The organism is Streptomyces yamdrokensis (assembly GCF_053890455.1).
Map to the genome: position 1 here is coordinate 115,343 of NZ_JBSSMB010000003.1, position 43,716 is coordinate 159,058.

Annotated in this window: 39 protein-coding genes and 4 pseudogenes (1 of these 43 running past the window's edge); 13 read left to right on the forward strand and 30 right to left on the reverse strand. The window is 70.1% G+C overall.

The genetic code is table 11. The features are described 5' to 3' along the window. Both ACWZEH_RS34945 and ACWZEH_RS34950 read right to left on the reverse strand, forming a co-directional pair. Nucleotides 1-95 carry the 5' end (the start) of an ABC transporter ATP-binding protein gene (locus tag ACWZEH_RS34945; protein WP_456200243.1) on the reverse strand. The gene continues 802 nt to the left of window position 1, outside the view, so 95 of the gene's 897 nt are visible here — the first part of the coding sequence; its start codon is at nt 93-95; the stop codon falls past the left edge of the window. After that, nucleotides 92-496 (reverse strand): GntR family transcriptional regulator, encoded by a 405-nt coding sequence (locus ACWZEH_RS34950; protein WP_390143628.1) that lies wholly within the window; start codon nt 494-496, stop codon nt 92-94. Before ACWZEH_RS34950 ends, ACWZEH_RS34945 begins: the two co-directional genes overlap by 4 nt. Before the next feature lie 252 nt (nt 497-748). Between ACWZEH_RS34950 and ACWZEH_RS34955 the strand changes: the two genes are divergently transcribed. Beyond that, nucleotides 749-1,354, forward strand: coding sequence for a recombinase family protein (locus ACWZEH_RS34955; protein ID WP_456200245.1), 606 nt, complete (start codon nt 749-751; stop codon nt 1,352-1,354). Between the two features lie 36 nt (nt 1,355-1,390). Here the strand turns inward: ACWZEH_RS34955 and ACWZEH_RS34960 are convergent. From ACWZEH_RS34960 to ACWZEH_RS35030, 15 genes and pseudogenes are all read right to left on the reverse strand, one after another. Next, nucleotides 1,391-1,735, reverse strand: a pseudogene (locus ACWZEH_RS34960) (transposase); the annotation flags it as partial. Between the two features lie 122 nt (nt 1,736-1,857). Further along, entirely contained in the window at nt 1,858-2,187 is a 330-nt protein-coding gene (locus ACWZEH_RS34965; protein ID WP_456200246.1) for a hypothetical protein, read from the reverse strand. Between the two features lie 161 nt (nt 2,188-2,348). Continuing rightward, the gene (locus tag ACWZEH_RS34970) at nt 2,349-3,080 is read right to left on the reverse strand and encodes an acyltransferase domain-containing protein (RefSeq protein ID WP_456200248.1); all 732 of its coding nucleotides are present in this window, start codon (nt 3,078-3,080) and stop codon (nt 2,349-2,351) included. A 52-nt stretch (nt 3,081-3,132) separates the two neighbouring features. Continuing rightward, nucleotides 3,133-3,954 carry an AfsR/SARP family transcriptional regulator gene (locus ACWZEH_RS34975; RefSeq protein WP_456200250.1) on the reverse strand — a complete coding sequence of 274 codons (822 nt, stop codon included), beginning with the start codon at nt 3,952-3,954 and terminating at the stop codon, nt 3,133-3,135. Nucleotides 3,955-4,179: 225 nt separating this feature from the next. Next, nucleotides 4,180-5,022 (reverse strand): 4'-phosphopantetheinyl transferase family protein, encoded by an 843-nt coding sequence (locus ACWZEH_RS34980; RefSeq protein ID WP_456200252.1) that lies wholly within the window; start codon nt 5,020-5,022, stop codon nt 4,180-4,182. Beyond that, the gene (locus ACWZEH_RS34985; protein ID WP_456200350.1) at nt 5,019-6,977 is read right to left on the reverse strand and encodes a beta-ketoacyl synthase N-terminal-like domain-containing protein; all 1,959 of its coding nucleotides are present in this window, start codon (nt 6,975-6,977) and stop codon (nt 5,019-5,021) included. Before ACWZEH_RS34985 ends, ACWZEH_RS34980 begins: the two co-directional genes overlap by 4 nt. A 22-nt stretch (nt 6,978-6,999) precedes the next feature. Then, a complete protein-coding gene (locus ACWZEH_RS34990; RefSeq protein WP_456200254.1) occupies nt 7,000-7,725 on the reverse strand; it encodes a phosphopantetheine-binding protein in 726 nt (241 codons plus the stop codon). Between the two features lie 76 nt (nt 7,726-7,801). Further along, entirely contained in the window at nt 7,802-8,659 is an 858-nt protein-coding gene (locus tag ACWZEH_RS34995) for an AfsR/SARP family transcriptional regulator (protein WP_456200256.1), read from the reverse strand. 288 nt (nt 8,660-8,947) lie between these two features. Next, a complete protein-coding gene (locus ACWZEH_RS35000) occupies nt 8,948-9,196 on the reverse strand; it encodes an acyl-CoA carboxylase subunit epsilon (protein WP_456200258.1) in 249 nt (82 codons plus the stop codon). Between the two features lie 112 nt (nt 9,197-9,308). Further along, nucleotides 9,309-11,369, reverse strand: coding sequence for a condensation domain-containing protein (locus tag ACWZEH_RS35005; RefSeq protein ID WP_456200260.1), 2,061 nt, complete (start codon nt 11,367-11,369; stop codon nt 9,309-9,311). Between the two features lie 181 nt (nt 11,370-11,550). Then, on the reverse strand, nt 11,551-12,408 hold the full coding sequence (locus tag ACWZEH_RS35010; protein ID WP_456200262.1) for a 4'-phosphopantetheinyl transferase family protein: 858 nt from the start codon (nt 12,406-12,408) through the stop codon (nt 11,551-11,553). After that, nucleotides 12,405-13,838 (reverse strand): hypothetical protein, encoded by a 1,434-nt coding sequence (locus ACWZEH_RS35015; protein WP_456200264.1) that lies wholly within the window; start codon nt 13,836-13,838, stop codon nt 12,405-12,407. The genes ACWZEH_RS35010 and ACWZEH_RS35015 overlap by 4 nt, the downstream gene beginning before the upstream one ends. A gap of 20 nt (nt 13,839-13,858) precedes the next feature. Next, nucleotides 13,859-14,824, reverse strand: a complete 966-nt coding sequence (locus ACWZEH_RS35020) for an SRPBCC family protein (protein WP_456200266.1) — start codon at nt 14,822-14,824, stop codon at nt 13,859-13,861. 109 nt (nt 14,825-14,933) lie between these two features. Continuing rightward, entirely contained in the window at nt 14,934-15,770 is an 837-nt protein-coding gene (locus ACWZEH_RS35025; protein ID WP_456200268.1) for an AfsR/SARP family transcriptional regulator, read from the reverse strand. Between the two features lie 186 nt (nt 15,771-15,956). Then, nucleotides 15,957-16,589, reverse strand: coding sequence for a ScbR family autoregulator-binding transcription factor (locus tag ACWZEH_RS35030; RefSeq protein ID WP_456200270.1), 633 nt, complete (start codon nt 16,587-16,589; stop codon nt 15,957-15,959). Nucleotides 16,590-17,255: 666 nt separating this feature from the next. Between ACWZEH_RS35030 and ACWZEH_RS35035 the strand changes: the two genes are divergently transcribed. Further along, nucleotides 17,256-18,242, forward strand: a complete 987-nt coding sequence (locus tag ACWZEH_RS35035) for a ScbA/BarX family gamma-butyrolactone biosynthesis protein (RefSeq protein WP_456200272.1) — start codon at nt 17,256-17,258, stop codon at nt 18,240-18,242. A gap of 354 nt (nt 18,243-18,596) precedes the next feature. Then, the gene (locus tag ACWZEH_RS35040) at nt 18,597-19,241 is read left to right on the forward strand and encodes a ScbR family autoregulator-binding transcription factor (RefSeq protein WP_456200273.1); all 645 of its coding nucleotides are present in this window, start codon (nt 18,597-18,599) and stop codon (nt 19,239-19,241) included. 23 nt (nt 19,242-19,264) lie between these two features. On the opposite strand, the gene ACWZEH_RS35045 is transcribed toward ACWZEH_RS35040, so the two are convergent. The 6 genes from ACWZEH_RS35045 to ACWZEH_RS35070 form a co-directional block, all read right to left on the reverse strand. Then, nucleotides 19,265-19,561 (reverse strand): hypothetical protein, encoded by a 297-nt coding sequence (locus ACWZEH_RS35045; protein WP_456200274.1) that lies wholly within the window; start codon nt 19,559-19,561, stop codon nt 19,265-19,267. 289 nt (nt 19,562-19,850) lie between these two features. Then, complete coding sequence (locus tag ACWZEH_RS35050; protein WP_456200275.1) at nt 19,851-20,192, reverse strand: NAD-dependent epimerase/dehydratase family protein; 342 nt, start codon at nt 20,190-20,192, stop codon at nt 19,851-19,853. A 120-nt stretch (nt 20,193-20,312) separates the two neighbouring features. After that, a complete protein-coding gene (locus ACWZEH_RS35055) occupies nt 20,313-21,077 on the reverse strand; it encodes an SDR family oxidoreductase (RefSeq protein ID WP_456200276.1) in 765 nt (254 codons plus the stop codon). A 162-nt stretch (nt 21,078-21,239) separates the two neighbouring features. Continuing rightward, complete coding sequence (locus ACWZEH_RS35060; RefSeq protein WP_456200278.1) at nt 21,240-21,641, reverse strand: DUF6009 family protein; 402 nt, start codon at nt 21,639-21,641, stop codon at nt 21,240-21,242. After that, nucleotides 21,638-23,146 (reverse strand): DNA primase family protein, encoded by a 1,509-nt coding sequence (locus tag ACWZEH_RS35065; protein ID WP_456200279.1) that lies wholly within the window; start codon nt 23,144-23,146, stop codon nt 21,638-21,640. Before ACWZEH_RS35065 ends, ACWZEH_RS35060 begins: the two co-directional genes overlap by 4 nt. Further along, the gene (locus ACWZEH_RS35070) at nt 23,143-24,255 is read right to left on the reverse strand and encodes a bifunctional DNA primase/polymerase (protein WP_456200281.1); all 1,113 of its coding nucleotides are present in this window, start codon (nt 24,253-24,255) and stop codon (nt 23,143-23,145) included. The genes ACWZEH_RS35065 and ACWZEH_RS35070 overlap by 4 nt, the downstream gene beginning before the upstream one ends. Before the next feature lie 1,113 nt (nt 24,256-25,368). Between ACWZEH_RS35070 and ACWZEH_RS35075 the strand changes: the two genes are divergently transcribed. Beyond that, complete coding sequence (locus tag ACWZEH_RS35075) at nt 25,369-25,866, forward strand: hypothetical protein (protein WP_456200282.1); 498 nt, start codon at nt 25,369-25,371, stop codon at nt 25,864-25,866. 399 nt (nt 25,867-26,265) lie between these two features. Here ACWZEH_RS35075 and ACWZEH_RS35080 read toward each other — a convergent pair whose 3' ends face one another. From ACWZEH_RS35080 to ACWZEH_RS35100, 5 genes are all read right to left on the reverse strand, one after another. After that, nucleotides 26,266-27,360, reverse strand: coding sequence for a ParB/RepB/Spo0J family partition protein (locus ACWZEH_RS35080; RefSeq protein ID WP_456200283.1), 1,095 nt, complete (start codon nt 27,358-27,360; stop codon nt 26,266-26,268). Continuing rightward, on the reverse strand, nt 27,357-28,520 hold the full coding sequence (locus ACWZEH_RS35085) for a ParA family protein (RefSeq protein WP_456200285.1): 1,164 nt from the start codon (nt 28,518-28,520) through the stop codon (nt 27,357-27,359). Before ACWZEH_RS35085 ends, ACWZEH_RS35080 begins: the two co-directional genes overlap by 4 nt. 302 nt (nt 28,521-28,822) lie before the next feature. After that, nucleotides 28,823-29,662 (reverse strand): IS5 family transposase, encoded by an 840-nt coding sequence (locus tag ACWZEH_RS35090; RefSeq protein WP_456192207.1) that lies wholly within the window; start codon nt 29,660-29,662, stop codon nt 28,823-28,825. Nucleotides 29,663-29,947: 285 nt separating this feature from the next. After that, on the reverse strand, nt 29,948-30,346 hold the full coding sequence (locus ACWZEH_RS35095) for a hypothetical protein (RefSeq protein WP_456193829.1): 399 nt from the start codon (nt 30,344-30,346) through the stop codon (nt 29,948-29,950). Then, nucleotides 30,343-31,191: an IS5 family transposase gene (locus ACWZEH_RS35100; RefSeq protein WP_456193830.1), complete on the reverse strand. Its 849-nt coding sequence runs from the start codon at nt 31,189-31,191 to the stop codon at nt 30,343-30,345. Before ACWZEH_RS35100 ends, ACWZEH_RS35095 begins: the two co-directional genes overlap by 4 nt. Nucleotides 31,192-32,372: 1,181 nt before the next feature. Here ACWZEH_RS35100 and ACWZEH_RS35105 point away from each other — a divergent pair. From ACWZEH_RS35105 to ACWZEH_RS35140, 8 genes and pseudogenes are all read left to right on the forward strand, one after another. After that, nucleotides 32,373-33,377, forward strand: a complete 1,005-nt coding sequence (locus ACWZEH_RS35105) for a bifunctional DNA primase/polymerase (protein ID WP_456200351.1) — start codon at nt 32,373-32,375, stop codon at nt 33,375-33,377. Beyond that, complete coding sequence (locus tag ACWZEH_RS35110) at nt 33,374-34,921, forward strand: DNA primase family protein (RefSeq protein ID WP_456200287.1); 1,548 nt, start codon at nt 33,374-33,376, stop codon at nt 34,919-34,921. Before ACWZEH_RS35105 ends, ACWZEH_RS35110 begins: the two co-directional genes overlap by 4 nt. 133 nt (nt 34,922-35,054) lie before the next feature. After that, nucleotides 35,055-35,435, forward strand: a complete 381-nt coding sequence (locus ACWZEH_RS35115; protein WP_456200288.1) for a DUF6009 family protein — start codon at nt 35,055-35,057, stop codon at nt 35,433-35,435. A 133-nt stretch (nt 35,436-35,568) separates the two neighbouring features. Continuing rightward, a pseudogene (locus ACWZEH_RS35120) lies at nt 35,569-36,473 on the forward strand (ISL3 family transposase); the annotation flags it as partial. Nucleotides 36,474-36,530: 57 nt separating this feature from the next. Further along, nucleotides 36,531-37,061 (forward strand): amino acid permease, encoded by a 531-nt coding sequence (locus tag ACWZEH_RS35125; RefSeq protein WP_456200289.1) that lies wholly within the window; start codon nt 36,531-36,533, stop codon nt 37,059-37,061. Next, nucleotides 37,061-37,810 (forward strand): annotated as a pseudogene (locus ACWZEH_RS35130) (IS6 family transposase). Before ACWZEH_RS35125 ends, ACWZEH_RS35130 begins: the two are co-directional and overlap by 1 nt. 219 nt (nt 37,811-38,029) lie before the next feature. Further along, nucleotides 38,030-38,407 (forward strand): hypothetical protein, encoded by a 378-nt coding sequence (locus ACWZEH_RS35135; RefSeq protein WP_456200291.1) that lies wholly within the window; start codon nt 38,030-38,032, stop codon nt 38,405-38,407. A 266-nt stretch (nt 38,408-38,673) separates the two neighbouring features. Then, nucleotides 38,674-39,054: a hypothetical protein gene (locus tag ACWZEH_RS35140; protein WP_456200292.1), complete on the forward strand. Its 381-nt coding sequence runs from the start codon at nt 38,674-38,676 to the stop codon at nt 39,052-39,054. Nucleotides 39,055-39,110: 56 nt separating this feature from the next. Here ACWZEH_RS35140 and ACWZEH_RS35145 read toward each other — a convergent pair. Further along, nucleotides 39,111-39,498: pseudogene (locus ACWZEH_RS35145) on the reverse strand (ATP-grasp domain-containing protein); the annotation flags it as partial. Between the two features lies 1 nt (nt 39,499). Then, the gene (locus ACWZEH_RS35150) at nt 39,500-42,022 is read right to left on the reverse strand and encodes a helicase associated domain-containing protein (RefSeq protein ID WP_456200293.1); all 2,523 of its coding nucleotides are present in this window, start codon (nt 42,020-42,022) and stop codon (nt 39,500-39,502) included. Between the two features lie 295 nt (nt 42,023-42,317). On the opposite strand from ACWZEH_RS35150, the gene ACWZEH_RS35155 reads away from it, so the two are divergent. Beyond that, complete coding sequence (locus tag ACWZEH_RS35155) at nt 42,318-42,500, forward strand: hypothetical protein (protein ID WP_456200294.1); 183 nt, start codon at nt 42,318-42,320, stop codon at nt 42,498-42,500. Nucleotides 42,501-43,716: the final 1,216 nt, after the last annotated feature.

The window sequence follows — 43,716 nt, forward strand, 5'->3', positions numbered from 1 at the left end:
ACCCGTCCGGCGGGGACGTCCAGGTCGCAGTTCTGCAGCGCCCAGCGCTGTTTGTACCTCTTGCCCAGGCCCTGGGCTCGCAAGACAGCGCTCACGCTACGTCCTCTCCGGCGGCGTTACGAAAGGTGTTCATGAACAGCGCCTCGATGCTCTCGTCGTCGAGCCCGGCCAGGCGGGCCTTGGTCAGCCAGCGCTGCAGGTCCTTGCGGAGCGGTCCGTGCGCGGCGAGCGTGCCGTCGGCCAGCGTCCGGGTCACGAACGTCCCGACGCCGGGACGGGCGGCCACCAGGCCGTCGTGCTCCAGCTCGCGGTACGCCTTGAGCACCGTGTTCGGGTTGACCGCCATCTGCTTCGCCACGTCCTTGACCGTCGGCAGCCGGTCCCCCTCGTTCAGTAGACCCAGGCGCAGTGCGTGCCGAACCTGCTGGACCAGTTGCTGGTACGGGGGCAGGCCGGAGCGGCTGTTCAGGTGGAACTCAATCACCAGTTCCTCCATTTATCTAGTTGCCTAGCACTATAGTCCTCTGCGTCGACCATTCGGCAAGGCGTGCAACTGCGGACGCCAGCCGCCCGGCACCGAGGGGAGCCAGCCGCGCATGGTTGGCGCTCGCCAGACCTCGCTCGGGTGTCGAGAAACGACCGTCTGTCGACACTCGCACCGGTGATCACGAACCCGCAGGTGGGCAGTGTCGACAACTCGCGTCGGCAATCAACGTCGATGAAGGGTCCGGCCGATAGATTCCGACACATGCTCATCGGCTACGCGCGGGTCTCGACCGCCGACCAGAACCCCGATCATCAGATTGACGCCCTGCTGCGGGCCGGCGTCGACCGCGACCACGTCCACGTCGACACCGCGAGCGGCGCGAAGGCCTCCCGCCCGAAGCTCGACCTCGTCATGCAGCTGCTACGCGAGGGCGACACGTTGAAGGTCACCCGGCTCGACCGGCTCTCCCGCTCCGTGCTCCACCTGGTGACCCTCGGCGCCGAGCTGCGCGAGCGCAGCATCGGGCTGCACGTCATCGAGCAGGGCATCGACACCGCCACCATGGAGGGGAGGGCGATGTTCGGGATGCTGTCCGTGCTCGCCGAGCTCCAGCGCGAGCTGATCGTGGCGAACACCAACGACGGCCTCGCCTCCGCACGGGCCCGCGGCCGGGTCGGCGGACGCCGGCCGCGCCTCACCGAGGACCAGGCCGCACTCGCCCAACGCCTCTACGACGAGCGGGACAAGACCGTCCAGCAGATCGCCGACATGTTCGGCGTGCCCCGCTCCACGGTGTACGGACACCTCGACAAGACCAAGACCGTCCCACGCCAACCGAAGAAGAGCACGGTCACGAAGCCGAGATAGCTACCGGTGGGTTACTTGTTCCCTGGTGTCCGGGCTAGGACTCCGGGGCCCAGCCAGCACGATTCGACCGTCTGCAGCCCTGGGTAACGGGATCGAGGCCAGCGCACGACGCAGCCGGGCGAAGTCGATTCGTCCCTGGTTGAGGCCGCCATAGAGAGCCCCGTGGCCTCGGCGGTGTTCCGGCGCGAGCGCCAGGTCCACCAGCGTCCGCACCGGCCCGTCCGTGCACAACAACGCGTCGCACAACTCGAACAGTGCATCGGCCCGAGCGGTCAGGCACAAGTACAACTCCGCCCGGAAACATGACACTTCCGCGAACGCATCCCGCAGGACGTCCTGATACCCCAAACTCACGACCACGGCCTTCGCGCTGGTTCCCATGCCTCTGTGACGGAGCACAGGATCAGACGAAGGCCGCCTACGTGTCCGCTGAACTGCGGAAACCCCTATCAAGTTCGAGGCAATCGTTCGATGTCGCTGCCCGACTTGCCAGACAGACGCTGTCACTCGCTTCCTGACACCGCAGGTGTATCAGGGTGCTTGTCCAAAAAGGCGTTGATGAACTCCACTCCGAAGGCATGTGTGTCCGCGGAGACGTCGGAAGGCGATTCGCCAAACCACAGGACAGTCTCCGGGTTGCGTCTGGCCTCATCGAGCCACTTACGAAGTCTGCCGAGTCGTCCTCCGCTCAGCCGGACCGCAGCCTGATGCACGCGTTCACACTCCGGGCCTGCATAGAGATCAAGGAGTGACAGGGCGTTCGCAGCCTCGTCGTACGAAAAGGTGGCGTCGCAGAGCAGACGTGTTGCAGGTGACACGGCCATGCCCGTCATCCTGCCCACCGTTACCACGGTCGGCAACGGCCAAGTCCGCTCGGAGGTTAAACGACAAGTGAGTCCGGTTAATCCGGTCAATCGAATCCGGCGAGTTCGGCGAGTTCGTCGAATCCGGCCTTGAGAAGGCCGTGGCTCCGTGGGCCACGCACGCCCGCCCCTCAAGCCGCTTCCAGCACCCGCCGGAGCACGGCGTGCACGTTGGCGCGGTGGCGGGCCCACCACAGCGCCTCCCAGTCGATGTGCGGACCGGAGAGCTGCAGATGCGTCATGGCGGCCAGCAGCGCCGGCACCTCGCCGACCGCGACGGCCGTCTCCGCGTCCTCCCGCGGGCCCGGCCCGCACGCCAGCACCCGCCGGAAGCCCGCCGCGCGCAGCGCCGACAGGCCCTCCGCGTCACCGCGTCCGGGGACGGGCGCCTGAGGGATACGACGGTCATGACCGTCGTGACGCCCGGTCAGAATGTTCCGGGCGGCCTTCTCCAGGCCCAGGCCCCCCGCCACGTGGGCCGCGGCCACCGTGCCGGAACCGGCTCCGGCCACCGCGCCGATGCGCATCCCCCAGTCCTGCCACGTCCGGTACAGCGCCACCTGGTAGGCGAACAGCGCGGCCCGGCCGAAGTCCGTACGGTCCAGCAGCCCGGCGTCGGCGCCGTGCTCGGGCGCGAAGACCGCCGCCGCCAGGGGCAGGGGCAGGCGCACGTCGAGCACCCGGCACCCGGTGTCGAACTGCGTGCGGAAGACGGGGAACGCCCCGTACAGAGCCCGCACCATGGCGGGCCGCACCCGCCGGCCGGCGACGAACAGCAGCGCCGTCTCGCCCTCCCCCGCCACCAGCACCGGCGTACGTGCTGCTGAGGCTTCCGGCCCGTTCCGGCCACGGCCTCGGGTCATCGGTCCGTCTCCTCCCGCGCTCCGGCCGCCGTACCCTGGCCCACGGGTCCGCTCAGGCGGCGAACAGGTCGAAGGTGGAGGTGTTGCGCGGCCCCGCCAGGACGTCGAGCTGGGGGTCGACGGACAGCATGGCCTGGTGCATGCGCTGCAACTGGGGAGAGGGCTCGACACCGAGTTCGTCGATGAGCCGCATCCGCAGCCGGCGGTAAACCTCGAGGGCGGACGCCTGCCGGCCCGACCGGTACAGGGCCACCATGGCCTGCGAGTGCAGCCCCTCGTGCTGGGGGTGACGTGCCGTCAGGTCGGCGAGTTCGGCGATGAGTTCCGTGTGCCGGCCCAGCCGGAGGTCGGCGTCTATGCGCCGCTCCACGGTGACCAGGCGGCTCTCCTGCAACCGTACGACCTCGATGTCGAGCACGGGCCCGACCTTCACGTCCACCAGGGGGGCGCCGCTCCACAGGTCGAGGGCCGCGCGGAAGCGGGCGGCGGAGACCTCGTTGTCCCCGGCCCCGAAGGCGGTCCGTCCCTCGCGCACCAGTTTCTCGTACTGGTGGACGTCGACGCAGTCGCCGTCGATCTGCAGCAGGTAGCCGCCGTGCCGGGTGGCGAGCACGTCCTTGGCGCCCGCCGGTGAGCCGGGTCCCATCGCCGTGCCGAGTTTTCTTCGCAGCTGCAGGATGTACGTCTGCAGGGTCGTCAGCGCGCTCGCGGGGGGCGTGATGCCCCACAGCTCCTCCATGAGGGTGGGCACGGGCATGACCCGTCCCGGGTACAGCGCCAGAAGCGCCAGCACCTGCCGCGGCTTCCCGGCCGTCGGAACGATCGAGCCCCCGTTGACCTCAGCACTCAACGGACCCAGGATTTGAATCTTCACGGTGTCCTCCGCTCGTCGAGCTCCTCGAGTCCTCTGTCCAGTTCCTTTCGATGGCCAGAAAACTGCGTCACGAGCACGCTAGCCGCGTCCGTGTTCCCCAGCGCTTTTCTGCAGTCGCCCTCTAGCGGAGCTCCACGTACGGTGTGGCGCCGGGTGCTGGAACGGCCCGCCCGGGGCCGCCCGTCCCGTTCACCGGGGCGCCTGTCCGACCCCGTCCGCGCGTTGTCACACGGCCGGGCCGCCCACCGGTTCGGGCAGCGGGATGTCCTGCGGGGCCGCACGGGCCCACGGGAAGCCGTGGTGGAACTGGAGCACGGCGGGCTGTCCGTCGCCGGCCGGTACGGCGACCGCGACCAGGACGCCGGGCACCGGCTCCAGCTCCACGAAGCGCCACCGCCCGAACCGGTCCTGCTCCGGCGGCCGGAAGACGGTCACGCCCCGGTCGTCGTCCAGGGTGAAGGCGAACTCGTCGAAGGGCAGGCCGAGTCCGAGGCCGAGCGCCTTGGAGTACGCCTCCTTCAGCGTCCACAGCCGCAGCACCCGCCGGTCACGGGCGTGGCCCGGCGGCACCCGCGTCACCCATTCCTGTTCCTCGGGCGCGAAGGTGCCCGTGATGGTGTCGATGCCCCGCGCGTCCCGGTCGAGCCCTTCGACGTCCACGCCGATGCGGTGCCTGCGGACGATGCCGAGGAGGTTGTAGCCGCCGGCGTGGGAGAGGTTGAAGTCCAGGTGGGTTCCGCCGCGCGGCAGTCCGCCCGCCACCGGCCGCAGGAAGGGACGTCCGCGCTGCGAGCGCCACATGACCAGCTCGCTCTCGGCCAGCCCGGCCTCCAGCGCCAGCGCACGCCGGACGAGGATGTGCGCCACGAGGTACTGCCGCCGGTCACGTTCGAACAGGAACTTGCCCGCCGTCTGCCGTTCCTGCTCGTCCAGCCAGTGCGCGGCGAGCAGGTCCCTGAGGGCCGGCGTCAGGTCGTCGTTGGGACACAGCCACAACTTGACGGGCGGGGCCTGCTCCGGGGGCGGGAGTTCCTCGGGAATGCGCGTCTCGGGCTCGATGACGGTCATGACGGCGCCGGCTCGTCCGTGCTCGGGCGTCCGGCCTCCCGCAGCGGCCGACGCAGCAGCGCGCTCGTGGGCAGCGGCAGCACCGGAGCGGCACCGGCCGCGTCGGCGGCCGTCACGTCCACCCCGGCCAGCCACAGCCGCGCCAGGGCGTCGAGCCGGCGCTCGCGCCACAGCGCCGCCAGGTACGCGCGGGTCTCGGGGAGGTCGCCGGACAGCACACCGGGCCCCTGGGCGCCGCGCAGATCGGCATGCCGCACGCCCTCGGCCGGACCGCCGGTTCCGGCACTGTCCCGGTCGTCGGCGAACGCCCGGAGCGCGGCGGCCAGTTCCATGGTGTCCCGCACGACGACGGCGAGGCGGCAGTCCCTCACGGCCCGGCCGAGCCTGAGTTCACGCGCGAGTGCGGCGAGCTCCTGCCGATCGTCCGGTACGGAGCCCCGAACACCGCTGTGCGCTCCGTCCACCGGGAGCGCCCGGTCGGCGAACAGCCGGGCCGTGGCGGCGAGGTGCTCCGGCGTCGGCGCGGACAGCAGCACCAACTCCTCTTCCCCGGACGCGGTGGCCGGCCCGGTCGACCGCCCTGCCGGAATCGATCCCGGCCCGCGCCGCGGCGGCTCCTCGAGGACCACATGGGCGGCCGCGGTCCCGGCCGTCGGGCGTACGGTGACAGTGGCGCGGCGCGGCAGTTCGCGTCCCGACTCGTCGTGCGGCCGTGCCCACGGCACGGCCGAGGAGTCGCCGGGGGCCGGCAGCAGCGTGCCGTGGCGCAGTTGCAGGACCGCCCGCACGAGGGCCGCCAGTCCGGTCGCCGCGCCGGTGTCGCCGGTCGTGGCCGCCGCGGTGGCCTCGGTCTCCCGCAGCGCGACACCGGCCGCCGTGACCCCCGCCGCGGCCAGTGTCCGGCGGGCCAGCCGGTCGGCGGCGGCGGCCGGCGCGCGTCGTCCGGGGTGGGCGACGGCCGTGGCCCGCACGACCGCGTGGACGGTGTCGCCGACGGCCTGAGCGGCGGCGAGCGGTCGGAGCAGTACGGCCCCCACGCCCTCGCCGCCTCCCGCGTGCCGGCGCGAGGGATCGAGCCGCAGGTCGACGGCGCCGACCAGGGCGGCACCGCACTCCCCGGCACGCAGCGCGGACAGCGCCTGGTGCAGGGCGACGAGGAAGGACGCCTCGCCGCCGCCGACGCAGTGGCCGGGTCCGCGCAGGTCCAGCAGGGTGGACAGGCGGGCGGGCAGACCGGCACCGGCGCAGCAGCCGGCCGACGGTACGGGACGCGACCCGGCGGCGGTTGAGGCGTGGCCGACGGGGGTGTGGCCGACGGGGGCGTGGGCGACGGGGGCGTGGGCGACGTAGACGCCGACGCTGCGCGGTTCGCCGTCCGCCGCGGTGAGCGTGTCGAGGCGGGCGCCGGTGCAGCCGGCCGTCTCCAGTGTCTGCCAGAGCGCTTCGAGCAGGATCCGCTCCTGCGGATCCATCGACGCGGCGTCCTGCGGCGTGAGCCCGAAGAAGACGGCGTCGAACGCGTCGACGCCCCGGAGGAAACGGCCCGTCCGCCGCACGTCACCACCGTCCGGGTGCCCCTCACCGGCGACCGGGGTCTCCACACCGGCCCCCGGGGTCTTCTCCCCGGCGACCGAGGTCCGCTGCCCGGCGTCGCGTCCGCCGAGCAGCGCGGTGTGCCAGAAGGCGTCGAGGCCGTCCGCGTCCGGGAAGCGTCCGTGTACGGCCGTGATGGCGTACCCGTCCGCCGGGGCGGGACGTCCGCCGCCCGTCGGCGCGGTCGTCAGGGCACGCGCCGACGGGGGCTGGGACACGGCGGCACGCGGCTCGGCCACCGCCGTCGTGCGGGGCGCGGCCCCCGCCCCGGGGCCGGGGGCCGCGCCGGTCAGGAGGGCCGCCGCCTGCTCACGGCCCAGGTCACCGTTCTTGAAACGGGTCAGGATGTCCCTGTAATCCATGGTCTCCACGTGCTGTCCTCGTTCAGGCGGGCCGCGGCGTCAGCAGGGTGACCGCTTCGTCGACCGTGAGCATGTCGTCGCGCACCGCGTCGAGCAGCGCGTTCACCTCGTCCCTGGTGAGGTCGCTCCGTGCCGCGTCCGGCGCGGCGCCCGCCCCGGCGAGGCTCCCGGCTGCCTCCGGCGCGCCCGGCGCCGCACCGGCGATGTACTCCGCCATGGCCCCGAGACTGGGGTGGTCGTAGAGCGTGACGGGCCGCTCGGTGAGGCCGTACGCCCGGTTGACCGCGGCCACGAACTCGGCGGCCAGGATCGAGTCCAGCCCGAGCAGCGGGAAGTCGGCCTCCGGGTCGAGTTCGGCGGGGTCGCGGTGGACGGTCGCCGCCAGGTGGCCGCGCAGCTCGGCCAGGACGGCGTCCGCACCGGACCCGGCTGGCACGTCGGCCGTACCGGACACCCCGGTACGGCCCTGGACGCCGGCCGCGGCGAGGTGGCGGGCGAGGTCGGCCGGAGCAGGGTGTTCGTAGAGCGCGGCCGCGGTGACGGCCGTGCCGAAGCGGGCGTTGAGGGCCGCCACGAACTCGGCGGCGAAGATGGAGTCCACGCCCAGCACCTGGAAGGGCTGTCGCGGGTCGATCCGGCCGGGTTCGACGTCCAGCGTGCCCGCCAGCACGGCCGTCAGCCCGGCGAGGATGTCGGCCGTGGGGCCGTCGGGATCCGGTGGCGGGACGGTCTGCGGCTGGCCGGTCAAGGCGGGCGCCTCCTGTTCGGTACCGGTCTCCCGGAAAAGCGGTGCCGGTCTCCCGGGAGGGGACGGGTGGTGCGGGTCAGCCGGCCGGGGTCAGGCTGTGCTCCGGCAAGGGCTGCGGAGAGGGGCCCGGCACCACCGGCACGGGCATGCCGTCCTGGGTGGCGGCCAGGATCGAGTGCTGCAGGCGGCGCAGGCGCGGGGAGGGTTCGATCCCGAGGTCGCGCACGAGGCTGGTGCGCAGCCGCTGGTAGACGCCGAGCGCCTCGCCGCGTCGGCCCGCGCGGTGCAGCGCCACCATGAACTGGGCGTGCAGGTTCTCGTGCGTGGGGTGACGGCTGGTCAGCACCGTGAGTTCGGCGAGCAGTTCCCGGTGGCGGCCGAGCCTGAGGCCGGCCTCGATGCGCTGTTCGAGGGCGCACAGGCGGCTCTCGTCGAGCCGCGCGGCCTCCATGGTCAGCTGCGGTCCCTTCGGTACGTCCGCGAAGGCCGTGCCGTTCCACAGCTTCAGCGCGCTGCCCAGCAGGCGGGAGGCGCCGGTGAAGTCGCCCGCGTCCATGGCCCGGTAGCCCTGGCCGGCCAGCTGGTCGAACTCCCGCACGTCACTGGTGCCGCCGTTGCAGGCCAGCAGGTATCCCCCGGGCAGGGTGATCAGTACGTCCTTGGCGGTACGGGGCTGCTCGCCCTCCCGGGCGGGGTCCTTCGCCAGGGCCGCGGCAATGAGTTCGCGCAGTTGCAGGACGTAGGTCTGCAGGGTGGTGCGGGCGCTGCGCGGCGGCCGGTCCGACCACAGCTCCTCGACGAGCGAGTCGACCGGGACGATCCGGTCGGCGTGCAGGGCCAGCAGGGCCAGGACCTGGCGGGGCTTCGGCGCGGTGGGGGCGACGGACACCCCGTTCTCCCTCACATCCAGTGCGCCCAGTACGTCGATGTCCACGCCGTCTCCCTCGTTCGCGTGCGCTGCGGGCCCTCCGATTAAAAAACAGCGCATGCGGTATGTCAATAACAAACCGCATGGGCCGTTTTTAGTGGCCCATGCAAGCAATGTTCGTCGACGTCAGATGCCGTCAACTCCGTTGACGTCCCAGCGTTGTGGCCTTCAGATGCCCACTCGACCCCCGGATGGACGCCCTCTCCAGCCGCTCCCGAGGACCCGCACCAAAACCAACCATCACGCAGGTCCACTCCACCAGGAAGAAACCGTGCGGTCTTTACGGGGTTCCGATCACCGCGGACCGCGAGGTGCCCGTGCGGCCGTGTCCGGACCCCGCCACCAACCGGAGTCGTTCGACGGTCCTCCGGCCTCCTCGTCCGCCTTCGCCCCGCCCGTCCGCAGCACGAGCAGCACGGCCATGAGCGCGGCGAGTTCCTCCTCGCCGGGCCTGCCCCGCACGATGCGCAGGGCGAACTCCCCCTGGTCCCCGGGGGCCCGCGGGCCGAATCGCCCATGCCCCTCCTCCGGCGTCCCGGTCACCGTCGGGCATCACGCTCGACGCCCGCTCTCACTCCGCTCGAGCGGCGGCGGCCGTGCACCGGTGCAGCGGTGCGCGCCCGCCGCCGGGCCGGGTCGCACGCCACGCGCGAGGTCACACGCTGCGCGCGCGGACGGACTCCAGGGCCCGCAGGAGCGCGCGGGCGCTGTCGGCGGCGTCACCGGTCCCCGTCATGATCACGGTCGTCGGCCCGTCGGTGCCGTACGGAGTATCCCGGGCGATCTCGTAGGCGGCCCGGCCCGCGGGCCCGCACCCGCACAGCACCAGCCGGCGTCCCGGACCCGGCCGTTCCCGCAGACCGAGTTCCCGCAGACCGGCGGGCGGCGGCAGGCCGCCCGCGTCGTCGAGGACCAGGGACACGACCCGCTCCGGACCGTCGTACTCGCTGAGCAGCAGGTCGTAGGCACCGGGCGGCACGCCCGGGACCATGACCAGGCCGATGACGTCCGCCCCCGGCTCCCCGGCCCGCAGCACCGCGAGGGCGAAGCCGCGCGGCCCGGGCTCCTGCCGCGCCGCCAGCGGCACCTCGCCCGCCTGCAGCAGGTCGAGTACCTGGGCCACGGTGACCCGCTCGTCGTGGTGGTCCGGCAGCAGGCGCAACAGGTGCATGCACTGCGACAGCGTCCCGGAGGCGTCGGCGTCGGACAGACCGGCCCGGTCGTGGGTGGCGGTCAGCGTCAGTCCGCCCTGGCTGTCGTGCCGCGCGACGAGCGTCACCGGCAGACTCGTGTCGCTGCTCACGCTCTGCGGCACGTCCACCCGGATGCCCTGCGCGCTCAGTTCCGACCGCAGCGCCTTGGGCAGTTCGGTCCGGGTGTCGAAGCGGATGAGCGTGTCGGTGAGGCGGTCACCGGGGTCCCGGCCGCTCCACTCGCGGATCAGGTCGCCGGAGACCCAGGGGTAGGCGCTCAGGTCGAGCGCGGCGTCGCGCACCTGCCGCAGCAGGTCCACCAGGGGGGCGGTGGGGTCGACCGTGACGGTCACCGGCAGCGGGTTCCCGAGCAGCCCGGGGGTGTCGGCCGCGCCCCGCAGCATGAGGTCGCGCCCGGACAGGTGCATGCCGAAGCTGACCGGGGCCGGGCCCGGCACGCCCGCCGCCCGGTACAGCAGCAGTGCCCAGACCGCGTGCAGGGCGCTGCTCTCGCCGGCGCCCCAGGCCGCGGCCCAGGAGCGCAGGCGCGCGGTCTGGTGGGGGCGCAGGCGACGCTGGATGCGTCCGGGGCCGGTGTTGCGGCTGCGTCCACCCGGCCGGCCGGGGCTCACCGCGGCGTGCGCGGGCGGGGCGGCCTTGGTCCAGAAGCGCCGTGCGACGTCGGTGTCCTGGCTCCGGAGCCACTCCACGTGGTCGCGGATGTCGGGCCGTCGTTCGCCGCCCGGTACGACGCCGTCGGCGAGGTAGGCCCGGTAGAACTCCCGTACCAGCAGCTGGGCGCCGCGCTCGTCGAGCAGGGCGTGGGGGTAGCTCAGCAGGATCCGGGTCGTTGTCGCCCGGCCGGTCGCGTCGTGCTGCGGCGGGCCGTCGAGCAGGGTGACGCGCAGCAGCCCGGGGCGGTGCAGGGCGAATTGCCGCGCCCGGTCGCGCCGCAGGAGGTCGTTCCAGGCCACGGTGGTGTGGCGGTGGTGGACGACCTCGACGGCCGCCCGTTCGTGCAGGACGAGCCGGGGGGCGCCGGTCCAGTCGAAGGAGGCGCGCAGGACGACTTCGCGGTCGGTGACGGACTGCCAGGCCGCGGTGAACCGGCCGATGTCCAGCGGGCCGGTCCAGGACCAGTGGAGCTGCTCGATGTGGCGGCCGGCCGCGCCGGGCCGGTTCACGGCGGCGAGCAGCAGCTCGCGCTGGTGCCCCGCCACCGGGACGGTGCCCAGGCACGGGGGCTGCAGCAGGTCGGCCAGCAGCTCCGCGGTGAGCGGCACCGGTTCCGGGCCCCCCGCCGCGCCGGCCCGGCTCAGCCGCACCAGGTACCGGCCCGCCGCCTCCTCCAGTGCGACGGAGTACGCGCGGTGCCGGGTGGCGATCCTGGCCGCGACCGCCTCGGCCTGGGCGGTGCCGAGCGGCCCGCACAGTTCGAAGACCAGCGCGGAGCCGGGTGCCGCGCCGCCCGGCTCGTGGACCACGGCGAGGACGGTCCCGGCCTGCGCGTCATGGCTGCTCATCCGCTCTCCCAGGCGTCTGGAACCACCGTCGCGGCGCGGCGGACCGGTCGTCCCCCGGCCTGGCTCGCGGCGCGGCGGACCGGCTCCCCCGCCCTCCTCTCGCATCGTTCCCGCACCCCGCCCCCTGCCCAGTACCTCGCAGTCCGCGGCGCCCGCCCGCCATCCCGCTCACCGCCCCCGTTCATCGCCGACCGGGGCTCCAAGCCCCCCAAGACCGTACTGTTTGCGCAGGTGGGGGCCCCGTCCGCGCGAGTGCGTCTGGATCGTCGCGCAAGCGGTCCTCGACCTGGCCGGGGACCTGGCCCGTGATATTGCAGGCCTCGCTGACCAGGTAGCGGTCCCGGACCAGGCTCGTGGTGAAGGACCAGGCGCGGGCGGCGGGCGAGTCGTCGGCGAGCACCGCGTGCCCGTCGCCGTCCCAGCGGAAACCGACGGTGCCGAAGCCGCGCCGCATCCCCTGCCCGAGCGCCTTGGTGTACGCCTCCTTCAGCGTCCACAGCCGCAGGAACCGGGCCGCCCTCCGGTCGTCGGGCAGCGCGGCGAGCAGTTCGGTCTCCTGCGGGGTGCACACCTGCCCGTGCAGTGCCTCGAAGGACACCCGCCGGGTGACCGACTCGGTGTCCACGCCCACCGGTCCGCGGCGGCTCACGGCGACGACGATCAGTTCCTCGGTGTGGGCCAGGCTCAGCCACAGCTCGCCCGCGAAGCCTCGCAGCGTGGGCTGCCCGCCGGGCAGGTAGGCGATGTCCAGGGCTGCCGGGGTGGTGTAGAGAACCGCCGCGGCCGTGTGCTTCACGACCACGCGCGACACGGCGAAGGCGAGGCGCCCGGCCGCCGCGGGGTTCTGCCGGTAGCGCGGCCGGTCCCGGCCGAGCAGGCCGCGCAGCTCCGGATCGAGCAGGGCGGCGGTCAGCCACTCGCCCCAGGTCGTGTGGACGACGGCCCGCCCGACGGACTCGAACCGTTCGCAGACCTCGTCCCACGGCCCTTCGGGCCCGGCCACGTGCAGCGGCGCCCCGGAGGGCTCCACGCCGCTCATGTCCCGCCCCCGCCCCGCCGCCCGCCGGCCTCTGTCCCCGCCCCTGTCCCCGCCCACAGCAACTCCGAGCCGTACACGTCGCAGTCGACGCCTTGCCGGGTCCGCTCGGCGAGCTCCGCCCACACGTCACCGGCCGGGTCGACGGCGGGCCCGGGCAGCGGGGCGCCGAGCCGCCGGGTAACACGGGCGAGGGCGAGCAGCGCCCAGTGGGGGCGGCCGAGGAAGCCGTCGGCCTCCTGGCCGACTCCCAGCACGGCCGCGGCCAGCAGCAGCAGGGCCTGACGGTCCGCCAGGGCCCGGGCCACCGGGTCGGCCGGGCCGGTGTGCCCGGCCGCCGGGTACGGCAGGCGCAGCGTCCGCTGCTCGGTCGCCAGCCGGCGGGCGACGCGGGCGAGCGCGGCGACGGCCGGATCGTCGTCGGTGCGCTCGGCCGGCCGGGCGGCGGCGCCGGGCAGGGCCGCCGCGACGTCGGCGGTGGACACCGCGCCCACGCGCGTCCCGGTACGTACCGCACCCGTCCGCCCGAGCCGGAACAGCTCACGTGACACGGCGTGTTCACTGCCCTCCCCCAGTTCCGCATCTGCCGGGAAGGCGCCGCCGGCCGGGTCGGCGAGCGAGGGCAGCGCGCTGATGAGCCGTGCCTGGGCCGCGGCCGCCGGGTCCGCCCCGGCCGCCACATGATCCGCGGCCAGCTTGGCGAGGGCCCGGCGTTCGGCGGTGTCCGGCCCGAAGCCGCTCTCGTGCAGGACGAGTTCGAGGTCGTCCAGGAGCTGGCCGACCAGTTGGGGCACGATGTAGCCGGTCGCGGCGGTCAGGGCCGGCGTCCCGCCCGCGGTCAGGTCCAGGGCCCGCAGCGCCACCGCGGTCAGGCTCTCGCAGGCCAGCAGGTCGGCGAAGGCCGCGGCCAGCACGGGCTGCCACTGCCGTACGCCCGGTTCGCGCGCGGCGAGGGAGTCCACGAGCCGTGCGGTCGTGTGCAGCGCGCCGCCCGCCGCCGCGATCAGCGCTGCCGGACCGAGCAGCGCGCCCAATTCCCCACCCTGCCAGCCCGCCTGCGCACCGGCCACAGTGCCGGACAGCGGACGGACGGCCCAGGCGTGGCCGAGGTCCAGGTCGCGGCGGAAGAGCGGGCGCAGCACGCGCACGATCCCGTCGGCGCCGATACGGCGCACGTCGGCCGGCCCGGGGAGCACGGCGCCGAGCGCGCCCGAGGGGGCCGGGACCTCCCGCGCGGCCTCCGACGGCGTACGGCTGCAGGGACCCGTGGGGCCGAGGGGATCTCCGAGCAGCACCTCCAGCCACCGCGCGCGCAGCACGACGTCGGCGGACAGCGGCCCGTCGCCGAGGGGCGGCACATCGGCGTACGGGGGTGTCGCGGTGGGCCCCGCGGCCCCGTCCGGTGCGAGCGGACCCGGTCGGGTGAACGTCATCGCCTGCTTCCTCCTCGTCCTCATCGCAACCGGCGTACGGGGCTCTCGGCATGCCACTTGGCCAGGCGCAGCGTCTCCCGGCTTTCCCGCCCCAGCCGCTCGCGCACATGTCGACGGGCGTCCACCGGCAGGGCGCCCGCCCCCAGGGTGGGCTCGACCGACTCCTCACGGAGCAGCACCCGGTGCGCGCACACCACCGTCAGCCCCGACTCGTCCGGTACGAGGCTCCACTCACCGCTGTGCGCGGCGATCGGCCCGGGCGGAGCCGTCTCCTTGAAGACGATCCGCCCGGCATGCGGAAGACACAGCCGTACGGTCTCAAAGCCGCCCGCCTCGCCGGAACCTGCCGTGGGACCGGCCTCGGTCGCACCCGTGTCGAGCACCACGACCTGCGTGCCCGGCCGGTCCTCCCGCACGCTGCTGTCGTCGACGTGGGGAATCAGATCGGGCCAGTCCTCCACGCGGTACAGGAAGTCGTAGACGAGTTCGGCGGGGCCGTCGACGCGCAGCCGCTCCTCGAAGGCGAGCAGCAGTTCGTCCAGCCTGTCCCAGCGCTCGGCCGCCTCGCGCAGCCGGGCCAGCCGCTCGTCCACGTCCGCGCCGAGGCCGTCCGGCCCCGCAGCCGTGTACGGGTGCGGCGTCTCGTGCCGCAAGGTCACCAGCGACCGTTCGGCGCCGTCGGGTTCGACACTCCAGGAGCCGGCGACGGTGTCACCGGGCCAGGCAGGGTCCTCCTGTACGAAGTCGACGGAGCGCGCCTGCGGTCGCAGCGTGCGCCGCAGGCGCGAGGAGCGGACGCGGCCGTCCTCGAACTCCCAGGCCAACAGCGTCTCCCCGGCACCGTCGAAGTCCATCCGCTCGACGTGGACGTAGGAGGGCAGGAGCACCGGCCAGCGCGGGGCGTCGGCGAGCATGCCGTAGACGACATGGGCGGGTGCGGTCACGGAGACGGTGCGCCGGGCGGAGTGCACTCGCTGGGACGGCATGAGTGACCCCTCTCCTCACAGTGCGCCGCCAGGCTGTCCCGCGCGCCTCGGGCGCCGCTCGAGCCCCGACCGGGCCGGCCGGATCAGGCGACCGGACCAGGCGGCAGGATCAGCCGACCGGAGCGAGGCGGTCGGCGGCGGGCGTGGCGGCGGGCGCCGGTGCGCCGGCCGGACCGGACATAAGGATGGAACGCTGGAGCTTGGCCAGTGCGGCCGACGGCTCAAGGCCCAGGTTGCGCACCAGCCTGGCGCGCAGCTGCTGGTAGGCGTTGAGCGCCTCGCCCCGGCGCCCGGAGCGGTGCAGGGCCAGCATGTACTGGCCGCACAGGCTCTCGTGGGTGGGGTACCGGCTGACCAGTACGGTCAGTTCGGCGAGCAGCTCGCGGTGCCGGCCGAGCCTGAGGTCGGCCTCGATCCGCTGGTCGAGGGCGCACAGCCGGCTCTCCTCGAGCCGCCGGATCTCGGTCTCCAGATGGACGCCCGCGTGCACGTCGGCGAGTGCGGGTCCGGTCCACAGGCCGAGCGCCTCGGACAGCCGGGCGGCCGCCCCGGGGTAGTCCTCGGCGTCCATGGCGCGGTAGCCGAGCCCGGCCAGCCGCTCGAAGTCCCGCAGGTCGCTGGCGCCTTGCCCGGTCTTGAGCAGGTAGCCGCCGGGGACGGTCAGCAGGACGTCCTTGGCACAGCGCTGCCCTTCCTCGCCGCCGTCGCTCTGCCGGAGCGCGCAGGCGATGAGCTCGCGCAGCTGGAGGATGTAGGTCTGCAGGGTGGGCCGCGCGCTGCGGGGCGGCGCGGCGCCCCAGAGCTCCTCGGTCAGCGTGCCGACGGTCACGACCTGATCGGCGTGGAGGGCCAGCAGGGCGAGCACCTGACGCGGTTTGGGGGCGGTCGGCGTGATCGAGACGCCCCTCTCCCGCACAGTCAATGAGCCGAGTATGCCGATGTCCACGCCGTCTCCCCCGTCTGCTGCAGGCTTTGTGAAGCGCCGTGCCGCGATTAAAAAACAGCACGTGCGGTTTGTCAACGCTGCGCCACATACTCCCGCAACGCTCAAGCGACTCTCTGCCCCACGGACCTGCCCCACGGACCTGCTCCTCCGACCTCCCCCCTCCGGGCTGTCTCCTCCAGCCGTCCCCTATGGAGGCCCCTCTCCCGCGCCGGGGCTCGCACCGTCCGGGATCAGTTCGGGCGCCCCCGCCAGGCGCGGCAGGACGAAGGCCCAGAAGCGCTCCGCACACTCGGCCGAAAGCCACTTCTCGTCCCACCCGGCGAGCGCCTCGAAACCGACCGTGGCAGCCATGATCACCGCGGCCGCGTCCTCGGGCGGGACATCCTGCGCCAGTTCCCCCGCGTCCCGTGCCCTCGCCACCAGTTCGCGCACCGAGCCACGCCACCACTGGAACAGCTCTGCCCCACCCTTGCGGGAAGGGTCGCCGCTCAGCCGGAATCCCGCCCTGACCACGGGGTCGGAGGCCATGGCGAGCACCAGGGCACTGGTGGTGTCCACCATCGACTCCAGCGCGGTCGCGGCCGCAGCCCGGCAGCTTTGCACCAGCTTCTCCGCCACGTCCACGGCCGCGCCCTCCACCGCCCTGGCCAGGGCGTCCTTGCTGGCGAAGTGGAAATGGAGGGCCCCGGTGCTCACGCCAGCCCGTTTACAGATCAAGGGCAGGGAGGCCCTGACGTAGCCCTCGTCGGCGAAGACCTCCGCCGCCGCGACGATGAGGGCCTGGCGCGTATGCGCCGCCCGTACCTGCATGACCATCATGCTTCACCTCCTGGGCCGACACCGGTCCGCTGCCGTCGCGAGCACCTCCGTCGCGAATCGCGCATGCCGGTGCACCGACCGAGCACCGAGCCCTTATCAGAAACAGCATGATAGGTCTGTTTCCTGGGTTGCAGGTACACCGATCGCACGATCGAGCCCGCTTCAAGTCCGCCTCAATCCCGGCACACGCCCTCACGCCCGCCGAAACGACATACTGCGGCACCGCAGGCGTACGTCACGCGCCCGGGCAACTCACTTACAGGGAGAGCTTGTTCCTCGACCATCCGATCCGGCACACCGCCACTGGAGGCATCTCCTCCGCCGCTCCCCTCCCAGGCGGACGCTCGGCCACAGCGCCGCAGAACCGCTCGAGAAGCGCTTGAGGACCGGCGTTCCACGACCCGGACCGCACGACCGAGGCCCCGGCCCGGATACTCCCCGACACCCCGGAGCATCTCCGAATCGCCTTGCACGCAAGGGGAATGGCCATGCCGCATGACGCCCTCGACCTCCGCGGCGAACCGTCGGTGAACCGGTATGAGCCGCTCCGGAAATCCCACAGGCGGAGTGCCTCATACCGCTGGAAACTAAACCGGCTGGTATGTATCTTCTCGGCCTGAGGACGCACACAAAAACTTCGCACACCGCAGCCCAGGGGGAGCAAGCATGTCTGCGAACACACTTCGCGCCGAGCGTGCGACGCCCGGCACACGGCACGTGGAAACCGACCACCGGGTGGCCACGAGATTCGCCGCACTGCGTTACCCGTCCCTGACCACCACCGTTCCCAAGGAGTTCGTCCACCGAGCCAGCGTCGCCGAGGTCATGCTCACCGACTGGGAGCGCAGGGAGGACCACCAGTTCGCCGTGACGGCCCAGTGGCCCCGCAGTCACAGCTTCTTCACCGCAGTGAACGGCCGCCACGATCCGCTGATCGCGGCGGAGACGCTGCGCCAGGCGGGCGCCCTGCTGGCGCACGCGGAGTACGGGGTTCCGCTCGGTCACCACTTCCTGATGTGGGACCTGTCGCTCACCGTGTGGCCGGAACACCTCCTCGTCGGCGGCGCGCCGGCCTCCCTCGACATCGACGTCGCCTGCAGCGACATCAAGATGCGCCGGGAGAATCTGGCCGGGTTCCGCTACCAGACGGTGATGCGCCGCGCCGGACATGTCGTCGCGACCGGCGGCGCGTCCTTCACCTGCATGGCCCCCAAGATCTATCAGAGGCTGCGCGCCGACCGGCTGAACAGCGCCGGGCCCCAGCTCCCCCTCACCGCTCCGACGGCGCCCCAGAGCGTCGGCCGCGTCTCGCCCATGGACATCGTGCTGTCACCTGTCGGGCAGGAGGGCCGCTGGCAGCTTCGGGTGGACACCCGGCACCCCGTGCTCTTCGAGCACCCGGTGGATCACATACCGGGCATGATGCTGCTCGAGGCCGCCCGCCAGGCCACGGTGGCGACCATGGGGGAATGCGCGACGCCACTGTCCGTCACCGCGAAGTTCAGCCGCTACGCCGAGTTGGACACACCCTGCGTGATCGAGGCCCGCCGTCTGCCCCGGACGGGACATGAGGAGTCCGTGGACGTCACCGGCCATCAGAACGGCGAACTGGTGTTCCAATCCACCGTGACCGTGGCGGCGCCCGTCACCTGATCCCGCGGGACGGACGCCCCGCACCCGCAGTTCCCGGGGCCGTCGAATCTCGACTTCCCACCCGGGGCTCGACGGCCGAGCGCGCGGCCGTGGGCCGGCCGGAAGGCACGGATGGTGCCTTCCGGCCGGCCCACACCACTGCTCACGACCGGATCGCTGCGGTTCTCGGCCCTCCCCCCCTCCACAGTCCCAGTGACGCTGATCAGCGAGTTCGCCCGGCACCCTTTCCGACCGAGAGGTCTTCATTCCTCGGGTAACGGCATATCGACACTCGGAGCCGGGCTGTTAAAATACGGACTGGATGGTTTGCAAACGGGGGGCATCCTCGGGCACGTGGATCGACTGGAGGGCAGCATGGCTGAACAGGAGCGGGCCATCCGTACACGCAGGACGATCTTGTTGGCTGCGGCCAAGGTCTTCCAGGAGCACGGGTACCAGGCGGCGACAATCTCCCAGATCCTCGCGGAAGCCGCCGTCACCAAGGGGGCGCTGTACTTCCACTTCCCCTCGAAGGAGGACCTGGCGCAGGAGGTACTCCTGTCCCAGAACCGGGAATTCTTCGTTCCCGACTGCGCGTCCAGGGTCCAGGAAGTCGTGGACATGGTGCTGCTGCACACCTGCCGCCTGCAGCGCGACCCCATGGTCCAGGCAGCGGTAAGGCTGGCCGTGGACCAGATGGCCCACGGCCTCAACCGCAGTGAGTCGTTCGTGCGCTGGGACAGCATGGTCCAGGAGCGGCTCGAGAAGGCCCAGGCGCAGGACGAGCTGCTTCCCTACATCGTGCCGGCCGAGACCGCGAGCGTTCTCGTGGGTGCCTACTCAGGCATCCAGTCCCTGTCTCAGGCGGTCAGCGAGCACCAGGACCTCTACACGAGGGTTACCGCACTGCTGCGTCATCTGCTGCCCAGCGTCGCGGTCCCCTCGGTACTGGCGTCGGTGGACATGAGCGAGGACCGCATGCTGAGGCTTCATGCCGAGATGACGGCCCAGGCCCAGTAGGACGGCACCCTCCTTCGCGCCGGTCAGGCTCCCCCCTCCAGCACGTGCGGTCGGTCCCGGCCGACGAGATGGTGTGCATACCAGCTGGCGGCCTCGGCGAACCGCGCTTCGAACCCTGGCTCGGGGTCCTCGCCGATCCGGGCCCACAGACGGTCGCTCCGGTACCAGTGGTCCCGGGTGAGCAAAGCGTACTGGTGGTCGGAGAGTTCGGGCACGGCGTGGGCGACCTGGTCACGGTGCTCCCGCAGGGACACGTCCCCGCGGGGCGCGGGGAGGCCGAGATGGCGCTGGAGGGCCGACAGAACCCGGCCCATCGGCACGGGCCGGGGGTGGGCCGCGTGATGACCGTGGAGCGGTCCGCGGTCCCGGGCGCACACGCCAGGCCCGCCACACCGCATGCCAGGTCGCTCACCGCGATCATCGAGCTGTCAGGCGCCGCGCCGGACGGCCAGGCGGGCACCCTGGCGAGAAGGCGCGCCACGGCGGGGATGAACCACGCGGCACCGACGCCATACACCAGATGCGGACGCAGTACGGTGCCGCCCACGTCGAGCACTACCTGTTCGGCCCGCAGCCGTGACCGGCTCGCGGCGGACTCGGGATTCGGTGTCAGTTCCTCTTCGTCCGCCGCGCGGTGCGGTCCAGAACCGTGGGCGGAAGCCGTGCTGACATGGACGACGCGCTCGACGCCGGCGCACGTGCCTCGTTCAGGAGGGTGAGAGTGCCGTGGTGGTTGACCGCCTCGCAGCGGGCGGGATCACGGCCCACGTAGGCGGCGGTGTGGACGAGGGTCCCCACTCCCTCGCACGATCCGCGCAACGTGCCCGGCCGGGTCAGGTCGGCGCGGACATGGCACACCGTGCGGTCACGGAACGGTGGTGTGCGACGTGCCAGGACATGGACCGCGGGCACACCCCGAGAGGTGCTGCGGGCTGCCGGCTCCTTGACCACCGTGCTTCCGATGAAGCCGCTGCCGGCCGGCGACCAGGACGGTGCCCGCGCTGCTTGACGGCGAACTGACGCCGTGCGCCGGCCCGGTCTCGCCTCCCGGCCGGGACGTCCGAGGCCGCATCACAGCCGGGAGCCTCCGGACGCGTCGATGCACTGGCCTGTGATCCACCTCGAGGCGTCGGACGCGAGGAAGGACACGATGTCGGCGATGTCCCGAGGGCTGCCGAGCCGGTCGAAAACGGACCATGCGGCGAGCCGCGCCGCCGCCTCGGGTGTGCTTCGCTTGGCCAGGTTCATGTCCGTCTCGACGAAGCCCGGAGCGACCGCGTTGACGGTGATGCCGCGTTCACCGACTTCCTTGGCGAGGGCGAGCGTGAAGGTGTTCACCGCACCCTTGCTCATTGAGTAGACGACGGACTGCGGGTACGCGATCCGGGTGGCCGCTGACGAGATGTTGATGACGCGGCCGCCGTCGCGCATCCGTCTGAGCCCCAGCTGGGTGACGAACAGCAGGGACCGGGTGTTCACGCTGAAGAGGCGGTCGAAGAGTTCGGGCGTCACGTCGTCGATGGACGCGGACCCGCTGATCCCGGCGTTGTTGACCAGGATGTCGAGGCCCTCGGCCGCTCCGTGCTCGGCCAGTCCCACGTCGAAGCGGTCATAGAGCGCCTGGGCGCCCCCCGGAGCGCCCAGCTCGGCGCGCAGGCCGAAGGCTCGACCGCCCCTGTCCCTGATCGCCGCGAGTGTGTCGGCGACCGCGGCCTCGTCGTTGCGGTAGTGGGCGGCGACGAGGGCGCCTTCGCTCGCCAATCGGAGCGCAATGCTTCTGCCGATGCCGCGACTGGCGCCCGTGACCAGCGCCGTCCTGCCTTTGTGCGCGCCCATGCCCTACCCCCCACTGAAGCCCGGACTGCGACCGTCGAGAAATATACCGGCTGGACGGTTCTTTTGTAATGTTCGTACGTCTTCCACCTGGCGGTCCGCCGTCGGCGCCCGGCCGCTGGTCCGGTCGGCAACATTCGCGGAATGCACCTGCCGACGCGATGGCTACAGCGGCAGCGTGTCCCCCAGCTCCCGCGCCGTCGCCGACAGCGGGCCGCCCTCGGACCGCTCGGTCTTGCGCCCCTTTCCGCAGGGCGCCAGCGTGCGCGGGTCCACGGCCTCGGCGGGCGCACCGGTGGCGTACAGGCCTCGGGGTTCGGAGTCCCGGTCGTGCGGCAGCAGCCAGAAGACACGGCGGCGGAAGGTGCCCGACGAACGGGATGGCTTGGCCTCGGGCCCCAGCAGCGCGTAACCGACCATGCGGCCGTCCCGGTGGTACGGGGGCTTGCCCCGGCGGTTCGGCAGCCGGTCCAGGCTCTGGCGCACGTAGTCGAGACCGCCGATGTCCTCGAGCCAGACGAGGTCGACCTCGTTCTCGATCTCGTCCTCTTCGATGAGGGCGCTCATGCTGTCTCCTCGTCGGCGACCAGTCCGATGCCCGGGTAGTACTTGCGCTGGTTGGACAGGACCATCTCCTTGGGAGAGGCCAGTCCCACCACTTCTCGGACCCGTGCGGCGAAGGCACGCGACGAGACGGCCGGGGACCCCTCATTCTGGCACCAGTCCCTGTAGGCCGCGTAGAGCCTCGCTTGTTCCGCCCTGAGACCGCCCTCCATCCGGCAGGACTCACCGAGGAATCGCCCGGTGTGGTCCTCGGTCTCCGCGTAGACGTTGGTGGCGATCCGGACGCGTTCCGGCCCGGTCAGGTCCCTCTCGCCGCTCAGGTACCGACGGGCGCCCAGGATCAGCCAGTTGAGGATGCCGGGGCCCTCCTCGGTGACGAGGACGTCCGCCAGGTTGTCGATCTTGCGGTCGTCGGGCACCACCCGCTCGAACGGGATCAGCCGCATCCGCCGCCAGAACGCGAACCCGCCGGTCCCGACCTCCGGCCGGTGGTTGCCCAGCAGCCACAGCTTGTGCGTCGGCTCGAAGCTGAAGAAGTCCTGCCGCATACGCCGGGCCTTGATCCGGTCGCCGCCCGTCAGCAGCTTCACCCGTGCCTCGTCGAAACGGTCCCCCGGCTTCACCTCGCTGCACACGATCACGCGCCGGCCGTGCAGTTCGGCCAGATCGGTCGGATGCCCCTCGTAGGGCCGGGCCATCAAGAACCCCGGCGGCGCGGCGTCGGCGTAGTCCCCCAGCAGTTTCATCAGTACGTCCAGCAGCACCGACTTGCCGTTCTTGCCGGAGCCGAACAGGAACGGCATCACCTGCCCGCCGACATCCCCGGTGATGGAGTACCCCAGCAGCAGATGCAGGAAGTCGATCATCTCCGCGCCCTCGTGTCCGTCACCGAAGGTGTCGGTGAGGAACCGGTCCCAGCGCGGGGTGGGCATCGGCTGCGGAGCCTCGGTCGTGGAACGCGAGTGGAAGGCCCGGTTCGGATCCGGCGTTCGGATCGCCCCGGTCCGCAGGTCCACGATGCCGGCCGGCGTGCACAACGCGTACGGATCGGCGTCCAGCCGGGAGGCGTTGAGCACCATGCCCGGAGCGGACCTGGCCTGGGTGAGCATCGCGTTCATGCCGCTGGTACTCAGCGCACGGCGGCGGTGCTGCTGCAGCGCCGCCGCCGTGAACACCCCGCGCGGGTCGTTGCTCGCGAGGGACTCCGCCAGATCACCGGCGGCCCACATCACGGTGTCGTCCTCGTCGACCTGCCAGCGGGTGCTGTCCCAGCGGAACCAGCCGAGGCCAGGCACGTGCCGGTAGTCGTCGGCGTACAGCTTCACGAACAGCTTGGCGTTGCCCCGGTCGCTGAGCGTGTCGGGCAGCAGCCCGTCGGCGGTGGCCTCGCCGTCCCGCCGGGGGCCCCGCACGTGGGGCTGGTCATCGGGCTGGTCATCGGACTGGGCGAGGATCCGCACGGCGACCGCCTGGGCGTCGAAGAGGGTGCCGTCGGGTCGGGAGGTCATGTCCGCTCTCCCAGGGCCAACGGGCGCAGCCGGCCGGCGTCCAGGCCGCCGCGGATGATGGCCGCGGAACGCCGCTCCTGTCCGGGACGGGCGTGCTCGGCCGCCTCCGTCAGCACTCGTTCCGCCTCCTCCTGCGCCAGGTGCCCGGCGGCCACGAGACCCCCCGCGGTGTAGGCGGCCCGGTTCAGCTTCTCGGAGAACGCCGCTCCCTCGGGTACGGCGACGCAGCCGGCCACGTCGGCGAGCAGCGCCGCCAGGGCCCTCCCCGCAGCACCGCGGCCGCCGCCCGCGGCGAGGACGGCCTGCCGGGCCCGGGGCGGCACGGGCCGGGACGCGGGCACCCGCGGCCGCGGCAGGTGCCCGGTGCGCTCCAGCTCCCGGGCGAGCCACACGGGCAGCGGAGCGGGCTCCCGCGCGGGCCCGACGGGTTCGTATGCTCCCGCCTCGGTCACCGCCCCCGGGGCGACGATGTACCCGCCGCCGGCCCGTACATCGACCTGCCAGGCCAGCGCCCGGCCGCCGCCCGACCCGGTGGAGCACTGCCAGGTGTGCCCGCGCTGGGCCCGGTACCACACGTGCAGGCCTCCGGACGGGGTGCGCACCCGCAGGGTCGTCTCGTCGTCGGCGGGGCTGGTGGCACCCCGGAGGGCGGCCAGCAGGGCGATCGTGTGGAACCCATTGGCCAGCCCGGTCAGGTCGACGTCGGCGGGGATCCTGATGCCGGGCAGCAGACGGTCCCGGTCGGGCACCTGCGCGCCGTGCGCGTCGATGTCGATGATCACCAGCCCGGCCGGCCCGCAGGCGACTCCCACCCCGAGTCCGGGGTGGTTCCCCCACCACTGCTCGATCCTGGTCACGTCCAGCGTGGCGGCGCGAAAGCCGTGACACCAGCGGCCCGCTGCAGGACAGCCGCACCCGACGTGGGTGTGCCCCTCTTCCCGGCAGGACGCACAGTTGCCTGCCGGGGTCTTGCGGCCGGGCGCAAGGGGATGAACCGGCCAGCCCCGGCCCGCACACCATCGGGCAACTGCCAGCGGACCGGCGCTTGACGGACGGACATCCGACGATCCCCGTGAGTAGCTACGTAAAAACGGCAGCTCAGAAGCCATGCACATCCCCCATTAGCGACCCAAGCGACTGAACGACTGGAACAGACTAGCGAAACGGGAGAGGCAGAACGAGACACAGGAGGAACTGAATCGGAACGCCTCACCAGCGACCCGAGCGACTCAATGAGCAGCCCAGCGACCGAAGATCCTCGCACCGCTTCCCGCACCGCTCTACGAAGTAGCAGGTCACAGACCATGACAGTGACCGGACAGCGACCGAAGCGACTCAGGGTCTCCATATATGACACCACGCGCACGCGCACACACGCGCGAATGTCTCCATATACTCCGACCTTCGGTCGCTTCAGCCGCTGTCCGGCGGAGAACCCCTGCCTGACCAGGCCTTTTCCACCAGCGACCGAGAGCGACCGAAACGGGTACCAGTCGCTGTCCCCCATCCCGGCCCGATCAACAGCGCCGACTGCAGCACCTCTTGAGCGACCATGCAGCGACTCTGAGCCAGCCCTCCGAGATGCCTGGGGGCGCCTTCATGTCCTTGGTCAAGGCCGAGCTGGTCATGCGGTGGTTGCTGTTGGAGGTGCGGTGGGCCTCGCCGGCGAAGTCCTGGTCAGAGCCGGTATCCAGGCGTCCATGGGCTCGGTCGGCGACTCGTTCGACAATGCCCTGGCGTAGAACCTGTGGATGGTCGTCAAGGCGGCTGTGAGCACCGTTGGGGCAGGTCGCCTGTCGGATATCCCAGTCGATGGCGAAGGATGTCTTGCCGTAGCCGGCGGCCTGTACGGCGTGGCGGGTGTGCGGCCTGACCGGGCCGATGCCATGGACACCGCGCTGGCTGGGCGCGGTGAGCAGGAGCTCCGCGGAGATGTAATCGAGTGTCCAGCATCACGGGGAAACTTCAAACAGCTACTACCAAGTTGGTCCGTGACGACCGGGCGGAAGGGGCTGGAGAGCGGCCATCCCATCGCTTCTGGCAGCCACGGGCGTAAATCGCGTCCGGCCCAGGTCAGAGCTCTGGAACTACCTGTGGTCCGCACTCTGCCATCAAGGCAGCGTTTACTCGGCAAGCTTTGCAGCGCTGCCATGGCTGGCCGACATGGCTGAGAACGAAGACCGAGGACAAGCCGTTAACGTCCTGAGCCTGGCGGGGCCATCATGGCGGGCGCCGAGCAGCCTCACGGAGCCGGCGATGTCCGCACACAACACTCGACGCAAATCGCGACCCTGCTGACATCGGTGAACCGCCATCTCCGAACCGCGACCGACCGCACCGAGTACGTCGACCTCCTGGAGTCCATGCTCGGCTTCGAGGGCGTCGCGGGATGGAGCGAGGACCTGACTTGGGGAATCGGGAACGAGGAATACGAAGTCTCCTGCCCCGGATGCGAAACCAACCTGTTCATCGTCCTTGGTGAACGCGGGTTCTTCTGCACCAGCGAGGACTATGCCCTCTCGGACGACGCCGTCGAAACCTACCCGCTCCGCCCGACGAGCCCAGGGAGCCTGGAAGGCATCGGCTCGCGTCTCCACGACATCGCACTCACCGACGGCCAACACGAAGTCGCCCACGTGCTGACCTACGTCTTCGGGAACACGACCTGCCCGAACTGCGAAACCGACTTCTCAGTCGCCGACCGAGTCAGCGCTGGCTAGGCAAACACCCAGCAGTCCTTGGCCCCCGAAACCCTGTGCCCGGTCACGACGCAACCAAGAATTTCAAGCGGGGCGGCCCCTACGGCTACGGCCGATGGCACATGCCGTCCGGCAAACTCGACAACGCGGCTGAGAACGGTGGCCGCGGTACAGGAGCTCGGATGACGCCATCGCCACGTACATGATGTGCCGACCTCTTGTGGCTCTGGCGCAAGCTCACACCGGGTGCTTCCCGGCTGCCCCACCGACAGACATCGACCGCGACGCCGTCATCGCCTGCCTGGCCCTGCCGCAGTATGCGCATTCCGTCGGAGCGGCACCTCGGCACCGGGCAGGAAACAACGACGGCCCTGTGCCCCCATCAATGCTTCGGGAGGTACAGGGCCATAGTCGGTCGGGTTAGAGGTCCAGATCGGACGCCAACTCCTGGAAGTCCTCCGGGCGTTCCTTACGCAGCATACGCATCTCGTTCCTGATGTGGGCGAGGTACGTTTCTCGGTCCATCTTCGTCCAGCACAACTGCGCCGACATGTACGGATCGTCGTAAGGGAACGTCCGGGTCGGCTTCGCCTCGGGCTCCAAGTCTGAGGCCGGGGCGGTCGGCGTGGGCTGCGGCGCCGAAGCTGGGGCCGGTCCATTGCGTGGTTCGGGAATCGCAGCGCCGTCCGGCGCCGGCTGGCTCCGTCCTGTGGAGGGCGCCGGCTGGGGGTCAAGCTCCGACTCCGTGATTATCACGCCGTGATAATCCGCCGGGCCCGAGGGCTGCTCCATGGCCGGTCCACTGGCTGCCTCGGCCTTCCTGCTGGCTGCCTCCGCCCGCTCGTTCGCCTTGGCCCTTTGCTCTTCAGGAGAAAGCTTGCCAAGGTTGCGGACGTGTTCCACCTTCCGGGCCCCGGTCACCAGGTCCTTCTGAAGGTCCGGAGTGAGCTTGAGCAGGGACAGCTTGCTGGAGATGGTGCCCTGCGGGATACCGAGCCGTTTCGCTGCCTTGGTCTGGGAACCGTAGTAGTCAACGAGCTGCTTCAGCGCGTGCGCCTCTTCGAGGTCGGTCATGTCGTCGCGGTGGTAGTTCGCGACGAACGCGGCCTCCAGGAGGGACTCGTCGGTGGCGACACGGGCGTTGTCGACACGGACCGGGATGGTGGCGAGCCCCACGCGGCGGGAGGCTTCGAGGCGGCGGTGCCCGTCGACGACGACGTACTGAGCGCCGTCGTCGAGGTCATTGGCGCGGTCGGGCCGGTCGCGGAGGTAGGCCTCCGTGGTGGCCACAACGATGGGCAGAATGATGCCTACCTCGCGGACGGACTCGGTGGTCTCGTCGAGGTTGCGGAGATGGTTCCGCGGGTTGTCAGGGTTCTCGCTGATTAGGGTCACCGCGAGCTCTGTGATGGCCGCGGTGGCATCCTTACCCCCTATCCTGTCGATCGCGTTTCGTCGGGCGCTACGCACCGCACTGAAAGTGGGGGCTGGGCCCAATGTGTCGGCCTTACTCACCTGCTGGCTCCCCTCGCTACCTGCCTCATGGCCTCCGCCTGGTCACTGTGCGGGGCGTACGAAAGCAAGGGCATCTTCTTGCGGACGGCCTCGCGTTGCTCCTTCAGGTCGCCGATGACGGCCAAGACCTTTGGGTCTCCTACTGACTTCCAGCTGTCGAGGGTGGAAGTCGCGACGTACCCGCGCCGGGAGTCGTACAAGTTGACGACCAGGCCGAGGTGATCGATCTCAAGAGAGAGGTCTTCACAGAGGTCGTCGATCTGCTGGGCGAGCATGCTGTAGGCGGTGAGCGAGGAGTCTTCGGCGAGAACAGGGATGATCACGCCGGAGACGCCGGCACGTTCTCCGCGGCGGCGGCGGCCGTAGTAGAGGGCGGCGTCCATGGCGATACCGAGACTGGGCGGGCAGTCAATGATGATGACGTCGTAGTCGGTCTCCAAGGGACGCAGCGCCATCTCGAGGGCTGCTTCCTTCTGGAAGCCGCGCTTCTGCGTGCCGACGACGGCGATCTTCGCGTCGAGGAGGAATCCGTCGAAGCAAGCAGGCAGGACGTGAAGCCGCTTCTGGAATCGCGGGTCCTCTATGGTCACCACGAGGTCTCTGAGGTCACCTTCGCCTTCGCCGCACATGTGGGAGACCAGGCTGTCGTGGTTGGGTTCGATCTGAGGGACGGCGAGTTGTTCGCTGAGGTGCCCCTGGGGGTCGAAGTCGACGATGAGGACTCGTTTGCCGTCCTCGGCATATGCCTGGGCGATGCCCGCGGACACGGCGGTCTTGCCGACGCCGCCCTTCTGGTTGCCAACGATCTTCCGCTCGGGTTCGGTTACCTGGGTGCCAGCCTGCGGGGACGGGTTGGCCTCGAGCCAGTCGCGGATGGACTGGGCAAGGCCTTGGGTGTAGGAAATGCCGCGGATGGTGCAGGTGTCCTTGAAGTCGTCGTAGAGGCCCGGGGGGAGCCAGGTGGAGAACGACTTGGCGCCGGCGGTCTCGATTTCGGAGCCGAGGCTGGTGGTGGCACGCCAGTTGGTGATGGCCGCTTCGACGGCTTCCTGAATGTCCAGGGTGAGTTCGGCGGCGCGGACCTTGAGTGTTTGTTGGAGCACCGAGGGCAGCTTGGACGCCACCTTTTCCCGGTCTCCTTCGGGGTACGGAGAGGCCATGGCGTCACCTTACTGACTCGAGAGGTCAAGGTGGTACCCGGTTCACGCTTTCTGACCCACTTTCACCCTGGTGGGTCGCCGCGGGGATTATCACGCCGTGATAATCCGGCCCGGGGACACGCAAGGGCGGAGGTCGTCTGGCAGACATGTACACCGCGGTGCACACAGCAGACGCCATGCGGCGGATTATCACGGCGTGATAATCGCGACTTCTTCACCTTCGTCGCTGCCGTACCGCATACGCACCGAGGGCACAGTGGCTCTGAGAGGGCGTTTGAAGTGGGCAACTTGCCGTTTACGTCCTAGTACGTTCCTCGCCAGGTGGGTGTCGTCTCGTCCGTTATGCGCCTGGTGAGGTTGCCGATCGAGGCGATGTGGATCATGGCCTCGGAGCTGGTGGTGAGGGTCTCGTAGTCGCGGGCGAGGCGGCGGTGCATCATGAGCCAACCGATACTCCGCTCGACCACCCAGCGCCTTTTTACGATCTGAAAGCCGCGGGTCTCCGGGTTCCTGTTGACGACTTCGACATCGATTCCGAGGCGGGCGCCGTGCTCGACGACAGCGTTCTTGAAGCCGGTGTCGACCCAGCTCTTGGAGAGGGTCGGGTACGTCTCCTTCGCCTGGTCGAGGAGACGGATTCCCAGGGCGTTCTCCGACAGGCTGGCGGCGGTGACGGTAACGGCGAGGATGAGGCCGATCGTGTCGGTGAGGATGCCGCGCTTCCGACCGACGATCTTCTTCGCGGCGTCCGTTCCCTGGCTGGTCACGGGCACGTTGGTGGAAGTCTTCACGCTCTGGGTGTCGATCACGGAGGCGGTCGGTTCAGGCTTGCGCCCTTCCTTCACGCGGGCCAGTCCGGTCAGGTCGTAATTGAGCCGGGCGAAGATTCCTTCGTCGCGCCAGGCCGCGTAGTAGGCATAGACGGTGCCGTGGTTCGGGAAGTCATGTGGAAGGTATTTCCAGGGGATTCCCGTGCGGTTCACGTAGAGGATCGCGTTGAAGACGTCGCGTAAATCGACTTTGGCCGGCTGCCCGGTTGGCCTGCGGTCGAGCCGGGCCTTTCTCCAGGCCGTCAACGTCGGCTCGATCAGGGCCCATCGGGCGTCGGACAGGTCGCTGGGGTACGGCTTGCGCTCGCTCACGACGTAGCGTGATCATGAGCGAGGCGGAATGTTCGATTCCGCTGTTCATTGGGCGATTCCACGGCAACTTCAAACCAGACGGACTTCCAGGCATGGAAGCGAACGAGACGGATGGCTGAGCATCCGCCCTGGAGACCGCCATTCGCCACCTACGGGATGAAGGCCCCCAAAGCAGGGCAGGGGCGAGAGCCGCATTTAGGGCTTAACCTGCATAAACGCCCTCTGAGTGGGCGGTTCGTGGGGTGATGTCCATTTCCGGCTGAGGTTGGAGCAAGGTTGCGTCGGCTATTGCTTCCTGGCGAAGTTGCCGGTGTCGGCCTCGGTGAGGATCCCGAGTTTGACCAGGCGTTTCAGCTTGGCGCGGGTGCCTTCGACGTTCTTTGGCAGCAGGTCGTGGCCCAGGGCTTCGCAGACGTCCTTGGCCCGTAGCGGTCCGGTTGTCTGGTTGAAGGCGGTCAGGATGCGGGGGTAGTCCGGGTGCTCGGGCAGGTCCGGTGCGACGTTCGGGAGCCGGTCGGCGAGGCCGGTGACGGTCGTGCGGGTGATCGCGAGGTGTTCGAGGTGCATCTCGGCCTCCCGCAGCCGGGTCTGCAGGCCGTCAATCTGCGTGCGGAGGTCGTCGGCCAGGGCCCGGGCGGCGTCTTCCTGGAGGTCCAGGGCGTCGAGCAGGGGCTGGAGGTTCACCCTGCCGCCGCCTTCGCCTCGTGCCAGGTGGGGGCGTTCGCGCCGGTGAGGCGGCGGGTCATGACGTGGGTCATCGCCCAGTAGACGCGCGAGGCGGAGGAGGAAGGGCGGTGCTCGTAGTCGCGGACCAGGCGGCGGTGCAGTATCAGGATGCCGTAGGTCTGCTCGACCCTCCATCGCTTCGGCTGCGGCACGAACCCCTTGACCTGCGGGTCGCGTGCGACGATCTCGACGTCGATGCCCAGGCCGGCGCCGTGCGCGACGACCTGGTTCTTGAAGCCCTGGTCGACCAGGGCTTTGCGGACGCTTCCGCCGGCGTGCTCGGCGACCTGGTCCAGCAGGAGGATGCCCGCGGCGTTGTCGTGGGTGTTCGCGGCGAGGACGACGACTGCGATGACCAGGCCGAGGACGTCCACGGCCAGTCCGCGTTTGCGGCCGGGCACCCGCTTGGCCGGATCATGGCCGGTCGTGGCGGCAGGGACCCCGGCGGCCACGTGGACACTCTGGGTGTCCAGGACCACCAGGGTCGGGTCCTCTAATCGGCGGGCGCGTTCACGGACCTGGCAGCGCAGAAGTTCATGGATGACCTGGTCGGTGCCGTCGTCCCGCCAGGCGGCGAAGTAGTAGTAGGTCGCGCTCTTGGGCGGCAGGTCGTGCGGGAGATAGGCCCACTGGCAGCCGGTTCGCCCCTGGTAGAGGATCGCGTTCACGATCTCCCGCATGTCGTAGGCGCCCTGGTGGCCGCTGACCGAGCGGTGCCGGTCCTTCCACGCGGTGATCACCGGCTCGATCAATGACCACTGCTCGTCCGATAAGTCACTCGGGTACAACTTGCGTTCACTCACCCGGTCACCTCACCAGATCAGCACCCGTGGACCGGCGGATTCCGTCCTGCCGCCACACCATCAGGCGACAGCAGAACCACTCAAAGACTCACGAACCGCCCACTGACTGCGAGACCGGGCAGCGGTTGTGCCCTGGTTGGGGAGGCACCGATGCCTGCGTACGAATCGAATTGTTCACGGGTTCCCGACAGCGCGGGTGCCGGCGGTGACGGCTGCGGCCAGGACGGAACGCGTACGCAAGAGAGTGCTCCCCCACAGTTGGTCGAATGGTGCTGCATGGGGAGGACCGGCAAGAAACCATTCCGGTTGCACAGGAAACGGTCTGCCACCCGTTCCAGTGACCTCAATCAGCCCCCGGGAAGAATACGCAGCACTCCTACCCGGGGGCCGACGAGTACAGCGCCGCTCGCAGCCTGACCGCGTTGGCGAGCTTCTCCAGTCGTTCCGGGAGAGGTTCAGTGGGAACGGTTCAGCCATGTGAGGGCCTCCGTGCTTCGGTGATCGGTCCTCTCACCCTCGCCGCTTTCTCAGCTGCGGACCCAGGGAAGCGGAGGGACTGAACTCCTTCGGTCCCTCCGCGTTTCAGTCCCTTAGGAAAAGCGCAGGTCAGAGCGATCGACTCAAAGCTGAAGGGACCGAAGGGACCGAAGGCTCCTGTTCCAGCTGCGTGCGCGCGCGCCTATGCACGCGTGCGCAGACTGACCTGCACATATCCTGGTGCGCTGATAACTGGAAAGTTGAGTCCCTTCAGTCCCTCTCTTCGGCCCCGCAGGTGCTCTGACCTGCTGAAACGTGACAGGGACCGAAAGGTGCCGAAGAGTCCCTCTGCCGCTGCCAGACTTTCGGTCCCTCAGCTGCCTGCCCTGGCAGGCGGTTCTTTCCTGCTTCCGCTCACAGGCCGCACGAGGGACTGAAGGGACCCACTCCGGAATAAGTACTCATGCCTCCCCTGGAGACGGGAAGGGGTGCGCTAGGCTCTGCCGCCTATAAGGGAAAGTCAGTCCCTTCAGTCCCTCAGCCCGTGCCACACCCCTCCTGAGCAGGCAAAACGCTCGGGACCGAATTGAGGGACCAAAGCCTGGCCACACAAGAGGAACGGACCGACGACAGTGCAGCGCCACGCCGACACCGCTTCATTCGAAGCCGCGCAGCCGCCGCGACCCGCGGATGCCGCCCGCTGGCTGGCAGGCCGTCAGTGGCCGGTCCATCCGCTGGCACCGGGACGCAAGACTCCGGCCGCCAACTGCGAGCAGTGCCGCATCCGTTCCCACGCCCCCTCGGAGTGTCCCTGCCATGCTCGAGGACTGTGGTGCCACGGTTTCCACAGTGCGACCACGGACCTGGCCCGTATCGATGCCTGGTGGAGCAGGGAGCCCCGTGCAGGAGTTGGTGTGTCCTGTGGGCCGGCGCATCTCGTCGTCCTGGACGTCGACGCCCACGCGGCACAGATCCCTAACCGCGACCGCTTGCTGCCCGGTATCCCGATTCCGGACCAGGTGAATCTCGACGGGCTTGCCTCGGGCTTCGACACACTGGCCCTCCTCGCTGCCTACCGGCGGCAGCAGGACCCGGCGCAGGACGACACGACTCTGCGCGTACGCACGCCTTCCGGCGGGCTGCACATCTGGTACCTGAATCCCGAACCCCGGGTCCGCTACCGCTCGTCCACCGGGTCCAGTCCTAGGACTGCCCTGGCCTGGCAGGTCGACGTAAGGGCCCATGGTGGGTACATCGTCGCTCCCGCCACCCGTACGTCCGCCGGCGTCTATACGCCTCTCGGGTCCGTACGAGAGCCGGCCTCCCTGCCCGCCTGGCTGGCGGCCGAGCTGACGCGCACCGGGCATGTCATACAGACATCCCCGGTTCCCGACCTGCGCCCGTACAGCACCAGTCGGCGCCCCCGGGCCGGCGCTGCCCAGGCGCTTTTGCAGCCTCTCATCGAGACCGTGCGTGAATGTGCCGCCCACGCCGAAGGAACGGGCTTCACCGAGAAGCTCAACCGAGCCGCCTACACAGCAGGAGGACTTGTCGGAGCAGGCCACCTCAATCAGGCCGAAGCCCGCCAAGAGCTGGTAGAAGCCGCTCACTATGCTCGTCCCCGCCAGACACGCCGCAGTGAGACGATCATCGACGCAGCCTTTTCCGCAGGCGCCAGCCGCCCGTTCCACCCCAAAGGACTCGCATGAGTAGCGCCGAGAGCAGCCGCTTCGATGCGGCCGCCGCCGCTCAGCAGATGCTCGACCTCGAGGCCGCCGCCCCCGCATGGGTCCCTCCCCAGCAGGCTCAGGCTTCTGCCGCGGCCGACACACCCGTTCTGCTGCCGCCCATGCTTACCGACCGGGGCAACGCCAAGCTGTTCGCCCAGCTCTACAGCGACCAATTCCGCCACGTCGAAGGCCTCGGCTGGTACTGCTGGGACCAGTTCAGGTGGAAGCGTGTGGGGGGCGAGAAGGCCGCGTTGTGGGCCGCAGGCGACATGGCCGAGCAGATGTCCGCCACCGACCCCCGCGGCATCTTCAGCGACCGAGAGATCGCCCAGCACCGTCGGCGCACCATGTCCACGAGCGGCATGAAGGCGCTGCTCCACCAGGCCAAGGCCGCGCCTGCTCTGAGCCTTGGCCCCGACGTCCTTGACGGCGACGCGTACGTGCTGTGCACGCCCGCCGGTGTCGTCGACCTGCGCGATGGTCGTCTGAGCAAGCCCGATCCGCTGCGCGATCTTCACTCCCGTGCCACCAACGTAGCTCCCCAGGCGATGCCGACCCCGCGTTGGCATGCCTTCCTGGGCGACACCTTTGGCGACGACGCCAAAGGACAGGAGATGATCGACTTCCTGCACCTGCTGCTCGGGTACTCCATCACGGGGGACGTCGGCGCCCAGGTGTTGCCCTTCCTGTGGGGCAAGGGAGCCAACGGCAAGTCGGTTCTCCTGGACGTCATGATCCAGGTGATGGGCGACTACGCCGACGCGGCCCCGCCCGGCTTCCTGATGGACAAGGGAAACTTTGCCGAGCATTCGACGGAACTGACCGAGCTCCACGGCCGCCGCATCTTCGTCTGCAGCGAGCTCAAGCCCAACGACAAGTTCGACGAAGCGCGGGTCAAGCTCCTTACCGGCGGTGACAAAATCAAAGCCCGCCGCATGCGGCAGGACTACTTCAGCTTCACCCCCACCCACAAGCTCTGGCTGCTCGGGAACCACCAGCCCGAAGTCGGCACCGGGGGCCACGCCTTCTGGCGCCGTATCCGCCTCATCCCCTTCGAACGCGTGGTCCCCGCCGAGCGGAAGATTGACAACCTGGCCGGCGAGCTGGTCAGGGAAGAGGGTCCCGGTATCCTGCACTGGCTCATTCAGGGCGCCATCCGCTATCTCACCAGCCGGGACCCCCTTACCGGACCTTCCTCCGTCCGACTGGCCACTGCTGCGTACGAGACCACTGAGGACCACATCGGCCGCTTCCTCAGCGAGTGCTGCATGCGCCAAGGCCGGGACACCGCTGACCTACGTGTCGAACAGGGCCTGCTCTACGCCACCTACACCGGCTGGTGCAGTTCGGAGGGCATCCGGGCCGATACCGCCCGCGCCTTCGCTGGCCGCATCCGTCAGGAGGTCGGCCTCGCGTCCCCCGCGGAGATGCTGAAGTCCAGTGGCAAGAAGTACTACCCGAACCTCGCCCTGCTCCCTGACGACATCGCCCGCCCCGACGCCCCCTCAGGCGGACGGCCATGACTGAAGGCCTCCTGCCCGGGACCTGGACGCCGTCCTACTATGGAAGCGCCCCAGACCTTTGCGCCCCGCTGCCTTCACCGGGCGGCTACACCTCCCACCCGCACCGCCACATCACCGACAAGGAGCTGCGTCCATGAGCTCGCTGCTGCACGAAGGCCAGCTCTCACACGAAGCGAACGTGGTGTGGCTGGAAGACCTTGACGACCTCGACTACGTCCGCCAGGCACTCGACAAGAGCGCCCGCCGTAGCGGGAAGCCCCGCTACGCCCGCGACGGACGCATGGTCGGCTACTCCGAGCTCGACAAGGACGCCGAGGCCAACCCCGACAGTGGCCTCTTCCAGCGCCGCACCTTCTTCCTTCTCCCGCACGACCGGCCGAACGAGCCCGAGGGCCTCTACAAGGAGGGAGCGCCGGGAGAGGCGGTCGACCCTCGGACCATCGAACCGCGCCGGGTAGGGGAAAAGACGCCCCGCTCCCAAGGCAAGCGCAGAAACGAGATAGTGCCCTCCTGACGGCCCGGCGTTGGCCCCGCCCCGGACAATCTGGCATCACTGCCGCTTTGCCTCCATTGAGGGGTGTGTCAATTTAACGGCCCTGTCTCACATTCGGTGGTGAGGGGGCGTTGTGAGGGTCGTCGACGTTCGTGTGAAAGATGTCGACGAGCTTGTGCGGACGGTGTTTTCGGGTCTGTCTCCGCTGGTCATAGAGGATGTGGCCGCCGGGGGTGAGCGGATCGTGGTGCGGACACGGACTCCGCAGGACGCCGCGGTCTGTCCGGGGTGCGGGGCCCCGTCGGGACGGGTGCACGGATTTCACCTGCGGACGGTGGCCGACGTGCCGGTCGACGGACGACGGGTGGTGGTCCGTGTGCGGGTGCGGCGCCCGGTGTGTCCCACGCGCGGCTGCCGACAGACCTTCCGCGAGCAGATGCCCGGAGTGCTGGAGCGATACCAACGCCGCACCGCGCGTCTGACCAGGCAGGTCAAGGCCGTGGTCAAGGAGTTAGCGGGCCGGGGCACGTTTGCCGGCCGTGCTCGCGGTGGGTCTGTCGCGTCACACGGCCTTGCGCACCCTGCTGCGCATCCCGTTGCCCACCGGGCGGGCGCCCCGCGTGATCGGCGTCGACGACTTCGCTCTGCGCCGGCACCACCGTTGCGCCATCGTGATCATCGACGCCGAGACCTGTGAACGGATCGACGTACTGCCCGACCGTACCGCCGACACGCTGGAAGCGTGGCTGCGCGAACATCCGGGCGTCGAGGTCGTGTGCCGGGATGGCCTCGGCGACTTACGCCGAGGCCATCTGCCGTGCCCTGCCCGACGCGGTCCAAGTCGCCGACCGGTGGCATCTGTGGCACAACCTGTGCGAGGCCGCCCTGAGCGAGGTGAAGGCGCACAGCACCTGCTGGGTCGCCGTGCTGGACGCGCCCATCTACGACGGGCCTCGCGCCCAGACCACCCTCGAACGCTGGCACCAGGTCCACGGCCTGCTGGATCAGGGCGTGGGCCTGCTCGAATGCGCCCGCCGCCTGCAACTGGCCCTGAACACCGCCTGGGTGGTGTTGGTTGGTGTTTCCTGCTCCCTTTGACGAAGTTCTTCGTTGAAGATGTCTGCCTGGCGCTCCGATGCCTTGGGACTGACTGTCGTGGTCTGTCTCGGTTTCGGTGAACGGGCTGCTCATGCCGCCGCGTTGTTGTTGGTCACCGCCTACGTGATCGGCAGCCCGATCATGGGTATTATCTCCGCGCGCTATTTCCTGGACCTGATCGGCCATCCCGACGGCCCGGTGTACGCGGTGGCGGTCGTGTTCATGGCGATCTCGGTCCTCTTCAACACTCTGGGTCTGCACACGGGGGCGCGGGTCCAGGCGATCTGCCTGGTGGTATTGCCGACCGGCGTCGGCCTGGCGGTGGCCCTGGCCGTCCCGCACGTGGAGGCCGCCCGTTACGACCCGTTCGTCCACCACGGCTGGGGTGGCGTGGGAGCCGGCGTGGTCACCGCGTTCTTCTCCTTCCTCGGCTGGGAGAACGTCTCCACCCTGGCCGACGAGGTGGCCGACCTTGCCTGCAGCTATCGCCGCGCCGTGCGCTGGGCCGTTCTGAGGGCTTTGTCACGTTGGCTGACCGGCCTGGGATGATGTTGGAGTTGGTTGTGCCGGGGAGGGGGTCGTTCGTGTCGTCCGCGTCGCTGTCGTGCAAGGGGCACCGGTACCCGGTCGAGGTCATCGCGCACTGCGTGTGGCTTTACTTCCGGTTCCCGCTCAGCTTCCGTGAGGTCGAGGAGCTCGAGCGCGGCGTGCTCGTCTCGCATGAGACGGTCCGGCGCCGGTGCGCGAAGTTCGGGCAGACCTACGCGAACGGCCTGCGCCGCTGACGGCCCTGGCCGGGCGGCAAGTGGCACCTGGACGAGGTCTTCGTGAGGATCGACGCTGAGTTGAAGTACCTGTGGCGGGCCGTGGACGCCGACGGCACCGTCCTTGGCATCCTCGTGCAGAACCGGCGGGCCAAGGCCGCGGCCCGGCGCTTTTTCCGCAAGCTCCTGAAGACGACCCGCACGGTGCCCCGGGTGATCGTCACCGACAAGTTCCGCTCCTACGGCGCCGGCCACCGCGAGGTCATGCCCTTGGTCGCCCACCGCTCGCACAAGGGCCTGAACAGCCGGGCCGAGAACAGCCACCAGCCCACCCGGCAGCGCGAACGCGCCATGAAAGGCTTCCGCGGCGTCGGCGGAGCCCAGTGGTTCCCGGCCCCGTTCAGCGGCATCTCCCCCCACTTCCGGCCCCGCCGCCACCTGATGACCGCCCCCGGCTACCGAGCCGGGATGACCGTCCGCTTCGCCATCCGGGAGCAGACCACCGGCGCCGCCGGCCAGCCCGCCGCGGTCTGAGCACCGGCCCGGATCCCGGCCCCCACCACGCCCCGACGCGCCGCCAGAGACCCACGCACCCAATAAGACAGCGCCCACTCGGGGGCTCAGACCGGTCAGCACCGCGCCGAGGTTCCGGCTGACCACGGCGGAACCCACCCGCTCGGTCTCCTTGCCCAGCAGGGCGTCCGCCCGCGCCCACAGCGGCTCCAGGCGCCGCCAGGCGGCGTCGGCCACCTCGTGATACGCGGCGAGGAAACGCGCGGGGTCGTCCAGCACCCGCTGCCGGCTTTGGGGTACCGCGTCACCGAACTGCCCGCTCACCTCGGCCGCGAGGTCGTCCGGGTCGACCTCCCGCAGCTGGGACAGCACGGTCTCCATACGGGTGGCGCGCACGTCGCCGGTCAGCGCCAGTACGTCGGGCAGCCAGCTGTGTCCGGGCCCGAACAGGGGGCGGACAGCGTCGGCCGAGGCGGGCAGGGCGGATTCGACGGTGCTCCGCCACCGCCCCGGCACCCCGTGCCGCACACCTCCCAGCACCTCGTGCAGTACGGGGAAGAGGGTGGCGCCGGGGGTCCGGGCCACCTCCACGTGCACCTCGTCCAGCGGCCCCAGTAAGAGACGACTGCCGGTCAACAGGATCCCCCGTCGTGAAGGTGAAGCGTCGTTCGTGCTCCGACCAGCACAACACCGACCAGCACAACACCGTCCGGCCGGACGCCGTTCCCCGGACGTCGGCTTTTGGCCACCGCGGCGGACGGCCGCGGCAACGTTTCGAGGATTCCCGAAAAGCTTGCACGGCACCCCACCGCGGGCGACGCTGGCCGCACGAGGGACACCGCCCGGCCCAGGGCCTCCCGGAACCCATCAGGGGGAATCAGAAGATGCACAGGACGAGTTCACGCCCGCTGACCAAGATCATGATCACGGCAGCGGCGGGCGTGATGGCCGCCGCCGGTACGGCGTCTCCGGCCTCCGCGGCGGAAGCCCCGCAGGCCGACCGGACGAACGCGAGCGCCGAGTTCGAGACGGTCACCACCTGGGTCCAGGGCAATGTGCGGATCGGGCCGTCGACGGGCTACCGCATCGCCTACACCGTCGCGGCGAACCAGAACCTCACCGCCGTGTGCTGGCTCGAGGGCGGCACGGTCTCCGCCAACGGCTACACCCACAACAAGTGGGTGTACCTCTCGGACGACAACTACATCTGGGGCGGCCTGCTCAAGGGCAACGAGGTGGGCAACGTCAGCTCCCGCTGCTGGTGACCCACCGGCCGCTCCCGCACCCACCGCGGGAGCGGCCGTCCCCGCTCCGCGGGCCGCTACCCGGCCGCCCGCAGCACCGCCTCCGCCACCCGCGCCACCGACCCGGTGCGCAGCGACAGGAACAGATGCGACCCGACCAGCTCCAGCCCCATCAGCCGCGGCTCCCCGTCCTCCCCGTCCACGAGGTCGACACGCGCGTACAGCGGCTCGCCGAGCCCGTCCGGTACGGCGTCCAAGGCCGCCTGCGCGACCCGGAGTTCGGCGTCGGCGGGCTCCCAGACCTCCAGTCCCGGATGGGCGAGCTTGCGCACGTCGTACGGCGTCCCGGACGCGAGCACGGCACCCTTCCGGCCGGCGTGCACCAGCCGCCCCCCGAAGAACTGCAACGCCCGCCCCCCTCGAGGCGTCGATGCCCGCCATGTACGGCTGCACCATCGCGGTGAACCTATGTCCAGCGCATGCCGATGGCGGAGAGCTGTTCCACGCGTTCCGGGGAAAGGGTGGCGGCCCTGCTGCGCTGGTTCCCGATCCACGCGCCCAGCTTCAGCTCCCGATGCTCCTGACCCTCGTCGACGGCGATCCGCTCGGTGTGCTTCCTCGGTACCCGCAGGTGTCCCTCGCGTTCGTAGAACTGCTTGCCGGCCTCGTAGTTCACGGCCCACTTGTCGGCCTGCGAACGGTGAGGCTCGGGCTTCTCGTCCTCGGCCGCGGGTGTGATGCCGAGGATGTGCTCGCACAGCCATTGCTGCACGCTGGTGAGCTTTTCCCAGCCGAGCCGGACCGAGCGCACCCACCGGCCGAGGTCTTCGCCCTGGTGTACGACGGTGCCCGGCTCCACCGGCAGCACGCCGCCGGTCTCCAGGTGCAACCGGACCAGATGAAAGCACCGCTGCCACTCCACAGGCCAGGCCGGGCACCACGACGGGTCGATCTCCTCGAGCTGCTCGCGCCGTTCCTCCGGCAGTGCCCCCGCCGCCGACGTGACGGGCAGGCCCTCGGCCCGCCGCTGCTCGATCTCCTGCGCTTTCCGGGCGGCGGCCCGCTGGTTCTTCAGCCAGATACCCACCCGGTAGCCCTGGAACGTGGCGCCGGTCGGTGCCAGCAGGTGCCCGTGCTTGGCTGCCCACCCGCGGGCGGCGGCGAGTCCTTCTTCCCAGGCGACGTCGTAGTGCGACCAGATCATGCCGAACTTCTCCAGCTGGACGACACGGTCGACGTCCATCTCCCCGCGGGCATAGAAGCGGCGGGCATCGGCGATCCATTGCCCAAGGGGAAACCCGGCGAGCGAGGCCGGCCACCCCTCAGCTTTAGCCTCCTGGTCGTCGCGGCCTGGCACACGGTACGTGAACGGCACGCGCAGGTCGCCGTGCTCGCGGGCGTAGATGACGGCGGCCTCGATGCCGCGCCGCCAGTGTCCGTGCTCGGGGTTGATCACGCGAAGGTTGACGAACGCGGCCAGTTGCGTCGGGTCGCGCGGTGTGGAGAACTTCAGCAGGGCCCAGGCCGGCACTGACAGCCGACGGTCGCTCCGGTCGCTCTCTACCCCCTCGCCTTCCTGGCTCCCGCTACGACTCCGCACGCCTCGGACGCTGCTTCGCGCCTGCTGCTCGGCGAGTGCTTCCACGACACGGGCATCGTGGGCACGGAGAGCTTCCAGCAGCTTGGCCAGTCCGCCGAACGCCCGGGAGGTGAGCATGCTGTCGGCTGTCTCGCCGGGGCCGAGCAGGACGGGCACCACGAGGGAGGCGATCTTGCCCTCGCCGGGTTGAATCCGCAGGGCCCGGCCGACGGCCTGGACAAGGTCGGGCACGGAGCCGCGTACGTCCGCGAAGTACACGGAGTCACAGCGGGATGTATCGACGCCTTCGCCGAGCACGCGAACGGACCCGAGGAACGTCTTCTCCACGACCGTGCCCTCAGCAGTGATTCCCCTGGAGAACTCGCCCAGGACACGGCGCCGGTGACCCGGCTTGTGCTCCCCGCACAACCAGTCGGCCCAGATCGTCTTGGGATACAGCTCCGGCTCGGCGGCATGCAGCCGGCCGGCGACGTGGGGGAGGCCGGCTGCGAACGCCTCGGCCTCCTTCACCTGGTGGTGGAAGACGAGCGTCCTACGCAAGCCCTCCTCCGCCGCGGCCTTCACCAGCGCCGTCTGCAGGGCTGCCAGGCGCGCCCCGCGTACCTCATCCGAGCGGCCCTCCACACCCAGCAGCTGTGCCGCCCGGAGCTGGGTGTCGGTGATGTCCAGGCACACCACCTGGTACGGCGCGCAGATCCCCCGGTCGATCGCCTCGGACAACGTCAACGTGTAGCAGCGCGCCCCGAACGGCCCCTCCGAATCGTCCTCCATCGAGGCCACCAGCTCACCCTGCACGCCTGGCGCAGCCTCGGAGTCGTCGTCGAGCTGCCACAGCCGGGGCGTGGCGGTCATGTACAGACGCCGCAGGGCGGGGATGCGGGTGTTGTCGTGGACGATCGCCCACGGTCTGCCGATCCGGCCCGAAACCCGGTGCGCCTCGTCCACGACGATCAGCGACCACCCCGGAAGACCGGCGGCGTGCGCGCGTTCCAGGGTGCCGAACCCGAGGGAGGCGTACGTGGCGAACACCGTGACTTTGTCGAGCGGCCGTACCCACTCGACCAGCTCGCCCACGTCCGTAGTGTTCGGGAAGGACGCCTCCTCACCCCGCAAGGACGAGACCCCGATCATCGGGCCTGTGCGACCTCCCGCGCGCCACGCGGCTTCCGTCTGGACGAGCAGATCCAGGGAGGGCACGAGGACCAGCACGCGGCCCGCGCGAAGCTCCTCAGCGCTCCGGGTGGCCACCAAAGTCTTGCCCGAGCCGGTCGCCATGACCACCTGAGTGCGCAGCCCCCGCTCCGGCACAGTAGATCTTGCAGGAAATTCGAGCGCCCGAAGTACCGCGTCCACGGCTTCTCGCTGATGAGGACGGAGTTCCTTCACCATCACTTCAGTTCATCCTTTCCTGCAAGCCGGACGACAGCCCTCTCACACCAAGGCACAACCAACTGACCACCTGAAAAGGGACTCCGGCCCCACAGCGTCTACACCGCGGTACCGGCCCCATACTCCGATGCTGGACACAAATGACCACCCTCAAGCGGGCCACAGAACTCACGGTGATGGAACTCTCCGGCTCCAGAGCCTATCCCAAGCACAGAATGAAGCAGACGTGTAGAGAATCAGCACAGACACCAGGGGTACTCCCCGCCTATCACTGTCCACTGTGCAGGAGAGAGACATGACACAGAAGACTGGAAACGACGAGGGCAATCGGTTCTGCAAGGCGTGCGGCACGCCGGCCGAGGACGGCAAACTGTGCAACCACTGCGGCGCCGTCCTGGACCTCCCCGACGGCGCGGGACTGGTCGAGGACCAAGGCGCAGCAGCACGACGCGACTTCGAAGGGCGCACCCGGCAGTAAGAGTGAGAGGCAACCGGAGGACGAACCCGATCAACCCGCTCCGTTGAATAGCATGCACGGGGGTATACGGGCCGGCATGGCATCCAAGACTGATCGCGTCATGTCCTTGCGGGCCGTGCGGCAGCTGCGCCGGGTCCGCGCCTTCTACATGGGAGGCGTCCTGCTGTGGGCGGCATTGACCGCCCGGACGGGCTGGCAGTTGCCCGGAAGCCGGCAGATGTGGGTGTCCGCCCTCCTCCTGGCCGTCTTCAGCGGCCTCCTACTCGCGGCCTCCCTGTGGCTGCAGCGTCTCCAGGCCGCAGGCTCGCGACGTCCTGCGCACCACGCCGCATCACGGAGGGCGACTACACCACGTCACGCGGATGCCTGACCCACCGCCGGCAAGGCAGCACCACCCGCCGACCCGGGTCTCATCGTGTTTCTGCGCCTCGACATCTGGCTGCAAGCCAGTCCCTCCCCAGACCGCCTCTGTGCATCTCTAAAGCCGGTGAGGCCGTCCGTTTTCGGCCCTCTCTCAAAGGCCGAGAGGCAAGGGACGGGCAGAGGGTAGGCGGATAGGTATGGATGGCACACGAATGCGGCAGGACCAGCGGAGCCCACAGGAAGCGCGTGCCCGGGGAACCATGGGGATCTGGCGGTGGGCCAGGTGGGTGGCGCTTGTCCTTGCGGTCAGCTGGTCGGTGAACTGGGTCAGCAGTCTTATCCAGGGCGAGCAGGGGTGGGATCTGTGGTGGCCTCTGGCCAGTACCGTCATCTGGGCAGGACTGACCGCGTACGGCTTTAGAACCTACCGCCGGATCAGGACAACGACCCTGCCGGCCTTCACCGGTCGCCCGTCTGCCTGACCACCTCGGCCGGCCCGCTCCCTGTCTCCTGACGCCTTTCGGTACCTGGACCAAAACCCCCTCGCGGGCCAGGAGCCCGCACAAGCGGACGGGATCCGAGAAGGGAGCCTCGATGCAGCAACGTTCAAGTTCGCGCACCCCGCCGTCATGGAGCATGCCGGGCGCACGGTGGAGGACCTGGCCCTATTGGCCGATGCTGTGTATAGCCCTCGGATTCCTGGCTTGGCGGGTGATCGAAGGCTCCAGCGGAGCGAGCATCGCCTTGTCCTTGTGCCATGTCCTGGTGTGGGTGTGTCTTCTGCTGGCTAACCGGTCTGCTCGGCATGAACACTCACAGGCCTGACAGGAGCAGCACCAGGAACCGGTCATGC

Coding starts and splice junctions, on each gene's coding strand:
- ACWZEH_RS34950 (WP_390143628.1), bottom strand. CDS start 496: ATGGAGGAACTGGTGATTGAGTTCCACCTGAACAGCCGCTCCGGCCTG.
- ACWZEH_RS34955 (WP_456200245.1), top strand. CDS start 749: ATGCTCATCGGCTACGCGCGGGTCTCGACCGCCGACCAGAACCCCGAT.
- ACWZEH_RS34965 (WP_456200246.1), bottom strand. CDS start 2,187: ATGACGGGCATGGCCGTGTCACCTGCAACACGTCTGCTCTGCGACGCC.
- ACWZEH_RS34970 (WP_456200248.1), bottom strand. CDS start 3,080: ATGACCCGAGGCCGTGGCCGGAACGGGCCGGAAGCCTCAGCAGCACGT.
- ACWZEH_RS34980 (WP_456200252.1), bottom strand. CDS start 5,022: ATGACCGTCATCGAGCCCGAGACGCGCATTCCCGAGGAACTCCCGCCC.
- ACWZEH_RS34985 (WP_456200350.1), bottom strand. CDS start 6,977: ATGGATTACAGGGACATCCTGACCCGTTTCAAGAACGGTGACCTGGGC.
- ACWZEH_RS35005 (WP_456200260.1), bottom strand. CDS start 11,369: ATGAGCAGCCATGACGCGCAGGCCGGGACCGTCCTCGCCGTGGTCCAC.
- ACWZEH_RS35010 (WP_456200262.1), bottom strand. CDS start 12,408: ATGAGCGGCGTGGAGCCCTCCGGGGCGCCGCTGCACGTGGCCGGGCCC.
- ACWZEH_RS35015 (WP_456200264.1), bottom strand. CDS start 13,838: ATGACGTTCACCCGACCGGGTCCGCTCGCACCGGACGGGGCCGCGGGG.
- ACWZEH_RS35020 (WP_456200266.1), bottom strand. CDS start 14,824: ATGCCGTCCCAGCGAGTGCACTCCGCCCGGCGCACCGTCTCCGTGACC.
- ACWZEH_RS35030 (WP_456200270.1), bottom strand. CDS start 16,589: ATGATGGTCATGCAGGTACGGGCGGCGCATACGCGCCAGGCCCTCATC.
- ACWZEH_RS35035 (WP_456200272.1), top strand. CDS start 17,256: ATGTCTGCGAACACACTTCGCGCCGAGCGTGCGACGCCCGGCACACGG.
- ACWZEH_RS35040 (WP_456200273.1), top strand. CDS start 18,597: ATGGCTGAACAGGAGCGGGCCATCCGTACACGCAGGACGATCTTGTTG.
- ACWZEH_RS35055 (WP_456200276.1), bottom strand. CDS start 21,077: ATGGGCGCGCACAAAGGCAGGACGGCGCTGGTCACGGGCGCCAGTCGC.
- ACWZEH_RS35060 (WP_456200278.1), bottom strand. CDS start 21,641: ATGAGCGCCCTCATCGAAGAGGACGAGATCGAGAACGAGGTCGACCTC.
- ACWZEH_RS35065 (WP_456200279.1), bottom strand. CDS start 23,146: ATGACCTCCCGACCCGACGGCACCCTCTTCGACGCCCAGGCGGTCGCC.
- ACWZEH_RS35070 (WP_456200281.1), bottom strand. CDS start 24,255: ATGGCTTCTGAGCTGCCGTTTTTACGTAGCTACTCACGGGGATCGTCG.
- ACWZEH_RS35075 (WP_456200282.1), top strand. CDS start 25,369: ATGGCGGGCGCCGAGCAGCCTCACGGAGCCGGCGATGTCCGCACACAA.
- ACWZEH_RS35085 (WP_456200285.1), bottom strand. CDS start 28,520: ATGGCCTCTCCGTACCCCGAAGGAGACCGGGAAAAGGTGGCGTCCAAG.
- ACWZEH_RS35110 (WP_456200287.1), top strand. CDS start 33,374: ATGAGTAGCGCCGAGAGCAGCCGCTTCGATGCGGCCGCCGCCGCTCAG.
- ACWZEH_RS35115 (WP_456200288.1), top strand. CDS start 35,055: ATGAGCTCGCTGCTGCACGAAGGCCAGCTCTCACACGAAGCGAACGTG.
- ACWZEH_RS35125 (WP_456200289.1), top strand. CDS start 36,531: ATGTCTGCCTGGCGCTCCGATGCCTTGGGACTGACTGTCGTGGTCTGT.
- ACWZEH_RS35140 (WP_456200292.1), top strand. CDS start 38,674: ATGCACAGGACGAGTTCACGCCCGCTGACCAAGATCATGATCACGGCA.
- ACWZEH_RS35150 (WP_456200293.1), bottom strand. CDS start 42,022: ATGGTGAAGGAACTCCGTCCTCATCAGCGAGAAGCCGTGGACGCGGTA.
- ACWZEH_RS35155 (WP_456200294.1), top strand. CDS start 42,318: ATGACACAGAAGACTGGAAACGACGAGGGCAATCGGTTCTGCAAGGCG.